This window comes from Virgibacillus xinjiangensis (assembly GCF_042643145.1).
Classification (GTDB): domain Bacteria; phylum Bacillota; class Bacilli; order Bacillales; family Amphibacillaceae; genus Virgibacillus_O; species Virgibacillus_O xinjiangensis.
In genome coordinates this window covers 57,672-115,197 of record NZ_JBHRSA010000004.1, presented here as the reverse complement: position 1 = coordinate 115,197, position 57,526 = coordinate 57,672, and the positions used below count along the sequence as shown (strand labels likewise).

Annotated in this window: 66 protein-coding genes and 1 other RNA gene (2 of these 67 only partly in view); 58 read left to right on the top strand and 9 right to left on the bottom strand. The window is 42.6% G+C overall.

Annotation, left to right across the window (positions count from 1 at the left end):
• The 26 genes from der to ACFOGI_RS01435 form a co-directional block, all read left to right on the top strand.
• A protein-coding gene (gene der / locus ACFOGI_RS01560; protein ID WP_390267374.1) for a ribosome biogenesis GTPase Der crosses the window boundary here: on the top strand, positions 1–1,037 show its 3' portion. 274 nt of this gene lie to the left of the window's left edge; 1,037 of the gene's 1,311 nt are visible here — the last part of the coding sequence; its start codon lies beyond the left edge, outside the window; it ends in the stop codon at positions 1,035–1,037.
• Positions 1,038–1,050: 13 nt separating this feature from the next.
• Positions 1,051–2,088, top strand: a complete 1,038-nt coding sequence (locus ACFOGI_RS01555) for an NAD(P)H-dependent glycerol-3-phosphate dehydrogenase (RefSeq protein ID WP_390267371.1) — start codon at positions 1,051–1,053, stop codon at positions 2,086–2,088.
• Between the two features lie 59 nt (positions 2,089–2,147).
• Entirely contained in the window at positions 2,148–2,408 is a 261-nt protein-coding gene (locus ACFOGI_RS01550) for a stage VI sporulation protein F (RefSeq protein ID WP_390267368.1), read from the top strand.
• A gap of 273 nt (positions 2,409–2,681) precedes the next feature.
• The gene (locus ACFOGI_RS01545) at positions 2,682–2,876 is read left to right on the top strand and encodes a DUF2768 domain-containing protein (protein WP_390267365.1); all 195 of its coding nucleotides are present in this window, start codon (positions 2,682–2,684) and stop codon (positions 2,874–2,876) included.
• A gap of 19 nt (positions 2,877–2,895) precedes the next feature.
• Positions 2,896–3,630: a hypothetical protein gene (locus tag ACFOGI_RS01540; protein WP_390267362.1), complete on the top strand. Its 735-nt coding sequence runs from the start codon at positions 2,896–2,898 to the stop codon at positions 3,628–3,630.
• A gap of 180 nt (positions 3,631–3,810) precedes the next feature.
• Positions 3,811–5,289, top strand: a complete 1,479-nt coding sequence (gene spoIVA, locus ACFOGI_RS01535) for a stage IV sporulation protein A (protein WP_390267359.1) — start codon at positions 3,811–3,813, stop codon at positions 5,287–5,289.
• Positions 5,290–5,657: 368 nt separating this feature from the next.
• The gene (locus ACFOGI_RS01530; protein ID WP_390267356.1) at positions 5,658–5,930 is read left to right on the top strand and encodes an HU family DNA-binding protein; all 273 of its coding nucleotides are present in this window, start codon (positions 5,658–5,660) and stop codon (positions 5,928–5,930) included.
• A 116-nt stretch (positions 5,931–6,046) separates the two neighbouring features.
• Positions 6,047–6,268 (top strand): trp RNA-binding attenuation protein MtrB, encoded by a 222-nt coding sequence (gene mtrB, locus ACFOGI_RS01525; RefSeq protein WP_390267353.1) that lies wholly within the window; start codon positions 6,047–6,049, stop codon positions 6,266–6,268.
• A gap of 128 nt (positions 6,269–6,396) precedes the next feature.
• Positions 6,397–7,167 (top strand): heptaprenyl diphosphate synthase component 1, encoded by a 771-nt coding sequence (locus ACFOGI_RS01520; RefSeq protein ID WP_390267350.1) that lies wholly within the window; start codon positions 6,397–6,399, stop codon positions 7,165–7,167.
• 16 nt (positions 7,168–7,183) lie between these two features.
• Positions 7,184–7,888 (top strand): demethylmenaquinone methyltransferase, encoded by a 705-nt coding sequence (locus ACFOGI_RS01515; RefSeq protein ID WP_390267347.1) that lies wholly within the window; start codon positions 7,184–7,186, stop codon positions 7,886–7,888.
• A 27-nt stretch (positions 7,889–7,915) separates the two neighbouring features.
• Positions 7,916–8,887, top strand: a complete 972-nt coding sequence (gene hepT / locus ACFOGI_RS01510) for a heptaprenyl diphosphate synthase component II (protein WP_390267344.1) — start codon at positions 7,916–7,918, stop codon at positions 8,885–8,887.
• A 74-nt stretch (positions 8,888–8,961) separates the two neighbouring features.
• Positions 8,962–9,408 carry a nucleoside-diphosphate kinase gene (gene ndk, locus ACFOGI_RS01505; protein ID WP_390267341.1) on the top strand — a complete coding sequence of 149 codons (447 nt, stop codon included), beginning with the start codon at positions 8,962–8,964 and terminating at the stop codon, positions 9,406–9,408.
• Positions 9,409–9,650: 242 nt separating this feature from the next.
• Positions 9,651–10,820: a chorismate synthase gene (aroC, locus tag ACFOGI_RS01500; protein WP_390267338.1), complete on the top strand. Its 1,170-nt coding sequence runs from the start codon at positions 9,651–9,653 to the stop codon at positions 10,818–10,820.
• A 1-nt stretch (position 10,821) separates the two neighbouring features.
• Positions 10,822–11,889 (top strand): 3-dehydroquinate synthase, encoded by a 1,068-nt coding sequence (gene aroB, locus ACFOGI_RS01495; RefSeq protein ID WP_390267335.1) that lies wholly within the window; start codon positions 10,822–10,824, stop codon positions 11,887–11,889.
• Between the two features lie 6 nt (positions 11,890–11,895).
• Positions 11,896–12,261, top strand: coding sequence for a chorismate mutase (gene aroH, locus ACFOGI_RS01490; RefSeq protein ID WP_390267332.1), 366 nt, complete (start codon positions 11,896–11,898; stop codon positions 12,259–12,261).
• A gap of 55 nt (positions 12,262–12,316) precedes the next feature.
• Positions 12,317–13,414, top strand: coding sequence for a prephenate dehydrogenase (locus tag ACFOGI_RS01485; RefSeq protein WP_390267329.1), 1,098 nt, complete (start codon positions 12,317–12,319; stop codon positions 13,412–13,414).
• A 25-nt stretch (positions 13,415–13,439) separates the two neighbouring features.
• The gene (gene aroA / locus ACFOGI_RS01480; RefSeq protein WP_390267326.1) at positions 13,440–14,729 is read left to right on the top strand and encodes a 3-phosphoshikimate 1-carboxyvinyltransferase; all 1,290 of its coding nucleotides are present in this window, start codon (positions 13,440–13,442) and stop codon (positions 14,727–14,729) included.
• Positions 14,730–14,875: 146 nt separating this feature from the next.
• On the top strand, positions 14,876–16,141 hold the full coding sequence (locus ACFOGI_RS01475; protein WP_390267323.1) for a tetratricopeptide repeat protein: 1,266 nt from the start codon (positions 14,876–14,878) through the stop codon (positions 16,139–16,141).
• A 42-nt stretch (positions 16,142–16,183) separates the two neighbouring features.
• Positions 16,184–16,759, top strand: coding sequence for a ReoY family proteolytic degradation factor (locus tag ACFOGI_RS01470; RefSeq protein ID WP_390267320.1), 576 nt, complete (start codon positions 16,184–16,186; stop codon positions 16,757–16,759).
• A gap of 91 nt (positions 16,760–16,850) precedes the next feature.
• Positions 16,851–17,312, top strand: a complete 462-nt coding sequence (locus ACFOGI_RS01465; protein WP_390267317.1) for a DUF2487 family protein — start codon at positions 16,851–16,853, stop codon at positions 17,310–17,312.
• Positions 17,313–17,467: 155 nt separating this feature from the next.
• The gene (locus ACFOGI_RS01460; protein WP_390267314.1) at positions 17,468–17,980 is read left to right on the top strand and encodes a QcrA and Rieske domain-containing protein; all 513 of its coding nucleotides are present in this window, start codon (positions 17,468–17,470) and stop codon (positions 17,978–17,980) included.
• Positions 17,981–17,986: 6 nt separating this feature from the next.
• Entirely contained in the window at positions 17,987–18,661 is a 675-nt protein-coding gene (gene qcrB, locus ACFOGI_RS01455; protein WP_390267311.1) for a menaquinol-cytochrome c reductase cytochrome b subunit, read from the top strand.
• Positions 18,662–18,676: 15 nt separating this feature from the next.
• Complete coding sequence (locus ACFOGI_RS01450) at positions 18,677–19,456, top strand: menaquinol-cytochrome c reductase cytochrome b/c subunit (protein WP_390267308.1); 780 nt, start codon at positions 18,677–18,679, stop codon at positions 19,454–19,456.
• A gap of 71 nt (positions 19,457–19,527) precedes the next feature.
• Positions 19,528–20,115 carry a DUF1405 domain-containing protein gene (locus ACFOGI_RS01445; protein WP_390267305.1) on the top strand — a complete coding sequence of 196 codons (588 nt, stop codon included), beginning with the start codon at positions 19,528–19,530 and terminating at the stop codon, positions 20,113–20,115.
• A 61-nt stretch (positions 20,116–20,176) separates the two neighbouring features.
• Positions 20,177–20,443, top strand: a complete 267-nt coding sequence (locus ACFOGI_RS01440; protein WP_390267302.1) for a sporulation protein YpjB — start codon at positions 20,177–20,179, stop codon at positions 20,441–20,443.
• 63 nt (positions 20,444–20,506) lie between these two features.
• Positions 20,507–21,193 carry a zinc metallopeptidase gene (locus ACFOGI_RS01435; protein WP_390267299.1) on the top strand — a complete coding sequence of 229 codons (687 nt, stop codon included), beginning with the start codon at positions 20,507–20,509 and terminating at the stop codon, positions 21,191–21,193.
• 51 nt (positions 21,194–21,244) lie between these two features.
• Here the strand turns inward: ACFOGI_RS01435 and ACFOGI_RS01430 are convergent, their stop codons facing one another.
• A complete protein-coding gene (locus ACFOGI_RS01430; protein WP_390267296.1) occupies positions 21,245–22,117 on the bottom strand; it encodes a YitT family protein in 873 nt (290 codons plus the stop codon).
• Between the two features lie 145 nt (positions 22,118–22,262).
• Here ACFOGI_RS01430 and ACFOGI_RS01425 point away from each other — a divergent pair, with 145 nt between their 5' ends.
• From ACFOGI_RS01425 to nth, 10 genes are all read left to right on the top strand, one after another.
• Positions 22,263–22,598 (top strand): nucleotide pyrophosphohydrolase, encoded by a 336-nt coding sequence (locus ACFOGI_RS01425; RefSeq protein ID WP_390268053.1) that lies wholly within the window; start codon positions 22,263–22,265, stop codon positions 22,596–22,598.
• Positions 22,599–22,625: 27 nt separating this feature from the next.
• Positions 22,626–23,417: a 4-hydroxy-tetrahydrodipicolinate reductase gene (gene dapB, locus ACFOGI_RS01420; protein ID WP_390267293.1), complete on the top strand. Its 792-nt coding sequence runs from the start codon at positions 22,626–22,628 to the stop codon at positions 23,415–23,417.
• Positions 23,418–23,429: 12 nt separating this feature from the next.
• A complete protein-coding gene (bshA, locus tag ACFOGI_RS01415) occupies positions 23,430–24,551 on the top strand; it encodes an N-acetyl-alpha-D-glucosaminyl L-malate synthase BshA (protein WP_390267290.1) in 1,122 nt (373 codons plus the stop codon).
• 18 nt (positions 24,552–24,569) lie between these two features.
• Positions 24,570–25,772: a CCA tRNA nucleotidyltransferase gene (locus ACFOGI_RS01410; protein WP_390267287.1), complete on the top strand. Its 1,203-nt coding sequence runs from the start codon at positions 24,570–24,572 to the stop codon at positions 25,770–25,772.
• Complete coding sequence (locus tag ACFOGI_RS01405; protein WP_390267284.1) at positions 25,748–26,740, top strand: biotin--[acetyl-CoA-carboxylase] ligase; 993 nt, start codon at positions 25,748–25,750, stop codon at positions 26,738–26,740. The genes ACFOGI_RS01410 and ACFOGI_RS01405 overlap by 25 nt, the downstream gene beginning before the upstream one ends.
• Positions 26,741–26,778: 38 nt before the next feature.
• Positions 26,779–29,583 (top strand): ATP-dependent DNA helicase DinG, encoded by a 2,805-nt coding sequence (dinG, locus tag ACFOGI_RS01400; protein WP_390267281.1) that lies wholly within the window; start codon positions 26,779–26,781, stop codon positions 29,581–29,583.
• Between the two features lie 233 nt (positions 29,584–29,816).
• The gene (locus ACFOGI_RS01395; RefSeq protein ID WP_390267278.1) at positions 29,817–30,338 is read left to right on the top strand and encodes a cell wall elongation regulator TseB-like domain-containing protein; all 522 of its coding nucleotides are present in this window, start codon (positions 29,817–29,819) and stop codon (positions 30,336–30,338) included.
• A gap of 45 nt (positions 30,339–30,383) precedes the next feature.
• Positions 30,384–31,676 carry an asparagine--tRNA ligase gene (asnS, locus tag ACFOGI_RS01390; RefSeq protein WP_390267275.1) on the top strand — a complete coding sequence of 431 codons (1,293 nt, stop codon included), beginning with the start codon at positions 30,384–30,386 and terminating at the stop codon, positions 31,674–31,676.
• Positions 31,677–31,782: 106 nt separating this feature from the next.
• Positions 31,783–32,463 (top strand): DnaD domain-containing protein, encoded by a 681-nt coding sequence (locus ACFOGI_RS01385; protein WP_390267271.1) that lies wholly within the window; start codon positions 31,783–31,785, stop codon positions 32,461–32,463.
• 2 nt (positions 32,464–32,465) lie between these two features.
• The gene (gene nth / locus ACFOGI_RS01380) at positions 32,466–33,122 is read left to right on the top strand and encodes an endonuclease III (RefSeq protein ID WP_390267268.1); all 657 of its coding nucleotides are present in this window, start codon (positions 32,466–32,468) and stop codon (positions 33,120–33,122) included.
• 247 nt (positions 33,123–33,369) lie between these two features.
• Here nth and ACFOGI_RS01375 read toward each other — a convergent pair whose 3' ends face one another.
• Both ACFOGI_RS01375 and recU read right to left on the bottom strand, forming a co-directional pair.
• Positions 33,370–36,258 (bottom strand): PBP1A family penicillin-binding protein, encoded by a 2,889-nt coding sequence (locus tag ACFOGI_RS01375; protein ID WP_390267265.1) that lies wholly within the window; start codon positions 36,256–36,258, stop codon positions 33,370–33,372.
• A gap of 18 nt (positions 36,259–36,276) precedes the next feature.
• Positions 36,277–36,873 (bottom strand): Holliday junction resolvase RecU, encoded by a 597-nt coding sequence (recU, locus tag ACFOGI_RS01370; protein WP_390267262.1) that lies wholly within the window; start codon positions 36,871–36,873, stop codon positions 36,277–36,279.
• Between the two features lie 489 nt (positions 36,874–37,362).
• Between recU and ACFOGI_RS01365 the strand changes: the two genes are divergently transcribed.
• From ACFOGI_RS01365 to ACFOGI_RS01330, 8 genes are all read left to right on the top strand, one after another.
• Entirely contained in the window at positions 37,363–37,653 is a 291-nt protein-coding gene (locus ACFOGI_RS01365; protein WP_390267259.1) for a hypothetical protein, read from the top strand.
• A 13-nt stretch (positions 37,654–37,666) separates the two neighbouring features.
• Positions 37,667–38,014: a DUF1798 family protein gene (locus ACFOGI_RS01360; RefSeq protein WP_390267256.1), complete on the top strand. Its 348-nt coding sequence runs from the start codon at positions 37,667–37,669 to the stop codon at positions 38,012–38,014.
• Between the two features lie 36 nt (positions 38,015–38,050).
• Positions 38,051–38,458 carry a cytidine deaminase gene (locus ACFOGI_RS01355; RefSeq protein ID WP_390267253.1) on the top strand — a complete coding sequence of 136 codons (408 nt, stop codon included), beginning with the start codon at positions 38,051–38,053 and terminating at the stop codon, positions 38,456–38,458.
• 102 nt (positions 38,459–38,560) lie between these two features.
• Positions 38,561–38,881, top strand: a complete 321-nt coding sequence (gpsB, locus tag ACFOGI_RS01350; RefSeq protein WP_390267250.1) for a cell division regulator GpsB — start codon at positions 38,561–38,563, stop codon at positions 38,879–38,881.
• Between the two features lie 78 nt (positions 38,882–38,959).
• An RNA gene (gene rnpB, locus ACFOGI_RS01345) (RNase P RNA component class B) lies at positions 38,960–39,336 on the top strand.
• Between the two features lie 150 nt (positions 39,337–39,486).
• Positions 39,487–40,620, top strand: a complete 1,134-nt coding sequence (locus ACFOGI_RS01340) for a THUMP domain-containing class I SAM-dependent RNA methyltransferase (protein WP_390267247.1) — start codon at positions 39,487–39,489, stop codon at positions 40,618–40,620.
• Positions 40,621–40,803: 183 nt separating this feature from the next.
• Positions 40,804–41,913 (top strand): type III polyketide synthase, encoded by a 1,110-nt coding sequence (locus ACFOGI_RS01335; protein WP_390267244.1) that lies wholly within the window; start codon positions 40,804–40,806, stop codon positions 41,911–41,913.
• A gap of 61 nt (positions 41,914–41,974) precedes the next feature.
• Positions 41,975–42,433, top strand: a complete 459-nt coding sequence (locus ACFOGI_RS01330; protein WP_390267241.1) for an isoprenylcysteine carboxyl methyltransferase family protein — start codon at positions 41,975–41,977, stop codon at positions 42,431–42,433.
• Positions 42,434–42,506: 73 nt separating this feature from the next.
• Here ACFOGI_RS01330 and ACFOGI_RS01325 read toward each other — a convergent pair whose 3' ends face one another.
• Positions 42,507–42,707, bottom strand: a complete 201-nt coding sequence (locus tag ACFOGI_RS01325) for a cold-shock protein (RefSeq protein ID WP_375053123.1) — start codon at positions 42,705–42,707, stop codon at positions 42,507–42,509.
• A 341-nt stretch (positions 42,708–43,048) separates the two neighbouring features.
• Between ACFOGI_RS01325 and ACFOGI_RS01320 the strand changes: the two genes are divergently transcribed.
• From ACFOGI_RS01320 to ACFOGI_RS01275, 10 genes are all read left to right on the top strand, one after another.
• Positions 43,049–43,648, top strand: a complete 600-nt coding sequence (locus tag ACFOGI_RS01320; protein ID WP_390267237.1) for an HD domain-containing protein — start codon at positions 43,049–43,051, stop codon at positions 43,646–43,648.
• A 48-nt stretch (positions 43,649–43,696) separates the two neighbouring features.
• Complete coding sequence (locus ACFOGI_RS01315) at positions 43,697–44,653, top strand: thymidylate synthase (RefSeq protein ID WP_390267234.1); 957 nt, start codon at positions 43,697–43,699, stop codon at positions 44,651–44,653.
• A gap of 24 nt (positions 44,654–44,677) precedes the next feature.
• On the top strand, positions 44,678–45,166 hold the full coding sequence (locus ACFOGI_RS01310; RefSeq protein WP_390267231.1) for a dihydrofolate reductase: 489 nt from the start codon (positions 44,678–44,680) through the stop codon (positions 45,164–45,166).
• A gap of 139 nt (positions 45,167–45,305) precedes the next feature.
• Positions 45,306–45,512, top strand: a complete 207-nt coding sequence (locus ACFOGI_RS01305) for a twin-arginine translocase TatA/TatE family subunit (RefSeq protein WP_390267228.1) — start codon at positions 45,306–45,308, stop codon at positions 45,510–45,512.
• A gap of 21 nt (positions 45,513–45,533) precedes the next feature.
• Entirely contained in the window at positions 45,534–45,710 is a 177-nt protein-coding gene (locus tag ACFOGI_RS01300) for a twin-arginine translocase TatA/TatE family subunit (RefSeq protein ID WP_390267225.1), read from the top strand.
• Positions 45,711–45,791: 81 nt separating this feature from the next.
• Positions 45,792–46,556, top strand: coding sequence for a twin-arginine translocase subunit TatC (tatC, locus tag ACFOGI_RS01295; protein ID WP_390267222.1), 765 nt, complete (start codon positions 45,792–45,794; stop codon positions 46,554–46,556).
• A 15-nt stretch (positions 46,557–46,571) separates the two neighbouring features.
• The gene (locus ACFOGI_RS01290) at positions 46,572–46,787 is read left to right on the top strand and encodes a YozE family protein (RefSeq protein WP_390267219.1); all 216 of its coding nucleotides are present in this window, start codon (positions 46,572–46,574) and stop codon (positions 46,785–46,787) included.
• A 303-nt stretch (positions 46,788–47,090) separates the two neighbouring features.
• On the top strand, positions 47,091–47,534 hold the full coding sequence (gene vrrA, locus ACFOGI_RS01285; protein ID WP_390267217.1) for a VrrA/YqfQ family protein: 444 nt from the start codon (positions 47,091–47,093) through the stop codon (positions 47,532–47,534).
• A 77-nt stretch (positions 47,535–47,611) separates the two neighbouring features.
• Complete coding sequence (msrB, locus tag ACFOGI_RS01280; protein WP_390267214.1) at positions 47,612–48,571, top strand: peptide-methionine (R)-S-oxide reductase MsrB; 960 nt, start codon at positions 47,612–47,614, stop codon at positions 48,569–48,571.
• Positions 48,572–48,623: 52 nt separating this feature from the next.
• Complete coding sequence (locus ACFOGI_RS01275) at positions 48,624–48,830, top strand: DUF6501 family protein (RefSeq protein ID WP_390267211.1); 207 nt, start codon at positions 48,624–48,626, stop codon at positions 48,828–48,830.
• A 33-nt stretch (positions 48,831–48,863) separates the two neighbouring features.
• Here the strand turns inward: ACFOGI_RS01275 and ACFOGI_RS01270 are convergent, their stop codons facing one another.
• Positions 48,864–50,054: a M14 family zinc carboxypeptidase gene (locus ACFOGI_RS01270; protein ID WP_390267208.1), complete on the bottom strand. Its 1,191-nt coding sequence runs from the start codon at positions 50,052–50,054 to the stop codon at positions 48,864–48,866.
• Between the two features lie 138 nt (positions 50,055–50,192).
• Between ACFOGI_RS01270 and ACFOGI_RS01265 the strand changes: the two genes are divergently transcribed.
• On the top strand, positions 50,193–50,432 hold the full coding sequence (locus ACFOGI_RS01265; protein ID WP_390267205.1) for an indolepyruvate ferredoxin oxidoreductase subunit alpha: 240 nt from the start codon (positions 50,193–50,195) through the stop codon (positions 50,430–50,432).
• 58 nt (positions 50,433–50,490) lie between these two features.
• Here ACFOGI_RS01265 and ACFOGI_RS01260 read toward each other — a convergent pair whose 3' ends face one another.
• Positions 50,491–50,763 carry an acylphosphatase gene (locus tag ACFOGI_RS01260; protein ID WP_390267202.1) on the bottom strand — a complete coding sequence of 91 codons (273 nt, stop codon included), beginning with the start codon at positions 50,761–50,763 and terminating at the stop codon, positions 50,491–50,493.
• 138 nt (positions 50,764–50,901) lie between these two features.
• On the opposite strand from ACFOGI_RS01260, the gene ACFOGI_RS01255 reads away from it, so the two are divergent.
• The gene (locus ACFOGI_RS01255; RefSeq protein WP_390267199.1) at positions 50,902–52,425 is read left to right on the top strand and encodes an FAD-dependent oxidoreductase; all 1,524 of its coding nucleotides are present in this window, start codon (positions 50,902–50,904) and stop codon (positions 52,423–52,425) included.
• Between the two features lie 278 nt (positions 52,426–52,703).
• On the opposite strand, the gene nadA is transcribed toward ACFOGI_RS01255, so the two are convergent.
• From nadA to nadB, 3 genes are read right to left on the bottom strand one after another with little or no spacing between them, the layout of a single operon-like run.
• Positions 52,704–53,804, bottom strand: coding sequence for a quinolinate synthase NadA (gene nadA, locus ACFOGI_RS01250; protein WP_390267196.1), 1,101 nt, complete (start codon positions 53,802–53,804; stop codon positions 52,704–52,706).
• Positions 53,801–54,646, bottom strand: coding sequence for a carboxylating nicotinate-nucleotide diphosphorylase (gene nadC, locus ACFOGI_RS01245; RefSeq protein WP_390267193.1), 846 nt, complete (start codon positions 54,644–54,646; stop codon positions 53,801–53,803). Before nadC ends, nadA begins: the two co-directional genes overlap by 4 nt.
• A gap of 12 nt (positions 54,647–54,658) precedes the next feature.
• Entirely contained in the window at positions 54,659–56,194 is a 1,536-nt protein-coding gene (gene nadB, locus ACFOGI_RS01240; protein WP_390267190.1) for an L-aspartate oxidase, read from the bottom strand.
• Between the two features lie 120 nt (positions 56,195–56,314).
• Between nadB and ACFOGI_RS01235 the strand changes: the two genes are divergently transcribed.
• On the top strand, positions 56,315–57,460 hold the full coding sequence (locus ACFOGI_RS01235) for an IscS subfamily cysteine desulfurase (protein ID WP_390267187.1): 1,146 nt from the start codon (positions 56,315–56,317) through the stop codon (positions 57,458–57,460).
• Positions 57,461–57,467: 7 nt separating this feature from the next.
• On the top strand, positions 57,468–57,526 hold the 5' portion of the coding sequence (locus tag ACFOGI_RS01230; RefSeq protein WP_390267184.1) for a transcription repressor NadR. Its footprint extends 481 nt past the window's final position; the window shows 59 of its 540 coding nt (coding positions 1–59); the start codon lies at positions 57,468–57,470; its stop codon lies off the right edge, out of view.

Below are 57,526 nucleotides of genomic sequence, written 5' to 3'. Positions count from 1 at the left end.
GCAGAGAAGGAATCACTGCAGCAGATGAAGAGGTAGCCAAACTCCTTTACAAGTCAAATAAACCGGTTGTACTAGCTGTCAATAAAATGGATAACCCGGAGATGCGTGAAAATATTTACGAGTACTATTCTCTGGGATTTGGAGAACCTTTTCCAATCTCCGGCTCACATGGTTTAGGCCTTGGTGACATGTTGGATGACGTTGTCCGACATTTCCCTCAACTCGATGAAGAAGAGGACGATGAGGAGACTATTTACTTCAGTCTGATCGGCCGCCCCAATGTCGGAAAGTCCTCCCTTGTGAATGCCATGTTAAATGAAGAACGTGTCATAGTCAGTGAAATAGAGGGAACGACAAGGGATGCTGTAGACACTCGTCTGACAAAAGGCGATCAAGATTTCGTCATTATTGATACGGCGGGGATGAGAAAGCGCGGGAAAGTATATGAAGCAACAGAAAAATACAGTGTCCTGCGGGCCCTAAGGGCGATCGAACGCTCCGATGTCGTATTGGTCCTTATTGATGCTGAGACAGGAATTAGAGAACAGGATAAAAAAATTGCAGGGTATGCACATGAAGCTGGCAGAGCGGTGGTCATCGTTGTCAATAAGTGGGATACCGTCAACGCTGGCGAAAAAACGATGAAAGAGTTTGAAACCAACGTTCGTGCACATTTCCAATACTTGGATTATGCTCCGATTGTATTTCTTTCTGCCAAAACCAAGAAAAGATTGCATACACTGATCCCAGCGATCACTTCTGCCAGTGAAAATCACTCCAAGCGGATTTCTACTAATGTACTGAATGACGTCATTATGGATGCACTGGCCATGAACCCGACTCCGACAGTAAAAGGAAGACGGCTGAAGGTTTTGTATGCCACCCAAGTTGCTGTCAAGCCACCAACGTTCGTGGTCTTCGTCAATGATCCGGATTTAATGCATTTTTCTTACAGAAGGTTCCTTGAAAATAAGATCAGAGATGCATTTGGCTTTGTTGGAACGCCGATCAGAATTTTTGCTAGAAGAAGACAATAAGGGAGAGAGGCTAATGGCTAAAGTAGCGGTATTGGGTGCTGGCAGCTGGGGGACAGCATTAAGTATTGTCCTGGCAGACAATGGACATGAAGTGAGGCTCTGGTCCCACCGCCCGGAACAGGTACAAACGATTAATGAATCGAACAGGAATGACCGTTATCTGGATGCAGCTCTTCCTCCAGAAATTAGAGCTTATGAGGATATGGGGGAAGCTGTCAGAGGGACGGATGCGGTAGTCATTGTCGTTCCTACCAAAGCAATCAGAGAAGTCTGCAGAAAACTTGATGACGTGGTAGATAGAAAAACGAGTATTGTTCATGCGTCAAAAGGCATCGAGCCTGTCACACTGAAAAGGGTTTCTCAAATGATCAGTGAAGAGATGCGGCAATGCACGTACGAGGATATCGTAGTGCTCTCTGGTCCAAGTCATGCTGAGGAAGTAGCAATGAGGCAACCTACAACCGTGACAGTAGCATCTCTTAATGAGGAAGAGGCCAGGTTGATACAGGACTTGTTCATAAACGAGTCTTTCCGTGTGTATACCAGCACAGATCTGTTGGGAATCGAATTTGGCGGAGCCCTGAAAAACATCATTGCTCTTGGAGCCGGTATTTCGGATGGGCTAGGGTATGGAGATAATGCCAAGGCAGCATTGATTACTAGAGGACTCGCTGAAATTTCCCGTCTTGGTACATCAATGGGGGCAAACCCGCTGAGCTTTCTTGGGCTCTCTGGTGTAGGCGATCTGATCGTAACATGTACTAGTACCCATAGCCGGAATTGGAGAGCTGGGAACTTATTAGGCAAAGGAAATCGCCTGGATGATGTCTTGGATGAAATGGGAATGGTCGTGGAAGGAGTACGGACTGTGAAAGCAGCCCATCAGTTTGCTATTGATCAGAATGTAGAGATGCCGATCACTTCGGGGCTATATCAAATTCTATTTGAGGAAAAGACCCCTAAGGATGTCGTTGAGCAATTAATGAACCGCACCAAACGGGAAGAAATGGATGACTTGGCAAAACAGCTGATGGAACGCTATTCCTGTTAACACGTAATCTTCCCCCTTGCATATAATATGTTGAAGTAACTAAGCAAGGAGGAAGGATTGTGGATCAATTTCAAAAAGGTCTATTCGACAAGTTACAGCAAAGTGCTAATATAGATCCGAATGACGTTTATAAAGTAGCTGATTCGGTAAAGCATGCTGATTTTTCCGATGAGAGAACAGTCAGAGGCCTTGTTCGCCAGTTGGCTAGGATGGCTAATAAACCACTATCTAAGGAAAAAGAAGATCGCATAGTGGAAGCCATCACCAAAAATAAAATGCCAGCAGACATGAACACCCTAAATCAGCTGTTTAAAAAATAAACTTGTTTGGGCAAGTGACGATGCAATCATGCAGCTACATGCATAAGATAAATCGCACAAGCATTCTTGAATAGAGTTGCTGCGGATATTATTTAGTCAAGCCGGAATGGAGCAAAGCCCCCTCCATTCCGGATTTTTTTACTTGCTTCTCCTCAGGCGAGGGGCGGTGTGCAGGTGCCCAGCAATGTAATTCTCATTCTGCGCTGCTAGTATGATTATGATATAATATCATTTGTTATACTAGTTTATCAGTCAGGAGTGGAGTGAAAACATATGAGTGCTATGGATAAAATGTGGGTCTCTTTTGCGGGGATGGCATTCTTGATCATCGCAATGGGCCTGATTTTGTGGAGTCGTCATAAATTGAAGGGAATACTATCCTTCATTATTGCTGCAGCAGCTTACATCCTGTTCATTACAGGTGCCTTGATTATCTTCTTTATAGTATTCAGCGGACCAACAATGTGAACGAGAGGAGGCTATCTGGTTGAAGCATACATACATTAGAGCCATTATTGCTGGAGTATTTGTTCTGCTGTTGAGCGGCTGTCTATACCCGGATAGTGAACGTTCTAAAAACAACCAGCCCAACGAACAACAGCTTGAAATGGTACAGTCAGCCATTGAAGATTTCCGCGAAGAGGAAGGTGGACTGCTGCCTATTAAGACGAAAGACAACGATACACCGATCTTCCAAAAATATTTGATTGATTTTACAGCCTTAAAAGAAGCCAATATTCTATCAGAGATACCACCAAATGCATATGAAAGCGGAGGGTATTATCAATACAGCATCATTACACCCGAAGATGATCCAAAAGTGAGGCTGATTGACCTTAGGAATACCGAAGCGATCCGGAATGTAAACGTACAATTGAACGGCTATAGGAACGAACATATTTACCCGCCATATGGCAGAGAAATTTCCGAAGGCATCTATACTTTGGACCATGAAGCATTAGGCTTCGATGCTGCCCCTACAGTCGTTAGCCCATTCTCGGGAGAAAACCTTCCTATTGTCATGGATGTGGAGGGACATTTATATATTGACTATCGGATTGATCTGAACAATGCCTTGGAGGAATATGACCATAGTTACGAGGAGGGTGATGATATTCGTTATCTTCTCGCGGAAAACACTCCTTTCGTCCCTGCCTATTCCCTCCCATATACATTGCAGGACGGTGAACCAGTCTTTCTAACTCAGGAAACAAATGAATAATGCCTGCATAAAGCATCCCTTGAGACATATACTGTTTCAAGGGTTTTTATTTCTGCCCTGTATTTATTCTTTATTCCATCATAATGAAGTCATAATAGGGTAGGACAACATCATAGAATTGTAATGTCAAATATTCGCAGGTTATTTATATCAATCGCACGAGGATCGGGAGGGGATCTTTTGGAAAAAATTGATATTTTCAAAGATATTTCCAAGCGGACAAATGGAGATATCTATCTGGGTATAGTGGGGGCTGTCCGGACGGGTAAGTCGACGTTCATCAAAAAGTTCATGGAACTCGTTGTGTTGCCAAATATTGAAGAGGAAAGTGAGCGTGCAAGGGCTCATGATGAGCTTCCACAAAGTGCTGCAGGCAAGACGATTATGACGACAGAACCAAAGTTCATACCTAACCAAGCCGTGTCTGTGAATGTAGAAGATGCTTTGGATGTCAATGTACGCCTAGTTGACTGTGTAGGATATGCTGTGGAGAGCGCGAAAGGTTTTGAAGATGAAAACGGGCCACGAATGGTCCATACTCCATGGTATGAAGATCCAATTCCATTCCATGATGCTGCCGAGATCGGCACTAGGAAAGTCATACAAGAGCATTCCACCATTGGAGTAGTGGTCACCACCGACGGCAGTATTGGAGACATCCCAAGGGATGATTTCCTTCAGGCAGAGGCAAAAGTAGTAGATGAATTGAAAGAAGTAGGCAAGCCGTTCATCATGATTGTGAATACACTTCACCCCGGTACACATGAAACAGAGCTGCTAAGGCAAGATCTATCAGAGAAATATGATATTCCAGTGGTGGCTGTCAGTATAGAATCCATGACAGAGCATGATGTCTACCGAGTACTGAGGGAAGCGCTTTATGAGTTCCCTGTATTGGAAGTAAATGTAAATCTACCAAGCTGGGTGATGGTTCTAAAGGAAAACCATTGGCTGCGCCGCAATTATCAAGACGCTATTCAAACAACCGTAAAAAATATAAGAAGACTTCGGGATGTCGACCAGATTGTCACTGACTTTTCAGAATACGACTACATTGACCAAGCGAACATTGCGGGGATGGAGATGGGAGAAGGAGTTGCAGAGATTGATCTGCATGCACCAGATTATCTATATGACCAGGTATTGAAAGAAATTGTTGGAGAAGAGATCCGGGGGAAAGACCATCTTCTGGAACTAATGCAGAACTTTGCCCACGCAAAAAGAGAGTACGATCAGGTTTCAGGGGCATTACAGATGGTAAAACAGACTGGCTATGGAATAGCTGCTCCTTCCTTGGAAGATATGATACTGGATGAACCGGAAATTATTCGGCAGGGATCACGTTTTGGTGTGAAACTGAAAGCGGTGGCTCCTTCTATCCATATGATCAAGGTGGAAGTGGAATCAGAATTCTCTCCGATAATAGGAACAGAGAAGCAGAGTGAAGAACTTGTACGTTATTTAATGCAGGACTTTGAAGAAGATCCTTTATCGATATGGGAATCTGATATTTTCGGAAGGTCATTAAGTTCGATTGTCAGGGAAGGCATCCAAGGCAAGATCTCGTTGATGCCTGAAAATGCACGATATAAACTGAAAGATACACTCGAGCGAATCATAAATGAGGGGTCGGGTGGAATGATAGCAATTATCCTATAGCAGCTGATTCAGCTGCTTTTTTGTTTGATAATCACTTGGTTCCATAATTCCCGATAAAATTTGGTATTTGGAGGGGCGGGGACAATGGAAATAGAGGAAGATTTCACAGGGCTTGACAGGACAAGTTTTCATTGAATTTTCAATAAAAATGTCGGCTAAGGGATAAGGGTTCCTTCCATTTTTAATAAATATGGCAAAAATGGGTAGTTATTGTTGAATTTTGCTGTAATCTCAGTTAAGATAAGCCTTGTCATCTAATGAGTTAGGTGATAACTTAGTATAAAAGCTGACAAATTGGTAAACAAATGTTGGTAACCAGCTATTTGTTCCAAAGTAGTCGATTGAAGTATTGGGAGGAGGTGAATGTCATGAACAAAACAGACTTAGTAAATGCTGTAGCCGAAAAAAGCGACATTTCCAAGAAAGAGGCTACTAAAGCAGTAGATGCAGTTTTCGACTCTGTCATGGATTCCCTTAAAAACGGTGAAAAAGTACAATTAATCGGGTTTGGTAACTTTGAAGTACGTGAGCGTTCAGCTCGTAAAGGCCGCAATCCGCAAACAGGAGAAGAAATCGAAATTCCTGCAAGCAAAGTTCCTGCTTTCAAACCAGGCAAAGCCCTTAAGGACAGCGTAAAATAATCTACATAGGGCTTGAAAAGGGGTGCGTATGCGCGCCCTTTTTTTATGCTGTTATTGACATAGAGGTGGAAATGGACGATATTTAAAGTAAATGGTTACAGGAGGCTTACCATACCATGGAGCATTCAAACGAAAAATCTGATTTCTTTGTAATCAAAGCGCTTGAAGACGGCGTGAATGTAATCGGGCTTACTAGAGGCAGTAACACCAAATTCCATCATTCCGAAAAGCTGGATAAAGATGAGGTGATGATTGCCCAATTTACAGAGCATACTTCTGCGGTGAAAGTAAGGGGAAAGGCAATTATCCAAACAAGCCATGGGGAAGTGGAAAACTAGAGCGGATGGCTGTATGTCTATGCTCTGCTCTTCCTTGTCTTTGAATCTTTGTTATCGATACCCTGTGAACTTATGCTATAATAACATCAGCGATTACGGAATAGATGAAAGGGCTCAGGTGATTTGATTTGGAAACATCTAGTATAGACATACGGTCTTATAAGGCACAGATAGAGAAAAAGATCCAGCACGTCTTTCTGGATAAATATATACCCAAGCCCGTCATTGACGATGAAAAACTTACAATTTTGACAACTATCATCAATCACTCTGATGTGTCAGATCAACAAAAGCAGCGGTATATCGTTACTGCGATGCTTGCTCAGACTGCGTTGGATACCCATGACACTGTACCAGCCCATAGTCAAGGGGAAAGGTGGAGCATTGCCAATCAGCTGAAAGTGTTGGCAGGTGATTATTATAGTGGATTATATTACCTCCTCTTATCCGAAATAGACGATTTTGAGTTTATACATATCCTTGCTTCAGCAATTAAAGAAATTAATGAGATAAAGATGAAAATTTACCAAAGCAGTATAGGAACATTTCAGGACCTCATGGATATGAGGGAAGAAATGGAATTTCTGCTATTACAGCATGTCGCCCAATTTCTTGGTGATTCCTTTCCGCCAGAGGTGGCTGGGAAATGGCTGGTGACCAATAAATTGATCAGACAAACGCATAAGCCGGAATCAGGAGAACTCTCCTTTTCAGATGTTTGGATGGAACAGGCTGCCAGTGTTTCAGGATCTTACTTTGTAAGCAATGCTAAAGCAGTCGTCAGAGAAAACCTCCGGCAGCTGGAAATATTGGTAGGGAAGATACCTGAATCGCATCGGCTTTATAGAGAATACCTACATTCAGTAATACGCCAACATAATTATAATGAAGCTCGATAGTGGAGGACGGTAAAACATGCCAGGACAATCTAAAGAAGAACGTGTACACAATGTGTTTGAAAAGATATATTCTAAATATGATTCCATGAATTCCATCATTTCCTTTCAGAGGCATAAGGCATGGCGTAAAGACGTAATGAAAAGGATGAAAGTCAAAGAAGGTGGGAAGGCTCTGGATGTTTGCTGTGGCACGGGGGATTGGACTATATCTCTAGCTGAGTCAGTAGGAACGGAAGGAAAAGTTGTCGGGCTTGATTTCAGCCGTAATATGTTGTCAGTAGCAAAAGAGAAAAAAGAGAGTTCCTCGCTAGAGCAAGTTGAACTTGTCCATGGCAACGCTATGGAACTGCCGTTTGAAGATGACTCGTTTGATTATGTTACTATTGGTTTCGGACTTCGTAACGTACCTGACTATATGACTGTTCTGAAAGAGATGAGGCGTGTTGTGAAACCTGGAGGTCTTGCCGTATGCCTGGAGACTTCCCAGCCTACGTTGATTGGCTACCGGCAGTTATATTATTTCTATTTTCGCTTCATAATGCCGGTAATAGGAAGACTGATGGCAAAAAGCTATAAAGAGTACGCATGGCTTAATGAATCTGCTAGAAACTTTCCTGATAAAAATAAGCTGAAACAAATGTTCCTTGATGCAGGGTTTTCAACAGTACAAGTTAAAAGCTACACAGGCGGGGTAGCTGCTATGCATATGGGAATCAAATAATATTGGTTGTAAAATAAGGTGACACAGATGAAAATAGCTAAAATTTATGGATATCTAAAAAAAGACCTGGCTATGGTGGAAGAATCTTTGAATAATGTCATACAGGCAGAGCACCCTGTACTTCGAGATACGTCGACACATTTATTGAAAGCAGGAGGGAAGAGAATCCGTCCTGTCTTTGTTGTTCTGGCAGGGCAGATGGGAAACTATGATCTGGAAAGAGTGAGAAAGGTCGCTGTGGCCTTGGAGCTGATCCATATGGCTACCCTGGTCCACGACGATGTAATAGATGATGCATCGTTAAGAAGGGGAGAACCTACGATAAAAAGCCTTTACGATAACCGGGTAGCGATGTATACAGGTGATTATATACTGGCCCGGGCTTTGGAAGAAATAACATCCATCAAGCAGCCGAATGTCCATCGCCTTCTTGCGAAAACGATTGTAGAAGTAAGTGTCGGAGAAATAGAACAGATCAAGGACAAGTATAATTGGAACCAAAATCTCCGGAATTATTTGAGGAGAATCAAGCGGAAAACGGCCTTGTTAATAGCAACCAGTTGTGAGCTTGGCGGGCTTGTAAGCGGATTGCACGAACAGGAAGCAAAGAAGCTGTATCAATACGGTTATTATATCGGAATGTCCTATCAGATCATCGATGATATTCTGGATTTTACTTCTACAGAAGAGGAATTGGGCAAGCCGGTAGGAAATGACTTGCTTCAGGGAAACATCACACTCCCAGTATTGTTCGCCATGGAAAATGCCGATTTCCGCCAATTGTTGCAAAAAACCTTCCATAACCCAAGTAATGTGGACAAGGAAGACATGAACAATCTGATTGTTTCCTTGAAACGGTCGGACGCCGTAGAAAGATCTTACCAGTTAAGTGAAATATATCTGCAAAAGGCCTTGAAATCTGTCAGTAACCTCCCTGATAACAAAGCTAAGCGCACGCTCGAAGACATTGCTAAATACATTGGAAAAAGACGCTCGTAGAATAATTGTTATTTTTTGTAAAGTTTGATAGAATGTTATCGGTTACAAAAATACATAGTATGTGGGGTGCGAGAATGGAAAAGACTTTTTTGATGATTAAGCCAGATGGAGTACAGCGTAATTTGATCGGTCCAATCATTGCAAGGTTTGAAGCGAAGGGGTTTAAATTGGCTGGAGCGAAATTGATGACAATTTCTGATGAACTTGCAGAGAAGCATTACGGAGAGCATAAAGATAAACCATTCTTCGGGGAACTTGTCGACTTCATCACATCAGGACCTGTTCTTGCTATGGTATGGGAAGGGGAAGATGTCATTCTGACAGCCCGTTCCATGATGGGAAAGACCAATCCTAAAGAGGCAGCGTCTGGTACTGTACGTGGGGATTATGGTTTGACTGTCGGAAAAAATATCATCCATGGATCTGATTCAGCGGAAAGCGCGGAAAGGGAGATCGCCCTTTTCTTTGATAACGAAGAGATTATCTCTTATTCTAAACATGATAGTAACTGGATTTATTAACCATAACCCCCTCTGCTTCGGCAGAGGGGGTTATTCGTTCTGCAATGGACCATGTTTGCGTTTTTCGGAATGATATCAGACTAGTAGACCTGTTGTCGAAATCAAGGCCCGTGATTCTATATAGCGGGTAGATAAATGGTATAAATGTTGATTAATCAATTTTTTCAAAAGTTTTCACCAAAACTAGTAATAAATATGTTATAGTTATGAGAAAAATTAATTGTGAAAAGGAGAATCATTCAGTGCGCTATTTAACTGCAGGAGAATCGCATGGAAAACAACTTACTACTATTATCGAGGGGTTGCCAGCCAGAATGCCTCTATTGAAGGAAGATATCAACCATTCTCTGATCCGTCGGCAGAAAGGTCATGGACGGGGGAAAAGGATGCAGATTGAAAAGGATCTGGCAGAGATTACGAGTGGTGTTCGTCATGGCTATACACTTGGTTCACCTATTTCTTTGGTTATACATAATGATGATTTTAAACATTGGACAGATATTATGGGCGAAGACCCATTGGAAGATGATTCAGCGATGAGACGGGTAGTTACCAAGCCTAGACCCGGTCATGCAGATTTGAACGGCGCTTTAAAGTATGGACATAGGGACATGCGCAATGTGCTGGAAAGATCTTCAGCAAGGGAGACTGCAGCCAGAGTAGCAGCAGGTGCTGTAGCGAAGAACCTTCTTAAACAACTTGGAATAGAAGTATGCGGGTTTGTCAAAGAGATCGCAGGAATCAGAGCAGAAGAAATGCATTCACTGACAATGGAGGAAAAGCAGCAAGCTTCTGAGGAATCACCAGTTCGGGTGCTGGATAAAAATGTTGAGCAAGAAATGATGGATGCTATTGATGCTGCGAAGAAAGAAGGAGACTCTATCGGTGGTGTTACCGAGGTATATGTAGAAGGAATGCCCGCCGGAATCGGTTCTTATGTCCATTATGACCGTAAACTGGACAGCAGGATTGCCGGCAGTGTAGTAAGCATCAATGCTTATAAAGGTGTAGAATTCGGCATTGGATTTGAAGCAGCCAGAATGAACGGCAGCAAAGTTCATGATGAAATTGCATGGGAAGAAGAAAAAGGCTACTACCGAACTTCCAATCGCCTTGGCGGCTTTGAAGGCGGAATGACCACTGGCATGCCAATCGTTGTCAGAGGAGTGATGAAGCCGATTCCTACCTTGATGCTTAAACCATTGCAGAGTGTAGATATCGATTCCAAAGAACCATTCAAGGCAACGGTGGAAAGGTCCGATGCCTGCGCTGTGCCAGCTGCATCCGTAGTGATGGAACATGTGGTGGCATTTGAACTGGCTAAAGCAATTTTGGAACAATTTCCGCACGATCAATTTCCTAAATTGCAGAAGGCCATTGAAGACTATCGGGAAGAAATCAGGTGTTTTTAACATGAGAGAAATGAAAGTTAATGCAGATTCGCACGCATACCCTGTATATGTTGGTGAGAATCTGCGGTTCCAAGTAGGACGTTTGCTGAAAGAAGATTATTCTTCCATTTTGATTATCTCGGATACAACGGTGGGGGAGCTTTATCTGGAAGATATTATGTCAGGGATCAATCATCCCCACATATTCCATACACTGGTGCCCGCTGGAGAAGCTTCTAAGAATATCGAGCAATTCTATGAGGTACACACAAAAGCCATCGAATACGGATTGGACCGGCATTCATTAATCATTGCACTGGGCGGAGGGGTGATTGGTGACCTCGCTGGGTTTGTAGCAGCCACTTACATGAGGGGGGTAGACTATGTACAAATTCCTACCACCATACTTGCCCATGATAGCAGTGTTGGAGGAAAAGTTGCAGTCAACCACCATCTCGGCAAAAACTTGATAGGCAATTTCTATCCCCCAAAGGCCGTGATCTATGATGTGCAGACACTTGAATCGCTGGATGCCAAACAAGTCCGTTCAGGATATGCTGAATTGGTGAAGGAAGCGTTCATTGGAGATGACCAGTTCCTGCAACAACTATTGGATATACAATTGAATGATATTAACAGCAGCCAGTTGATTGAACATCTGTATAATGGCATTCATATTAAAGCATCTATCGTCGAGCAAGATGAAAAAGAAGCGGGGATAAGGAAATACCTCAATCTGGGCCATACGCTCGGCCATGCATTGGAAGCAGAAGCCGGTTATGGAAGGATCGCTCATGGAGAGGCTGTGGCCATTGGCATATTATTCGCGTTATATGTGAGTGAGAAAGAATATGGCATAAACTTGCCGTATCAGCAGCTTTTGGGGTGGCTCCATCTTAATGGCTACCCTTTGAATATCAGCGGGGCTGCACCAGAAGCATTAATCAGACGGATGAAATCGGATAAAAAGAACATCGGAAGCAGGATCCAAATGATCTTGCTGCAGAGCCCGGGCAATGTAACGACAAAAGAAATAAATGAAGAATTGCTTACCGACTACTTAACAACCTTTAAGAGAAAGCTGGTGTGATACATAATGACTAGGGGTATACGAGGTGCCACGACGGTTAACAAAAATACTCAAGAAGAAATACTGGAAAATACCAAAAATCTGATTGAAGAAATGATAGAGAACAATGGTGTGCAACCAGATGATATTTCTCATGTTTTTATATCAGCCACAGAAGATGTCAATGCTGTCTTCCCGGCTAAAGCTTTAAGAAGCCTAGAAGGATGGACATATGTACCAGTCATGTGTATGAGGGAGATGGACGTGCAGCAAGGTCTCGCTTTCTGCATACGGGTAATGATGGTGGTCAACACATCCAAAGGGCAAAAAGAAATTCAGCATGTGTTCCATAAGGACGCTGTTAAGTTACGTCCCGATTTGGCTGGTAGATAATACTAACCAATCAATTTCAGAATAGTCCATATCAACTAGGCAAGGAGTTTTCGGAGTGGAACGTATCATATTAATTTCAGGGTTAGGATTGATCGGAGGGTCGCTCGCCAAGAGCATCAAAGCATCTGGGAACCATAGACTGATCGGTTATGATGTAAGCGAAGCCACCCTTACATATGCAGTGGAAAATGGAATAATTGATGAGGCAGCAACCAGCTTTGAAGAAGCAGCACAGGAATCGGATATTATTATTTTGGCTGCCCCGATTTCTGAAACAATCGAATTAATGAAAAAACTGGACAACTTGCCATTACAGGAAGGTATTATTGTCTCCGATGTTGCCTCAGTGAAAGGATCTATACTAGAAGAGGCGAACAAACTTACAAACAAGAGTATTACCTTCATTGGTGGTCATCCTATGGCAGGTTCGCATAAGAAGGGAATCGAAGCAGCTAAGGAGCATTTATTTGAGAATGCGATTTATGTACTCACTCCTGCATCAGGGTGCAAAGGGGATAAAGTGGAAGAGCTGAAGCATGTGTTGGAAGGAACAAAGAGCAATTTCATCACCTTACAGCCGAGTGAGCATGATGAAATGACTGGAGTTGTGTCGCATTTCCCCCATTTAATCGCATCTTCTCTCGTTCAGCAGGCGAAAAAGTGGGCAGATACCCACTCGTTTCTTCCGAATTTGGCAGCAGGCGGTTTTCGGGATATCACCAGGATTGCATCTAGCAACCCTAAAATGTGGCAGGATATCTTTTACCACAACCAATCAAAGATGTCCCAACTGCTTGACGAGTGGATCAAAGAAATGTCTCACTTGAAAGAGTTAGTAGAACAAAATCATAAAGAGCAGATGATTACATATCTTGAACAGGCAAAAACATACAGGGATGGACTGGAAAAATCAGAGAAAGGGGCCATACCAGCTTTCTATGATCTGTATGTTGATATCCAGGACAGACCCGGCGCTCTTGCTTCAGTGGTCCAGCTGCTAGCTGGGGAAGAAATCAGTATTAAAAATATACAAATCCTGGAGATCCGTGAGGGAATTACCGGTGCCCTACTATTGAGCCTCCCATCGGAGGAGTTACAGAAAAAGAGTTATCAGCTTCTCGGAAGAAATGGGTATGAAGTCGTGATTCAATAACTAAATTGGCAGAGGAAGTGAAAAAATGAGCAAACTTGTCTTATCACCTAGTCCGAATCCATTGAAGGGTACCATTGAAGTGCCTGGTGACAAATCCATATCCCATCGTGCCGTAATATTCGGTTCGCTTGCAGAAGGGGTTACAAAAGTGACTCATTTTTTGGATGGGGAAGATTGTATGCGGACCGTCCATGCTTTTCAAACGATGGGGGTAAACATTAAAAGGGAGGGGGACTCGTTGATCATTGATGGCAAAGGAATAGCTGCGTTGGAAGAGCCCGATCAACCATTATATTTTGGCAATTCAGGAACCACCTCTCGTCTGATGATCGGTTTGCTAGCAGGACTTCCTTTTTTCACTGCATCCTGGGGTGATCCGTCTTTGTCCAAAAGACCAATGGACAGGGTGGTGAATCCTCTGAGAGATATGGGGGCCATTATTGATGGAAGAGAAAAAGGGAGTAAACTTCCGCTCTCCATTAGAGGAACAAGGCTGCAGAGCATTGATTACACATTGCCCGTCAAAAGTGCGCAAGTTAAATCAGCCGTATTATTTGCCGGTTTATTAGCAGATGGAGTTACCAAGGTAAGGGAACTAACCCAGACTAGGAACCATACGGAAAACATGTTGAAGGCCTTTCAAGCAGACATCACTACAGACGGCAATACAACTGAGATTACCGGCCGAAAAGCATTGAAGGCAACGAACATATATGTGCCCGGCGATATTTCATCTGCTGCGTTTTTTATTGCAGCAGCTGCTATTGTTCCTGAAAGTCAAGTGGTATTGAAAAATGTCGGCCTGAACGGGACAAGGACAGGTATTCTTGATGTGTTGAAAAAAATGGGTGCCGATATGGAAGTAAGCAATCAGAAAGAGGTAGGCGGTGAGATGATAGGAGATCTGACCGTGAAACACACAGAACTCCAAGGGGTTAAAATTAAAGGGGATATCATTCCCCGGTTAATTGATGAGATCCCTATAATTGCTCTATTGGCAACACAGGCAGAGGGTACTACTGTCATTAAAGATGCGGAAGAGCTTCGGGTGAAAGAAACGGATAGAATCGCAGCAGTGACTGAAGTTTTGTCTAGTTTAGGTGCTGATATTGAAGCTACCGAAGATGGGATGGTTATCAAAGGAAGAGCAAAGATTACCGGTGGAGAGGTTTCCGCCTATAACGACCATCGAATAGCAATGATGGGTGCCATTGCATCGCTTATCTCGGAAGAAGAAGTGACGATAGATGATGACTCTTCTATAGCGATTTCTTATCCAAATTTCTTTGAAGATCTAAATAGTGTGATCAACTAGTCAGGAGTCTGCACTTTGCAGACTCCTCTATTTTTCCGCTGAAGTTTCCGTGTTTCTCTTTATTTGAACATGCAGCAGCATTTAGGTATGATTAGAAATATCATATTATCTATATCCAGTTGGATAGGCAAGAGAGGATGTTCGTCATGGACACCATCATGAAAGCAGTAAAACTAGTTGAGAGCAATCAAACCGAAAAAGCCATCGAGTTATTGGAAGATTATCTGCCAAAAGCAGATGAAGAAGAGAAATTCACGATTGCCGAGTTATATAATCAGTGGGGCTTCCTGGAAGAAGCAAGTCAAATACTTAGTGATTTATTACAGCAGTATCCTGAGGAAAGTGAATTGAAAGTGATGCTTGCTGACATATATGTGGAATTGGATAATGATGAAGCTGCCATTAATCTGCTTAATGAAGTGAGCGAAGACGATGAAGCTTATGTGCAGACATTAATCCAACTGGCAGATCTTTATCAGGCCCAGGGTTTGTTTGAAGTGGCGGAGCAGAAACTGCTGACAGCCAAACAATTCGAACCGAATGAGCCTGTAGTAGATTTAGCATTGGCTGAACTGCTATTTTCTATCGGGGAATACCGCAAAGCTATTACTTACTATGAAAAGATTCTTCCAAAAGCAAAGGAACTGGCAAACATTTCGATTAATGACCGGCTTGCTGAAGCACATGCGGCGTCAGGCGATTATGAAGAGGCACTTCAATTCTATCAAGATATTGAGAGTGAACACCCTGACACATTATTCAAATATGGCTTTACCGCAAAACAGGCCGGGCGTTCGGATATAGCGATCAAAGCGTGGGAGCATGTTGTAAAGATTGATCCATACTATCATGTGGTCTATTATCAGCTGGCTAAAGTGTATGAAGAAGATGGAATGCCAAGAGAGGGATATGATACAGCCAAGAAAGGACTCGAGGTAGACGAGTTCAATAAGGAATTGTTCTATCTCGCCGGGGTACTGGCACATCAGCTGGAAAAAGAGGAAGAGAGTGAATCATTGATCAGGGAAGCAATAGCTTTGGATCCTGATTATAAAGAAGCTATTCTTTTCCTTATTAAAATGTTCAAGACCTCCAATGAGTCTGCAAAAATTATTGATCTAATTACACAGCTGAAAGAGACTGGTGCAGATGATTCTTTATACGATTGGGAACTCGCCAGAGCTTACAATGAAGAGGAATTATATGAAGATGCATTAAATGCATATAACACTGCATACAATGGATTAAAAGAAGATAGCGATTTTCTGAAGGAATACGGCTATTTCCTGACAGAGGAAGGGAGGATGGATGCTGCGATACCTGTTTTTGAAGCCTATTTACTTGATCAGCCTTCGGATACAGACATTGAAGAATTCCTCAACCGGTTGAAAATGGAAAACGACGGCCTTTAAACGCTCAAAGGAGAAACGTTCTATATTAGGAGGGTTCAATATATGCAGACCCCTGTGACCGCAGAGGAGAAAAGAAAATTTCTTCGTTGGTTTCTTGACCACTATCAGCTGAAAAAACGTGAAAGCGTCTGGATTCTGAACTACCTACTGAACCACCGGGAGATGTTGAAACATGTCCACTTTGTCAGGGATGTCAAGTACTGTCCAAGGGGTATCCTTATGACAACTCATTGTTCGGAAGAGACGCCATTTCGGTTCTATAAAAACCACCTGGTAACGACAGATGCGGAAAAGTCGTTTCATGACATCCGGTTAAACCCGGAAGAACCTTTATACTTGCAGCTCAATTTCAAGAAAGCTCATCAGAATGCCTACTATGTGTCCGTCATGGAAGAAAATCCTTTCAGACCTGACAGTAAAGACGTTACAGAAAAAGATAAAATTACTGCAGCACGTTTGCTTGAAGAATCATTATTCACCTTTAAAAAGAACAACCTGCTGAGGGAAATAGACAGGTCTTTGGACGATCTGGACCAAGAAAGGTTTGACAAGCTGGTTGTGGAACTGCAGGAGCTTGAAGAATCTTATCCTAATCAACCTCGATTGCAAAAGCAATAGGTTGATTTTTTTTGCTGGATAAAATACCATTTATGCATGATAGCATAATATCCACTTAGTTGTGGAAGAAATGAAAGGAGTTGATAGATAAATGAAATGGTCTACAGCAGATGTCCCCAGATATTTGGAAGCCAAAGAATACATAGACACCGTTCTGGTACCGCTTATCCCTTTTCAATTATCGAATGACAAGACTGCAGAACAAGCAGCATTCCAACATGAATTACTATCTATTCTAGCCAATGAAATTGAAAAGGAGCTGACAGGCAGAATGCTCCTCTGTCCTCCCTACCATTACAGGGAGTCGGCTGTCGGGGAAGAGGAAACACAGCGGTTGAACAGCTGGGTAGAGGAATTGAGGGAACAACCGTTTCATCATATGTTTTTCATAACGTTTGATTCTTCGTGGAAAAGGCTGGAACAATCAGTGAACGGCACATTATTGTGGTTCCCAGGGAAGCAGTCCGGAGACCTGTCTTCCAACGAAATGAAACAACATGTGCGTGAACAAGTAGGTCAAATAACTGAGCTGATCAGAAGTTATTGGGCATAAACAGGTCGGTTTGGTCATCACACTGGGATATCAATCAATGTAGAACCCTGCTGTTATTTATTGACCGGACAAGTAGTTTGCGCTATCATTGTAGTGTCCTAGTAATATGATTAAATAATAATTGTCCGTGATTATTGTAAAGAGGGGGGAAAATCATGAGCGAAAAGAAGCAGCAAGTATCCCGCAGACAGTTCCTTAACTATACGTTGACTGGTTTAGGTGGGTTCATGGCAGCAGGTTTGATGATGCCGATGGTCAGAATGGCAGTAGATCCTGTTTTGCAGGAATCAAGCGGTGGTGATATGTCGAACGTTGGCATCTCTGTAGATGAAATTACCAATGAGCCGCAGCGTGTGGATTGGACCGTTGAGCAGGTGGATGGCTGGTACACTTCGGAAGTCAGCCGATCAGCATGGGTCTTTATGGATGAAAATGACGAAATCCAAGCGTTTTCTCCAATTTGTAAGCACCTGGGATGTGTGGTTTCCTGGGAAGGAAGTGAAGATTATCCGAATGAATTTTTCTGCCCGTGCCATAATGGCCGCTATTATAAGGATGGCACGAACGTACCGGGTACACCACCACTTGCACCATTGGATGTTTACGAACAAAAAGTTGAAAATGGCATGCTATTCTTAGGCGAGCCTGTACCAAGAGAGGAGGCGTAATTATTTATGCTGCAGAAGTTGTATGATTGGATTGATGAACGTGTAGATATTACGCCGATTTGGCGGGATATCGCTGATCACGAAGTACCGGAACACGTAAACCCGGCCCACCACTTCTCGGCCTTTGTCTACTGTTTCGGCGGTCTGACATTTTTTGTCGTTGTCATTCAAATTTTGTCTGGAATGTTTTTGACTATGTATTATGTGCCGGACATTGAAAATGCCTGGAAATCCGTTTATTACTTGCAGACGGAAGTCGCACACGGCCAAATTGTCCGTGGGATGCACCATTGGGGTGCGAGTGTAGTTGTAGTAATGCTTTTATTACATACTTGCCGGGTCTTCTTCCAAGGTGCGTATAAGAAACCGCGTGAACTTAACTGGATGGTTGGTGTTCTGCTGTTCTTTGTCATCCTTGGATTAGGTTTCACAGGCTATCTCCTGCCTTGGGATAACAAAGCATACTTTGCAACGCAGGTTGGACTGGAAATTGCAGAGCAGGTGCCGTTTATCGGGCCAGAACTGAAAACTTTATTGGCAGGTGACGAATCGATTGTAGGAGCCCAAACGCTTGCGAGATTCTTCGCCATCCATGTGTTCTTCCTGCCAGCCGCACTGTTTGCACTGATGGGTGTGCACTTTATCTTAATCCGTAAACAAGGTATTTCCGGACCACTATAAGAAGGAGGGAAAGCTGTGAAGAAGGGTAAAGGAATGAAATTTGTCGGAGATTCACGAATCTCTGCCGAAAGAAATCCTCATGTACCAAAAGATTATTCTGAATATCCTGGAAGGACGGAAGCCTTCTGGCCCAACTTTCTTTTGAAAGAATGGCTGGCTGGTTCTGTATTCCTTGTCGGGTTCCTATGCCTTACTCTGGCGCATCCTTCCCCGCTTGAAGGTGTTGCCGATCCGACAAACGCATCGTATATTCCACTTCCGGACTGGTATTTCCTGTTCTTGTATGAACTGTTGAAATATGAATTCGCCAGTGCCAATTGGTCGTTGATGGGGATCATCGTTCTACCGGGTCTTGCATTTGGAGCACTTCTCTTAGCTCCGTTTCTGGATAATGGACCGGGCAGAAGACCGCATCAGCGTCCTGTTGCTGTCGGCATGATGCTTTTAGGACTGGTATCTGTTATATGGTTGACTTACGCTTCAGCTGCTCAAGTTGACTGGGAAGCACGTGGGGAAGCGAATAAGCCAATTCCTGAAGACGAGCAAGTAGCCGTCGACACGGATCACGCAGGGTATGAGATTTATCAAAATAACTGTATGTCCTGTCATGGTGAGGACCTAAGTGGAGGAGCTGCGGGTCCTTCATTGATCGGAATTGACCGTTCTGCAGAAGAAATTGCTACTATCGCCCAGGAAGGTATAGGCAGCATGCCGGCCGATCAGTTCACTGGTTCAGAAGAAGAACTGCAAAACCTTGTCGATTTCATTACATCAGTAAATGAAGATGCGGAATAGGTTGCAGGTTAAATTAAGCACCTTTGCCCTGAGGGGTAAAGGTGCTTTTTACAAATTTAAGGGGGGAAGACATGGTCAATTACATATTATTGGATAAACGATTCCTTGTTCTTTTATTCTTTGTCAATTTCTTTGGCACTATTTATGGATATATGTGGTATAGGGGGCAGCTTTCCATAACCCCTGATATTTTCCTTGCATTTGTACCCGATAGCCCTACTGCAAGTTTGTTCTTCACGATCTTTTTGTTTTTCTTCATCTTTGGTAGAAATGTTCCATATATCGAGGCACTGGCACTTGTGACACTCTTCAAGTATGGTATCTGGGCAGTCGTGATGAACATACTGACATTGATCATCGGTGGTGAGCTTGGTTGGCAAGGATATATGCTGATTGCTTCGCATGGAGCGATGGCTATACAAGGACTGCTGTACATACCGTATTATAAGATCAAACGCAGACACTTGGCAGTCGCTGCAATATGGACGCTGCACAACGATGTAATTGATTATGTTTTCGGGATGATGCCTGTTTATTCTATTTTGACAGATTATATGAAAGAGATAGGCTACTTCACCTTTTGGCTGAGTATGCTCTCCATCTTCATCGCTTATATGCTGACAATCAAACGAGATACTCGTTCTAATCATGGGCTATAGTTATAAGCTGGACGTTTACTTCATATATTGGTAAAAGTAACTATATGTGAGGTGACACACTATGGCAAAGAAGTGCCTCTTATGTACGTTGACAACTGTCATGTTTATCATAGTGATGGTAGCCGATCCATATCTTCACGTTATTTCAGCCTCAGTAAAAATGCCTGTGATTTATACGGCAGGACACCCCGATCTTTCTATTCTGTTCTGGGCGGTGGGAATCATCGGTGGCTGTATAGCTCTTACATTATCTTATGTCAGTTGGAGAAAATATAAGGGAGAAAAAGAAAGGAATAAGCAGGAGAACAAGGACAAATCAATTGACTAATATCTGATGTTTGACTAAAATTGACATTAAGTAAGGATATTTATATCTAGTGGAGGAATGCCAATGTTTGGTGGGTTAGGCGGTTTTCTGATTTATATTGCCCTGCTGATGATTGTTCCTTTATGGGCACAATCCAGGGTGAAGGGGACATACAAAAAGTATTCAAAAAAGCCAACGTCCTCTGAAATGACCGGAGCTGAAGTCGCCAGGAGAATCCTGGATGACAATGGTCTGTATGATGTACAGATTGGCCGGGTCAAGGGGACGCTGTCGGATCATTACGATCCCAGGAAGAAAGTGATAAATCTTTCAGAGGGTATATACAGTGGTCGGTCCATGGCATCTTCTGCCGTGGCTGCCCATGAAGTGGGACATGCTATTCAGGATCAACAGGAATATGCCTTTTTGAAGTTCAGAAGTGCTCTGGTTCCTGTAGCCAGCTTTGGTTCCAATATATCGTTTTTCTTCATCCTTGCAGGGATATTTTTCGGTGCAACCAATATGTTGCTATTAGGGATCATTTTCATGTCAGCAGCTGTGTTGTTCCAACTGGTGACACTTCCAGTAGAGTTCGACGCTTCCAACCGTGCAATGGGACAGTTGGTAGCATCTGGTGTCATTCGAAACAATGAAGAACGAGAGACCAAAAAGGTCTTGAATGCTGCGGCGTTAACTTATGTAGCAGCTGCTTTGGTAGCTGTGGCCGAACTGTTGAGGTTTGTAATGATTTATCTTGCCCAACGTGAATAGTTCAAAAAAGATGGATGCTGTCAACCAGCATCCATCTTTTTTATCATAAGGCTACTCATTGATCGGATTTTTATTTTCATCCAACGTAAAGCCTTCTCCCATGACATCATGTACAGAACTCATCGCAACGAATGCATGGGGATCAACCGATGTAATGATGCCTTTCAGCCTGATGATCTCATTTCTTGCTACAATACAATATAGGACGTCTCTGCTTTCTCCCGAGAAACTGCCCCTTCCATTTAATATAGTTACACCCCGATCCATATCCTTATTGATCCTGGCGGCAATCTCTTTGCTATGTGGAGAGATGATGGTTGCTCCGCGTGCAGCATAAGCACCTTCCTGAATAAAGTCGATGACCCTCGCTGCTACATAGACAGCTACAAGTGTATACATTCCTTCGATTAAATCCAGGATTGCCAGAATGGAGGTGGAGATGACCACCAAGTCGAAAAGAAACATGGTCCTACCCATACTCCACCCTGCATATTTATTTACCAGTCGTGCAATGATATCTACCCCGCCTGTGGTGCCTCCGTGTCTAAAGACGATTCCAAGTCCTGCCCCGATAAATACTCCGGCAAACAAGGCAGCAAGCGTCATATCTGATTGGAGATAAATAGGGAATTTATTCGCTTGGAAAATGCCTAAAAATACGGATACAGCGACGGTCCCAATAAGAGTATAGATGAATGTATTACGTCCCAGCAATTTCCATCCGAGTAAAAAAACCGGAATATTCAAGACGATATTGGAAATGGCAGGATCCCATCCCCATAAAAAATATAGGAGCAGGGTTATGCCTGTAAAGCCGCCTTCTCCCAGGTTATTCTCCATATTGAAGTGCACAATTCCAAAAGAATATATAGCAGACCCCAATAATATAAAGAAGATACTTTTTAGTTTAAGACCAACAATCATATTTCAACTCCCTCCATCAACCTTTGGTTAATCATTTACCATTCATGTTCCCCCTGAATTCCTTTTTGAAAGAAAAAATTTGTCAAAATCCCCATCATTAGCTAACATTATAATAGACTAATTTAGGGAAAAGGAGATCTTAGCCATCAGTACACCTATATATAACACAAATCAAATACAAAAACGAGTAGACGATTATATTTCGCAATTCAAAGAAGGCTATTTCTCTCCATTGAGCCTTATGGCAAGGTTAACCGAAGAAGTCGGCGAACTGGCGAGGGAAGTGAACCACTACCATGGAGAGAAGCCCAAGAAGGCCACAGAAGAAGAGAGGACTGTCGAAGAGGAACTTGGAGATATTATATTCGTTTTATCTTGTTTTGCAAATTCTCTTGACCTTGACTTATCCGAGGCTTTCGAAATATCGATGAATAAAATTGAAATCCGTGATAAGAACCGATGGACACCTAAAAATAAATAAAGCTTTAACTTTCAAGGAGGATACATAATGACACTTAAGGTAATCATAGCAGGCCCAAGGGGCAAAATGGGGTCAGAGGCGGTGAAAATGGTGAACGAAGACTCTGATTTTGAACTCGTAGCCTGCATTGACCGGAAACATAAAGAAAAAAATTTCGAAAACCCGGACGTCCAAGCACTTAATATTCCCGTGTTTGAACATGCAGAAGAGTGTTTCCAGAACATCAAAGCAGATCTGCTGGTTGATTTGACTATTCCGGAGGTCGGTTATGAACACACAAAATCTGCACTTCAGCACTACATCCGCCCTGTAGTTGGTACCACGGGTTTTACAGACGAACAGTTGAATGAGCTGGTCAGTATTTCGAGAGAAATGAAACTCGGAGGTATTATTGCTCCCAACTTTGCAATTGGTGCTGTGCTGATGATGAAATTTTCCCAGATGACGGCAAAGTACCTTCCAGATGTAGACATCATCGAGAAGCATCATGACAATAAGCTTGATGCTCCGTCTGGTACAGCTGTTAAAACTGCTGAAATGATACAGAAAACAAGAGAAGCCAAGAAACAGGGCCATCCGGAGGAAAAAGAGACCATCGATGGAGCAAGAGGAGCTGACCATGACGGCATGCACATCCATAGTGTAAGGCTTCCAGGCCTTGTAGCTCATCAGGAAGTGATTTTCGGAGGTCCAGGCCAGACGCTTACTATTAAACATGATTCATATAATCGAAAATCATTTATGGATGGTATCCGTTTCTCTTTGAAGAAAGCAATGGAAATGGATGAACTGGTATACGGGTTGGAAAATGTTTTATAGGGAGAGTTCCAGATGTTGAAGATCGGAATCACTTGTTACCCTACTGTCGGAGGGTCAGGGGTGATAGCTACAGAATTGGGAATGCTCATGGCTGAAAGGGGCCATGAAATACACTTCATTACTTCTGGACTACCCTTTCGGTTAAATAAGGTCTCCCCGAAGATATACTACCATGAGGTGGAGGTCAGCCATTATCCAGTTTTTCAATATCCTCCGTATGACCTTGCGTTGGCCACAAAGATGGCTGAAGTGATTGACCAAGAAGAATTGGATATTCTCCATGTCCATTACGCAATGCCGCACGCTATTTGCGCGATGCTCGCACGGGACATGGCTGAACGTGAAGTGAAAATTGTTACAACACTGCATGGTACGGACATTACTGTTCTTGGCATTGATCACACATTCAAGAAGATGATAAAGCATGGAATTGAGGAGTCGGACGCAGTGACTGCTGTCTCTAGAAGCCTGATGAATCAGACAAAGGAAATGTTGGATATAGAAAAAGATATGTCGGTCATCTACAATTTCGTCAATGAGGAAGAGTATTACAAAAGGGAGATTCTCGGCATCAAGGATGAATATGGAATTCAACCAGATGAGAAAGTACTTATCCATATCTCCAACTTTCGGAAAGTAAAACGAGTGAACGATGTAATCGAGACATTTGAGAAGGTACAGAGAGAGGTGAAAAGCAAACTTCTAATGGTAGGGGACGGTCCTGAATATTCCAATGCCATGAAGTATGCAAAGGAACTTGATGTCGCCGACCAAGTGCTCTTCTTGGGAAAACAAAAAAACATCCGTGATTTGCTTTCCATATCCGACCTGAAATTGCTATTATCCGAAAAAGAAAGCTTTGGACTGGTAGTACTAGAAGCCATGGCTTGTCAAGTACCTGCAATCGGTACAAATGTCGGTGGAATACCTGAGGTGATTTCCCACGAAAAAACCGGGTACATAGTGGAAACGGGGGATACGGTCTCGGCAGCAGCTTACGCGACAAAAATACTGAAAAACGAATTATTACAGAAGAAATTATCGGAAAGTGCCTTTAATTTGGCCAGGGATAAGTTTCATTCCAGCAGAATTGTTGAAGAATACTTGGATATTTATAAAGGACTACTACAATAAATTAAATCAGGTGATGAGATGCTTCCAGCAAGTTTTCAAACTGCAAGGCCAATTATCGAGAAATTAGAGCAGAACCGCCATAAGGCTTTTTTTGTGGGTGGCTGTGTAAGGGATCTGCTGCTCAATCGGCCAATGGGGGACATAGATATTGCTACATCAGCCACGCCAGCGGCCATTCAGCGGATCTTTGAGAAAGTTATCCCTGTCGGAATTCAACATGGTACTGTTATTGTCCGGTGGGGAAATGAATCCTATGAGGTGACCACTTTCCGAACAGATGGAGAGTATTCAGATAACCGCCACCCTGATGACGTTCAATTCATCGACAATGTTGAGCAGGATCTGGAACGAAGGGATTTTACGATCAATGCATTGGCCATGGACAAACAGGGCGACATTATCGACTTGTTCCAAGGGCGAGAGGATCTCAAGGCAAAAACCATCCGTACTGTGGGGGACGGGGAGCAACGATTCAGGGAGGATTCCCTAAGAATTGCGCGCGCCCTTAGATTTTCCAGTCAATTAGGGTTCACTATTCACCCGGATACATTGAGTGCGATGAAAAAAGTAAAAGATGACATGGAACTTCTGGCAGTAGAAAGACTGGCGAACGAGATGGAAAAATTATTTGCCGGTACCTACTTACATACAGGAATATCATATTTGAAGGAAACAGGAGTATGCATGCACCTTCCTGTGATTAAGAATCATCCATGGGTCATCGACAGGCTGCCTGCGTCCCTTCAGCCACTGCACACATTGGGCGAGGTTTTTGCACTGTTTCATCTCTTGGAACAGAAAATTGATGCTGATGTTTGGGTAAAGGCATGGAAATGTTCCAATAAGATCAAGAATCAGGCGAAATTGCTGATAGGGGCATATCATTATTTTCTTACATATGGAGCTGATCGATGGCTTGCATATCGTTTAGACAGTGATAATCAGGAAGGGTTTGTCCGACTGGCCAACTCCCTTTCGCCTGATCGGGGATTAAGCATGGACCATCTCACTTCGATGACGGGGAACCTGCCAATCCAATCAACTCGTGAAATGGATATCAATGGCAGAGAGATTGCGGAAATGTTTCCCGCTAAAAAACAAGGACCCTGGTTGAAGCAACTTATTGAGTCAGTAGAAAAAATGATTGTCATGGGCCAATTGAAAAACAGTAAATCCGAGATAAAGGAGTGGATAAAATGGAATCCACCCGAACAAGACTGATCAAGATACTGTCTGCTGAAAAAGACGCCTATATATCCGGCCAGGCTTTGTCGGAAGCTTTGGATATTTCCCGGAATGCTGTTTGGAAGCACATGAAAGAATTGCAAAAGGATGGATATGAAATTGAAGGGAAACCCAGAAAAGGCTACCGTATTTTGAGCTTTCCGAATAAGCTGAGCACCAACACGTTACAATGGGGGTTACATACAAAATGGTTGGGCCGTCAGACAATCCATCGAGATTCTACTCCTTCCACACAGTTGGTTGCACACCAAGCTGCCAGGGAAATGGCTGAGCACGGTACGGTTGTAATAGCAGATGAGCAAACAAAGGGAAGGGGAAGAATGGATCGGTCATGGTATTCCGCAAAGGAGAAAGGAATATGGATGAGCATCATCCTTCGGCCCGGTATCCAGCCCCACCTTGCCCCGCAGTTAACGCTTATGTCAGCAGTAGCTCTGGCGGATGCCCTGCGGACACACACAGGTACTACTCCCCTTATTAAATGGCCGAATGATTTGCTGCTCTCCGGAAAAAAAACAGCTGGTATTCTGACGGAAATGCAGGCTGAACAAGACCAGATCCAGTATGTAGTGATTGGCATAGGCTTGAATGTGAATCATCAGGAGGCTGATTTCAGTGGTGAACTTTCAGATAAAGCAACTTCCATCAGCTTGGAAACAGGGAAAACGTGGTCAGTAATAGGACTGGTACAGGATATTTTGACGTCATTTGAACAATCATATGAACAATACATGGAATACGGATTCCCAACCATCAAGGAGCGCTGGGAGGAATACGGATTCAAAATTGGACAGGAAGTCTCTGTCAGAACACTGAAAGAAAGCTGGAAGGCCGAGTTTCTCGGAATCTCCGAGGATGGTGCTCTACTGCTTCGATCACCAAACGGGGAAACCCGGCAGATGTATTCTGCAGAAATAGATTGGTTTGATGAAAAAGGGCAGTAAAGCCGGCCGTGAAGATATTGGGAAGGAGGGATGGTGAAGTGGATCGTTACGTAGTTATCGACCTGGAGACCACCGGGCATTCTCCACAAAAAGGAGATAAAATCATCGAAGTTGGAATTGCAGTCATAGAGGGAGACGAAATAACTGATCATTTTGCAACCCTGCTAAATCCAAATCAGTCCATCCCGCCCTTCATCAGCGGCCTGACCGGTATTAACGATGAAGATGTGCTGGATGCTCCTTCTTTTGAGGAAAGAGCTGAAGACATAGCTGCCATGTTCGAAGATGCTTATTTAATCGCCCATAACGTACCATTTGATTTAGGTTTCCTAAATGCAGAACTGGTACGAGTGGGTCGCCAGCCACTAAAGAATCCTGTGGTTGACACGGTTGAACTTGCAAGAATACTCTATCCATTGGCTCCAGGGTATAAACTCGGCCAGCTTGCTGAATACCTTGAACTCAGTCATGATGATCCGCACAGGGCTTTGTCGGATGCTCATGTGACAGCGGAAATTTTCATCCGGCTCAAAGAGAAACTCTCTTTACTGCCATATGAAACAATTACTCAGTTGCAGAAACTGGAGAAATTATTCAAGTCTGATCTATCCATGTTTTTATTGGAATTGGAAGAGGATCTTTCCTTTGCAATTAAAGAGAGAGCGGATATTGACACCTACGGCGGACTGGCATTTCGCAAATTCGAGATGGAGAAGAAACCATTGCAGGAGATCACTCTATCGTACGGGGATTATCTAGACAGTATCTATGAAGCAGAAGGCACCATGGAAGCGAAAATGGCCAAATATGAAAAAAGAGACGGTCAGCGCAAAATGTCAGAAACAATTTATGATGCTTTTCAAATGTCCCATCATGCGTTGATAGAGGCTGAAACAGGGACCGGTAAATCACTGGCTTATTTGATTCCGGCAATATATGAAGCTGTACAGTCAAACAAACGGGTGATCATCAGCACACATACTACACAGCTGCAAACTCAACTGTTGGACGAAGAAATTCCCATGATTCGGGAACTTGTCCCGGTTCCCTTTCAGGCAGCCTTACTGAAAGGGAAAGGACACTATATCAGTCTAGAAAAATTTGAACAGGAATTGTCAGACCCTGATCAAAATAATTATGACACAGCTCTCACCAAAGCAAAATTATTGGTATGGTTGACGGAGACGGAAACAGGGGATATCGATGAAATCCAACTGCCTTCCAGTGGCTATTTCTTTTTCAAAAAGATTTCTACAGAAGCAGAAGGAAGGGTTGATCCCCAATCTCCATGGTTTAAGTATTCGTATTATCAGCATGCACGCAGAAAGGCGCAGCAAGCTGATATCATCATTACCAACCACTCATTGTTGTGTACCGATATATTTAATGATTACCAATTTCTCCCTACTTATGACAAGCTGATTATAGATGAAGCACATCATTTGGAGGAAACAGCATCACGACACTATGGGTTGAAATTAGATTATGTCAGTATGCAATATGCTTTCAACCAACTTGGTGCTTCAAACGATTCGGGAGCACTCAATAAGATAGTGAGCGGTTACTCTTACGAACTTGATGATCTGCCATTAGAAAACTGGAATCATATTCTTTCCCAGTGCAAATACGAAATGGATGATTTATTCCGGACGCTCTTCCAATACGTGGTGGATCAGAAACGGAAGGATAAATCCCTCAGTGACACAGGCAGAATACAGTATAGATTTGACCAGGGCGATCAAGAGCCCGAAAGATGGGAAACCATCAAGGAAATGGCAAACAGGTTGATTTTCTACCTGAGAGATCTCATTCATATCCTTTCAATGATTGAAGCTTATTTTCACAGCAAAGGACTGTTGGAGAAACAGGATGAAGATGAAATCTCCAAGCAGGTTCAATTGCTGCAGTCTTTCATAGATAGAATAGAACATCTCTTCATTCATGCAGAACAAGTGGATACAAGCGTTAAATGGATGGAAGTCGAGGCCTATGGAGCAAAGAATGCTGTATACCTGTATAGCGAACCAATGGATATGTCAAAACTGCTTGCAGACGATTTCTTCGAAAAGAAGCAGAGTGTGATTCTGACCAGTGCAACGCTTACGATGAGGAATTCTTTCACATTTATCCGGGACAGGTTGGGAGTACCTGAGGAACGGTTGATCTCCGAGAAAATAACATCTCCTTTTTCCTATGCCGATCAAGTTCAGCTGCTGATCCCTGATGACTTTCCGGATATAAAATATGGAAATGTAGATGAGTTTGTCTATGCAACATGTGAAGCAATACTATCACTTGCAGAGATAACGGATGGGAGAATGCTTGTTCTGTTCACCTCCTATGAAATGCTTAGAAAGGCACATGCCGTATTAAAAGAAAATATGGATAACCAGGATTATGTCATCATTGCCCAAGGCATTTCCAGTGGAAGCAGAAGCAGATTGAAGAAAAACTTCCAGACCTATAATCAGGCAATTTTGCTGGGAACCAGTTCTTTTTGGGAAGGAGTGGATATACCCGGTGAAGATCTGTCATGTCTGATGATTGTCCGACTTCCCTTTCAGCCTCCTGATCATCCTGTCTACCAGGCAAAGGCAGACTATCTACAGCAAAGTGGGAAGAACGCCTTCTTTGATTTGGCTCTGCCGAATGCAGTCATTCGCTTCAAACAAGGTTTCGGCAGGTTAATAAGATCAACGAGTGATAGAGGAATTGTCTTTGTGTGTGATGCGAGGATAAAGAAATCGCGTTATGGGAGATTCTTCACGCAATCCATCCCGGAAGTGCCCATTACTTATGACAGCACTGGAAGACTGTTGGAAAAAGCGGAGGAATGGTTCTGATGCCGTCAACTCCACAAGTTTTAGGGGCAGTGTTGGTGTATCATTGACTTCTTGGTATCTGGCGGATTTGAACAAAAATGATAGAGGTGCACAACTTTGTTTAAGGGTAATCAAATATTGCGCGTGCAAAAATCATGGTAATCCGTTAAAATAAGCAAGGGCGTATGAAGTTTAAAACATGTACGTTTACTCATCGGTTAGCGATATTGAATTCAAAGGGCTGGAAAAATAATATGAACATTAATAGGTCCCTTCCAGGCTGGATAAAATGGGGAGCAGTTGCCCTTATCACCATTGCCATTATTGGAGTGGTGTTTGCAGCTGTCTTGTATTATGGAATCCAGCAGGAACTGACAGAGACCATGGCGGAAACGGAGCAAGTTCTCCTTGATGCAACCTCATTGCAAGAGATAGATATGATTGAGCAATTTAACGGTAGTGAGGCTTTTCATGTGGTTTACGGGCGGAATGGGGAAGACGAGGAGAAAATCATCTTCTATCCGCTCGAAGGCAAAGAGAAGAATTTGACTACCATTGACCGAAGTGAAATTATACCGAAAGATGAGATTGCAGATACGTGGAAAAATGATTGCAATGAATGTGAACTGGTTCAAATAGTGCCTGCTCTGGTTGACGGGGAGGAACTATGGGAAATTACATACTGGGATAAGTCCAATCGTTATGTATTTGACTATGTTTCCATCTATGACGGTTCACCTTATGAAATGTATCGTCTTGATCCAATATTTGAGTAGTCAAGGTGCCCAGACAAGAATATACATCAAAGGAGGCAAATAAATATGAAAACGACAATCTCTCAAGTACCCGAACATATCGGAGAAAGTGTGACAATCGGTGCATGGTTAGCGAACAAGCGGTCCAGCGGAAAGATTGCCTTTCTTCAGCTCAGGGATGGTACAGGCTTTATACAAGGAGTCGTTGCTAAAGCGGATGTAGCGGAAGAAACGTTTCAACTCGCAAAGGGGCTGACCCAGGAGTCTTCCATGTATGTAACAGGGAAAATAGTGGAAGATACACGGTCACCATTCGGGTATGAAATGCAGGTGTCGGACATTGAATTGATTCATGAAGCAAAAGATTATCCCATTACACCGAAAGAACATGGGACTGAATTTCTTATGGACCATCGCCATTTATGGCTACGTTCAAAAAAACAGCATGCGGTGATGAAGATCAGAAATGAAATCATCCGTGCGACCTATCAATTTTTCAATCAACAGGGCTTTGTCAAAGTTGATCCTCCGATTCTCACAGGTTCCTCTGCAGAAGGAACAACGGAATTATTCCATACGAAATACTTTGACGAAGAGGCTTATTTATCGCAAAGTGGTCAGCTGTATATGGAGGCCGCAGCAATGGCCCTTGGCAAAGTTTTCTCATTCGGTCCTACCTTCCGTGCAGAAAAGTCAAAGACGCGGAGACATCTAATTGAATTCTGGATGATTGAACCGGAAATGGCTTTTATGGACCATGAGGAAAGCTTGGAAGTCCAGGAACAATATGTGAGTTTCATCGTGCAGTCTGTATTGGAAAACTGCAAACTCGAGCTGAACACTTTGGGGAGAGATACCACTAAACTGGAAAACATAACAGCGCCTTTTCCACGGATCTCTTACGATGAAGCAATCGACCTTCTTAAAGACAAAGGATTTGATGATATCGAGTGGGGGGAAGACTTTGGTGCTCCCCATGAAACAGCTATAGCTGAAACCTATGATAAACCGGTATTCATTACAAATTATCCTGCAGAGATTAAAGCTTTTTACATGCAGCCCCATCCAGAGCGTCCTGAGGTTGTTCTGTGCGCTGATTTGATTGCACCAGAGGGATATGGAGAAATAATCGGCGGTTCCCAACGGATCGATGATCTAGAATTGATGGAAGAGCGCTATGAAAAGCATGGACTTACCGGGCCTGCCTATCAATGGTATCTAGAACTGCGCCAGTATGGAAGTGTTCCACATTCAGGCTTCGGCCTGGGGCTGGAAAGAACGGTAGCATGGCTGTCAGGCGTAGAGCATGTCAGGGAGACTATTCCTTTCCCACGACTGCTAAACCGCTTGTATCCTTAAACACGATTGGAAGAATAATAAGAAAATCCCTTGCCATGACGGAGCAAGGGATTTTATCATGAAATACGAACAGAAGGTACACTGTTAGTTAATCGAGGTGCAAACAATGTCAAACTCCATTTCTTATCAGCAGCTGCTTTTAAATCAGGTATCCATACCAATCAAGCTGCTCGCAGATTTTACATCTTTGGGTCTTGATGAAAAAGAGGTTATGATAGTGATTCAACTTCACCGGTTCATTCAGGAAAAAAAAGAATTCCCCACTCCTTTCGAGATAGCAGCAGATTTGACACTTAGTGAGAAGGAGTGTGCGAATCTTTTACGCAAACTTATCCAAAAGAATCTCCTCACTATCTACCAGCAGCATAATGAAATGAATCAGATCAGTGAAGCTTATTCCCTTGATCCTTTATGGGAAAAATTGTTCGCAGAGAAGAGGGCACCCGAGAATCCGCCGGAAGATGGTTCTATGTTCATCTTATTTGAACAAGAATTCGGACGCCCCCTGTCTCCATTTGAGATAGAAACAATTAATGCTTGGCTGGATGAAGATCAAATAGCTCCTTCACTGATTAAAGCCGGGTTGAGGGAATCGGTTTTAATGGGCAAGCTCAATTTCAAATACATTGATCGTATTCTGAGGGAATGGAAAAAGAAGGGGATACATTCAGTGGAACAGGCAAGGGAAGCCAGCAAGAAATTCCATCACAGGCAAGAGACTAGTAAGGAGCCGGTGAAACAAAGAGATACTTCTTTTTATTACAACTGGTTAGAGGGAGAAGAATAGTCATGTTGAATAAAAAGCAAATAAGGTATTGTCTGGATACCATGAAAAAGATGTTTCCGGAAGCAAAGGGGGAATTGAACCATTCCAACCCCTTCGAACTTGTCATTGCGGTTCTGTTATCAGCTCAATGTACTGACGCGCTAGTAAACAGGGTGACAGAAGATTTATTTAAAAAATACAAGACCCCGGAAGATTATTTGTCTGTTTCGTTAGAGGAGCTGCAACAGGACATAAGATCGATTGGCCTGTATCGTACGAAGGCCAAAAATATACGAAAACTCTGCCAGGTTTTATTGGATGATTATAATGGAGAGGTTCCCCGCACAAAGGCGGAATTGATGAAGTTGGCAGGTGTTGGACGAAAAACCGCCAATGTCGTGGCTTCTATTGCCTTCAATGAGCCGGCAATCGCCGTGGATACCCATGTAGAACGAGTTTCGAAAAGACTGGGAATCTGCCGTTGGAAAGATTCAGTGACAGAAGTCGAAGAAACACTGATGATAAAAGTTCCAAGGGAAGAATGGAGCGAAACACATCATCGAATGATTTTCTTCGGAAGATATCATTGTAAAGCCCGGAATCCGAATTGTCCGGAATGTCCATTATTGGATTTGTGCCGGGAAGGAAAAAAACGAATGAAGCGAGCAGAGGAAAACTAGAGGCCGTGGGGCAATGACTTTTGGCAGATAAATATAGAATAAGTGTAGAAATGATAATCATAGTGATCTACAAATAAACATACTGCAGGTGCTGGCAGTATGTTTATTTGTGTTTTTAAAGTTAAAAATACATCCTCTATAGAAAAAATGGCGCAATAAAAATAGCATGCCAACGCATTATGCGCTTTGGTATGCTATTTCACTAGTCTCACATGTTTGGATTACCAACACCTAAGTGAATGGAATCTTAATTGTCTTCATTGTTTTCACTTGGCTCACTTTCATTCTGTGTGCTGGAGTCACTATTCTCTTCATTGTTGCTATTGCCTGATTGGTTCTGTGTTTCAGATTCTGACTCTTCCTCTGTAGTGCCTCCACCATTGGAATTACCACTTTCATCATTTTCACTTGCTTCATCGGAACCTTCATCTTCAGGTGGTCCATTATCATTTCCGTTTTCGTTTTCATTGTTATTTCCGTTTCCAGACTCATCCTCGGCTGGTTCCTGACGATTGTCCGGGGCATTTTCATTATCTCCGCCACCATCCGTTTCAGGCTGCGGCACAGACACCTCAGTACTTTGTGGCTCACCGCGCACACCTTCATTCGCACCATTTTGACCAATAGGAGTCACGGTAATGCTATAAGTCTCTCCAGGCTGCACCCCACTGATTTCGATGCCATTTCCGGTGACGGTCTGGGTCTGACCGTTAGCATTCACTTCAAAAGTAGCAGGAGGGCCATTATAATCCCAAGATACATCAATCAACTGGTTGGCTGCATTGTATGTGCCACTCAAACCGCTGACAGAACCAATGTTTCCATTTTCATTATCTTCCTGCTCGTCATCTGTACCTGCTGCAATAACGGTAGTCGATCTGGCTTCACTTCTGTTTGAAGAATCACTGCCATCTACAGCAACTACCTGAATTTCATATTCCGTTCCTGGTTCTACATCAGATATACTCATGGAAGTATCTGAAGTGGAAGAAAGAACTTGCATCTGTCCGCCATCTTCACTGGCACTCACCTCAAATTCCACATTGGAGCCAGTATTATAAGACCAACTGATGTCGATAGAATTAGTTTCTTCATTGAAAGCAGCATTCAAATCACTGATCGGATCCAACTGGTCAAATTTCTCAGAAGTATTTGATGGCTCTGTTCCTTTTACAAAGAGCTCCGTTACAATCTGAGAAGAAGGCGTATATGGACTCGGCAGTTTTGCCGGGTTGGAGCCTTTTTCTACCGCAACTTCCACTACAGAATCAGGCTTTTCGAAGTCCGGTGTGTCAATGTCTGCCGAAATCTCCTCCATGGCTAGTTTAAATAATTGGCGTGATAGAGAAGTATCCTCCAATGGCTCATTATCCGGGTAACCAGTCCAAACCGCCATCGTGTAATTGGTGGTGTAACCGCTGAACCACGCATCACCGGCAGCTCCGCCTTCAAGGTTGGTTGTACCTGTTTTACCAGCAACATGAAGTCCCGGTACATTGGCGGAAGTCCCAGTTCCTTCTGTCATGACACTCTGTAGCATATCTGTAATCATATAGGCAGTAGAGTCATCCATTACTGCTTCTGGTTTTGTTTCAAATTCAACAGTCTCCCCATCAGGGAATTCTACTTTGGTTACGGCATAAGGTTCATTGTATATCCCCTCATTTCCGAATGCCCGAAACGCTCCCGCAAGCTGTAAAGGAGAAACTTCTGTCTCTGTTCCTCCGATTGCTTCTCCCACATTTCTTGATTCTAATGTGATCCCAAGCTTTTCAGCAAATTCGGCTGCATTGCCGACACCTACTTCCTCTATGGTTTTGAGTGCTGGTATATTGTAGGACATCGTCAGAGCTTCTCGTGCTGACACCCACCCATGGAATTGGCCGTCAAAATTCTGTGGGCTCCAATCACCTTTTGAATATGGTTCATCAAGTATCTGATGATAGGTTGACCAGTTATTGTATTCGATGGCCGGACCATAAGCAGCAATTGGTTTGATTGCAGAGCCTGGCTGGTGTCCGACATTAATGGCATAATTCAGGCCACCGTTTTCCAAACCTCCCCGAGCACCGCCGACAGCCTTAATTGCCCCTGTACTGGTATCCAATACAGTCATCCCCGCTTGGATATCTTCGTTCGGGAATGTTACCGGCGATTCATCCGAAAGTAAGTATTCGACATGCTCCTGTGCTTCTTTATCGAGCGTGGTATGGATTTTCAGACCATCTGTATGGATATTTGCTCCATCGATTTTCTCGCTTACTTCCTTTTCGACTTGTTGCAGGAATGCTTCATATGCTACAGGATCTCTGCGTGTGTCTGTGAGAAGGGAAGGGATGTCCACTTTTCTTGCTTCTTCCGCTTCCTGTTCAGATATCTTGCCATGCCTAACCATGAGAGTTAATACCGTGTTCATTCTTTCTTTCATCAAGTCGGGGTTTTCAAATGGGTTGTACGCAGAAGGGCGTTGTGGCAATCCAGCAAGGATGGCTGCTTCAGGTAATGTGAGTTCTCCTAAATCGGTTTTACCGAAATATATCTCAGCCGCTTTTCCAACACCATATGCTCCTGCGCCATAATAAATCTTGTTCAAGTACATTTCTAGAATTTCTTCTTTCGAATACTCGCGCTCAAGCTTCAGTGCAAGCCACTGCTCCTGGACCTTCAAGCTAATTTTCTTATCGGGTGACAGAAATGACTTTTCTACCACCTGCTGTGTGATGGTACTGGCTCCCTCAGAACCGAATCCACTTGTTACATTGGCAATGACTGCGCCGCCAATACGTCTCAAGTCGATGCCGGGATGTTCAAAGAACCTGGCATCCTCGGTGGCAGTGACTGCGTCGACCAACACATCCGGCAGCTCCTCATACTCTACGCGTGAGCGCTGCTCAGCTCCCAGAGAGGCAAATTGGTTTCCATCTTCATCAAGCACCTGGGAGGGAAAAGGATCGGTAAGCATGGATGCGTCAATTTCCGGTGCGGTCGCAATCCAGTACGTGACCAAACCGGCACTGGCTATGCCTATAGCCAGGAGTACGATGAATATGGTAAAAATAATTCTTTTCCATAGTGGTTTATTTTTGTTCTTCTTTTGTTTCCTTCTAGCTGTTCTTGACTGGCTGTTTTCTGCCATGGTTTTTCTTCCTCCGTTCTAAAAATAAAGCTTATCTATAATACGAAGATAATCGAGCCTTGCCTGATACTGAAAAGGGATGATGTAACCTTCTTCTTTAATAACTTCGTATGGTATCGACTTTTTTCCGCCCGTCATTCGTTTCTTCCAATAAGGAAACAGCCTTTCCGCTGGAAAAAGATAGGTCTCGTCATGCACTGTAAATCGCAGGATCAAGAAGCAGATCCCTCCGTGTTTGACTACAGCTTCCATGTGTCTGATCTGGTGCTCATGAATATTTGCCAGTGGAAATGATGTCTTATTTTTTGTCTCTTTGGCTTCAAAGTCTACATATTTATTTCTATAAAGGCCATTGTAATCAGTAGTGGATGCCTGCTTAAAATAAGCTTCAGTAATGACTGCAGCACTTCTTTTCGGATAATTTACGTTGACGATTTGGACGGGTGTAGGCTTTTTATGAATGATTGCCTTATCTGCCTGTAAATAAAATTCATTTGTCGAGTTCAAATCATCCTCCAACGTCATTCCCCTATTACTGTATTGGTTAACCAAATTATTTTGCTCCGATCTATTTCCGGCCAACGGAGCCCGCTTCCTCCCATTCGGATATTTCACCATGGATCCCTCCTGCAACCTAGCGGTCATGCTCTCTGTGAATCCATCTTGTCGAATAAAGATGAAAACACTACTTGTAATTATATTATAAAGCGTACGATTTATATAGAGAAAAGCCGGATTTGCGTATGTAACTCCTTCCAAATCAAGAACATTTTATGACAGCCAACCAAGAAATCTATGTAAAAAAGGACCCACAATCAGTTAGGTGGGTCCTATCAAAGCCTTATACGGACGGTCTGTTAGGTCCATCCAATTTTTTGTCCCCGGTTTTCAGAGATTTTGTCCTCTGTTTTTCAGGTTTCTTTTCTTGTCTCTTCTTGTGTGACATGTTTTTCAACCTCCTTCCGTAATTAGTGTGTCTATTTTTGCAGAAAACATAAACGTATTTTCTATGGAAGGGTCGCTTCATGCAGTAAACATTGATTTTCCAGTTGTTTTGTACGTTTCCTTCTAGTTTTGTCGAACGTGCAGGAGAGTGTGGAAGGGATGAAGAATCTTTTAAACAAACCAAAAGCGAGGGTGATGAGAATGGAACTGGCAGTTAACCCGGCAGGTATAGACAATAATGAAAGTCAGCGGAGAAGGTTAGAGGATTCTCTCCAATCTTTAAGCGCACAGGTTAGACAAATCGATAAACAGTTGACATTGCAAGTAGATACGGAAGTATGGATGAACTTTCGCAACCAGATAAATGATCTGTCATCCGCCAAATCATCGATAAAAGAAGTGTCATTTAATAAAAAACATGATAAAGTAGAAGGTGCAAAACAAGGATAAAGGCGGCTTTTAAATGGAATTAAACTTACTTATAGAGCAATTGAAACAGCATTTGAACCGTTTAAAGGACAGGTTTGAAAAGGTGGAGCCACCGGAAAATAAAAAGGATAAAGAATTCTTCCATATGGTCAAAACAGAGACATCACCAGTGTATGAGTTGCTGGAGGAGTGGGAAGAGAAATCTCTTGATCTCGTGAAAGGGAGAAAAGTGGATGTACACCCTCATCAGGTTACCTCTACGCGTGAGAATATGGAATTGCTTCTGCTTCACAGTTATTATATTGACGTTAGAAGAAAAAGATATATGGAGCTATATAAGTCCATTCATTATGTTTTTGATCAATTACTAAGGGAACTATGATAATAAAACAATCAACAAGGTAAAGCGGGGATGATGATGGATAGGGAACAATTGATGCAAGAAGCTGTAAACATCAGGGAAAAAGCATATGTGCCTTACTCTCAATTTCCGGTAGGAGCTGCTTTAGTGACAAAATCCGGCAAGCTCTATACTGGATGCAACATTGAAAACTCTGCATACTCAGTGACTTGCTGTGCTGAAAGGGTGGCTATTTTCAAAGCTATCAGTGAGGGAGAGACAGAATTCAAGGAAATGGCTGTCGCAGCAAACACGGAAAGGCCGGTTCCACCATGTGGGGCTTGCAGGCAGGTTATGAGCGAGTTCTTCTCCAGCAAAATGGAAATTCATCTGACCAATCTGCAAGGCTCTGCCAAAACGTTTACCACAGATGAGCTGCTGCCATTCTCTTTTCAACCGGATGATTTGAATAAAAGCGGAAGCTGAATCTTTTCAGTTTCCTTTTTTATGATATAATGTGGAGAAATACCAAAAGCATATAATGATATAACAATTATCATTCCAGAGGAAATTTGAGGTGAATATCCAATGAGTCTTAATCGTGTACAGCTGAACGGAAAAGAAATCCTGGAAAAGGAATTCAAAACAGCTATGAGAGGATACAACCAGGAAGAAGTCGATGAATTTTTGGATGTAGTCATTCAGGATTATGATGTTTTTATGCAAGAGATCGAACGCTTGCAACAAGAAAACGAACGGTTGAAGAAAACCAGTCAGGATCAGACCAGAACAAGATCTTCCCAGCCAGCACAGCAGGTGAATTATGACGTGCTTAAACGTTTGTCCAATTTGGAGAAGGCAGTATTTGGAAAAAAGTTTGCTGACACATCGAATGCTAATGAGTCCTGATCAGAAGCAATGACAAATATTTATTGCCTATTGTGTAACGGTGTTTCATATGCTACAATGAGTATCTGTTCGAGTTAGATACTCAGGTAATCGCTGCATGTCCATGCAGAGGAAAGTCCATGCTCACACAGACTGAGATGTTTGTAGTGTTCGTGCTTGACGAAATCATAAGTCAAGGTAACCTTCTAGGTTAACGGCAGGGGGAATTCCTAAGTCTCAATAGATATGGAAGACACCCTTTGAAAGTGCCACAGTGACGGAGCTGGAGTGGAAACACTTCGGGTGGAACGAGGTAAACCCCACGAGTGAGCAACCCAAAATTATGGTAGGGGCATCCTTTAGTAGGGAATTCAACCGAACGAGGGACAGGCAATGCTTGTAGATAGATGATTACCACCAAGGTACGAGGTTGACCACCATTTGCAGTACATTGGTACAGAACATGGCTTATCGAGTATTTAACGGTCCACTTAGACGGATAAACAAACCTTTCTTTTGGCTGATTCAGCCAGAAGAAAGGTTTTTTATATGGCAGGTTTTCATTTCACTGCAATGGTTATGATAAGCTAAAATAGACTTAAATTCAGAATGAAGGGAAATGAATTATGCGACATGTGACACTAATTGCTACAGCAGCAATGGGCCTAGAAGCTATAGTTGCCGAGGAAGTAAGACAGTTGGGATATGAAGTGGAGGTGGAAAATGGACGGGTGGTATTTGAAGCACCACTATCAGCCATACCTCGCTGTAATTTGTGGTTGAGGAGTGCAGATCGAGTAAAGCTGCTTGTCGGCAGATTTACTGCAGAAACTTTTGATCAGTTGTTTGAATCTACAAAGGCTTTGCCTTGGGAAGAATTCATATCCGAAGAAGGACAGTTTCCAGTAAGTGGTAAATCTGTTAAGTCGAAGCTATACAGCGTACCTGACTGCCAGTCCATTGTCAAAAAAGCTATTGCCGAGCGTTTGAAGTTGAAATACGGGATGGCTTCCAACATGCCTGAGACTGGTGAAATGTATAAGGTGGAGGTAGCTCTACATAAAGATACAGCAATGCTCACGTTGGACACTTCCGGGACTGGTCTGCATAAGAGGGGATATCGTGTGGGACAAGGGGAAGCCCCTTTAAAAGAAACATTGGCCGCTGCATTGGTCATGCTTACGAACTGGAGACCGGACTATCCGCTGGTTGATCCTTTTTGCGGCTCAGGAACAATCGCTATTGAAGCAGCACTGATCGGTCAAAACATTGCACCTGGCTTCAATAGGGAGTTCGACTCGGAACAGTGGAAGTTTATACGCAATAAACACTGGGAGAATGCATTTGAGGAAGCAGAAGATAAAGCTGATTATGATCAGAAGCTTCATATAACCGGATCGGATATAGATCATAGTATGATCAAAGTTGCTAAAGACAATGCGGTGGAAGCCGGGTTGGCGGATTTGATTACATGGAAGCAGATGCAAGTGCGGGATATGTTTATCAGGGAAGCAAATGGGTATGTAATAGGAAACCCTCCGTATGGGCAAAGGCTTGGGGATGAGGACGAAGCAGCCAAACTATACCAGCAGCTCGGTGAAATTATGAAGGACCATCCTAGCTGGAGTATTTATATCCTTACAGCGCATGAGCAGTTCGAAAAGCATTTTGGCCAGAAAGCTACAAGAAAAAGGAAATTGTTTAACGGGTTCATCAAGACAGACTACTATCAATTTTTTGGGAAGAAGGTAAAAGGGTAGAATGGCTCCTGTCGATTAGTACAGATTATTATTTTCCTCTTGTGAGATAATAAAAGATACGGGACATACCAAATATCGGGAGTTCTGTCCGCTTATCATACACTTCCCACGCTCACCTCACGTCGGATGGAGCACTATCCAATATAGGGAATATACGGCTAGAGAAGCAGGTTCTGAAAAAATATGCAGCAAAGGTGTGTATCAAATATGGCCTATCTCAGCTCAGTCGGTACTAGCATACCCGAACATAATCTCAGCCAGGAAGAGGTTAAACAGCTGATAACTGAAATCTTTCCTGCATCAGAAAGAAAGATAAACAGACTGTTGTCAGTTTTTGATCATGCATTAATTGAAAACAGGCAGTTTGTAGTTGAACCTGACTGGTACAAGAAAGAGCATTCATTTAAAGAGAGGAATGACCTTTATCAGCAATTGGCTAAAAAACATATGGTGGAAGCTGTCATGAATTGCCTGACAGATCAACATGCTTATACTGCTGACATTTCACCATCTGAAGTGGATATGATCATTTTTGTATCCAGTACAGGCATATCCACTCCGTCTATGGAAGTTGAATTGTTCAACGACCTGCCATTCCGGGAAGATATTTACAGGATGCCATTATGGGGACTTGGCTGTGCAGGAGGAGCCATCGGTCTGTCGCGTGCTTTTGACTGGCTGCGTGCCCATCCTGAGAAAACCGCTCTGGTAATTTGCCTGGAATTGTGCAGCTTAACTTTTCAGAAGCATGACATAAAAAAGAGCAATATTGTGGGTACAGCTCTTTTTGGAGATGGAAGCGCGGCGGCTTTAGCAGTAGGTGAAAAATCTCCACTGCTAAAAAGGGTAAAAAGGAAGATGCCAAGAATTATTACAACTGATTCTCGAACAAAAAAACACAGCCAGGATGTAATGGGTTGGAACGTCAGCAATACAGGGCTCGAAGTTATATTTGCTAAGAGTATTCCGCAACTCGTAGAATCTTTCTGGAAAGAGCATATATACTCCTTTCTTCATAAGACAAGTTTGGCCGAAAAGCATATCCATTCTTTTATTGCACATCCAGGCGGCAAAAAGGTGCTCGAAGCGATGGAAGATGTATTGGAAACCAAGAAGAGCAAACTTTCATCTTCCTATGAAATACTTCGGAAGCATGGGAATATGTCCTCCGCTACGGTTCTCTATGTATTGGGAGATATGCTGCGAAGGAAGGTTGATGAAAACGAGATCAGCATTCTATCAGCTCTTGGTCCAGGTTTCAGTTCAGAACTATTATTGATGGAGTGGAAATAGCATGCCTGTATATATGTGGGTATTATTAATTCTATTGATATTGCAACGGTTGGGGGAGTTAGTGATAGCAAAGCGAAATGAAAGATGGATGAAGAATAAGGGGGGAGTGGAAAAAGAAGGAGGCCATTATAAGCTCTTTGTCCTCGTTCATGTCCTGTTTTTTCTTTCCATCTTTATAGAGGCATATGTTAGAGGAGTACATCATCTTGAATTGAACCATGTCCTGCTTCTAATCTTTATCTTGACCCAGATGATAAGAGTGTGGTGTATCCAGTCACTGGGAAGGTTCTGGAACACGAAAATTATTGTAAATCCCAAGTTTTCTCCTGTGGCTAAAGGCCCTTACAAGTATGTAAAGCATCCGAATTATGTGGTGGTAGGTATTGAACTATTTGTCATACCATTATTGTTTGGAGCAATCTACACAGCGATCCTATTTCCATTCCTGCATATTTTACTGCTGGCGATTCGCATTCCGGCAGAAGAAAGAGCACTGGCCCAGATGGAAAAAAGAGGATGAATGTTATCGTCATTGACAGAAAGCTCAAAAAGAGCGGTAATCCCTAGGGATTACCGCTTTGTTCTATTTATAATTATTTTTTTGTTACATTTGCAGCTTGTGGCCCACGTTCACCTTCAACAATCTCAAAAGAAACTTCCTGGCCTTCTTCTAATGTTTTGAATCCTTCTTCTTGGATAGCGGAATAATGTACGAATACATCATTGCCTTCTTCCAATTGAATGAAGCCATAGCCTTTTTCTGCGTTAAACCATTTTACTACTCCGTTTTCCATTAAATAATCCTCCTAGAAACTTTCACGTAAAACGTGGTAATACAAAGGAGACAGCAGAAAATCAAAAAAACAGGCAGTTCTATAGAAGTGCAGGATCATAAGTACACCTACTTCTATAGAAGCTGCCTGTCATTAATGAATCCGCACATCTTCTTTGCTTGCCACTAATATAGCTCATTTGAAGAGCGTAGTCAAGAAATAACCACACACTTTTTCTGTAAATGACAACCTTTACATTTCCAGCAAATCCCATCCTGACTCTTGTGAGTGTAAATCTTTATGTCGGTCAGTATAATGGAATAGAAAGTATAAGACATACAGGAGGGAGAGAGGATGGACAATTGAAAAAGGACAAAATTCTCAAGGAAATACAGGACTACACCTATCATTTATTTGAAGAAGATGTGACAGGGCATGATTTCCACCATATGAGGCGGGTTGCTGGTATGGCGAAACACATTTCCAAAAATGAAGCAGCAGACCCGTTCATAGCCGAGGCAGCTGCCTGGCTGCATGATATCGGTGACAGGAAACTATTCTCCCGGCCTGAAGAATCATTGGAGAAGCTGCATGATTTCCTTCAATCACTTCATCCGGACTCGACCACCATTGAAAATATCGAGGCAGCCTTTAAAGATACTTCCTACCACAAGGGGGAGATACCAAAGACTAAGGAAGGAATGATTGTACAGGATGCCGATCGATTGGATGCAATAGGAGCGGTCGGAATTGCCAGGACGTTTGCTTATGGAGGAGCGAACGAACAGCCGATTCACGGGAATGGAGACAGGGCAACTTCCATTCAGCATTTTTATGATAAACTACTCCACTTACAAGATACTTTGCATACCGGAACAGCAAAGGAAATTGCTTTAGAGAGGCATCAATTTCTTCTGACATTTCTGAAGCAGTTCCATCGGGAATGGCAGGCATCTGAATAAACTTATGCTATAATAATTTGGACAGATATTGACTGTGGAGGAATAACAATGAGATCTAGTGAACAAACTTATTTGGATTTATGTGAAACCATCCTCAAGGATGGCACAAAAAAAGGGGACCGTACCGGTACAGGGACCTACTCACTCTTCGGTTATCAGATGCGGTTTAACCTTCAGGAAGGATTTCCATTATTGACTACCAAAAAAGTTCCTTTCCGATTGATTGCAAGTGAATTACTGTGGTTTATCAAAGGTGATACCAATATCCGTTACCTGCTGGAAAACAACAACAACATCTGGAATGAATGGGCATTCGAAAATTGGGTGAATAGCGAGGATTACAACGGCCCGGATATGACTGACTTCGGTCTTCGAAGCCAGAAAGATCCCGAGTTTCAACAGGTTTATCAAGAGCAGATGGAGATATTCAAAAAGAAGGTACTAACGGATGATGAATTTTCTGACAAATATGGAGATTTGGGTGCTGTCTATGGAAAACAGTGGAGGGATTGGAAGACATCCGCCGGGCAGTCCATTGACCAATTGAAGCAGGTCATCCATTCACTAAAGAACAACCCTCATTCCCGCAGACACATCGTTTCTGCTTGGAATCCTGAGGATGTACCAAGCATGGCGCTGCCGCCATGCCATACTCTCTTCCAATTTTATGTGGCAGACGGTAGGCTGTCCTGTCAACTGTATCAGCGAAGTGGGGATGTTTTTCTTGGAGTTCCATTCAATATTGCAAGTTATGCATTGTTAACTTCATTAATTGCACATGAATGTGGTTTGGAAACAGGCGAATTCATTCTGACTTTGGGAGATGCCCATATATATTCCAATCATGTAGAACAAGTTAAGAAGCAGCTTTCAAGGGAGACTCGCAAACTGCCTCAGCTTATCATCAACCGTGACAAAGAGTCCATCTTTGATTTTGAGCTGAGCGATTTTGACATTCAGGGTTATCAACCCCATCCTTCCATAAAAGCACCGATAGCTGTATAAATTTCGATAAAAGGAGAGGAGTAAATGATATCTTTGCTAGTTGCGATGGATCGAAACCATGTGATCGGCCACAACAATGATCTACCCTGGCATCTGCCGAAAGACCTCCGTTTTTTCAAAGAAACTTCAACAGGAAAGACGATCATTATGGGCAGGAAAACATTTGAGTCAATCGGAAAGGTTTTGCCAAATCGAACGAACGTAGTGGTAAGCAGGAAGGGAGGAGATTTTCCTCAGGGTGTGGAAGTAATCAGTGACTTGTCAGTGATTAAAAAATGGAATGAGGAGAGACCGGACGAGGAATTCATCATCATTGGCGGCGGCCGTATTTTTGAACAGGCTATGGATTATGTCGATCGCATGTACATCACCTTTATTGATGAAGTATTTGAAGGGGATACTTTCTTCCCTGCATTCAATAAAAACGAGTGGCGGCTGACTTCGAAAGTTAAAGGGGACAAAGACCAAAAAAATCCTTATCATTATTATTTTCTGCAGTATGATCGGCTATAATAGGAGTAGCGCGGGAAATTGTTGTCTATTTCTGGATAACCATGTTAAACTTTACCTGTAATAGCGTGACTTTGTTTTACAGCAGTGAGACGTAATGGAGACAAGTTGTTGCATACTAATTGATAAAGAAGGTGTAGCTATGTTATCAAGTATAGGCATCCCGGGGCTCATTCTCATTCTAACTATTGCGTTGGTCATTTTCGGACCAAAAAAACTTCCGGAAATTGGCAAAGCGGCGGGACAAACATTAAAGGAATTCAAGAATTCCACAAAAGAACTGACTAGTGATGTCACCGATGAATTTAGTGAAACCAAAGAAATAATCGACGGGAAAGAAAGCAAATAGAATTCTTGGGGAGTGAATAATATGTTCAGCAGTATTGGCGTCCCTGGGTTGATTTTGATACTGATTGTTGCATTGGTGATTTTCGGACCGTCCAAATTGCCAGAAATCGGCAAAGCTTTCGGAGCGTCCTTGAAGGAATTTAAGAATGCTACAAAGGATATTGTATCAGATGATGACACAACGACGAAAAAGCAATAATCCTTAATGCTTGAATCGTGAAGGTGTAAGGAAAAGAACCTTGCATCTTCTTTTGTGTCCAAGATTGGGAGTGTGAAATGAATGGCTGAGGAAAATTTTGAAGCGAACGAAAAGGAAATGAACTTTACGGGGCATTTATCTGAACTGAGAAATCGATTGATTGTCACAGCCATATTCTTTATCGCTTTTTTTATTGCAGGATTTATCTATTCCAGAGATATATACTGGTTTTTTGTAAGGGACCTTGATTTTCAGCTTAATGTAATATCCCCTGGGGAAATCATATGGATTTACTTTACCATGGCAGGACTTATTGCGATTATCGCAACTGTACCATTGCTGGCTTATCAAATATGGGCATTTGTAAAGCCTGGATTGACCCAGACTGAAAGACGGGCATCTCTAGCATACATACCAGCACTTTTCTTGTTATTCATAGCTGGATTGGTTTTTGGGTATTTTATGTTCATTGAAATGATTCTACCCTTCTTGCTTTCTTTAAATGAAGGAATGTTCAATGAGATGTTCACAGTCGACAGGTATTTTAAATTCCTGCTGCGTGTGACGCTGCCTTTTGCTGTTTTATTTGAAATACCAATCATTGCCATGTTTCTGACTTCCATAGGAATACTAACACCTGATTTTATGGCTAAAACGAGAAAATATGGTTATTTTATATTGATTATCATTGGCACGATTGTGACGCCTCCTGATTTTGTTCTTCAGATTGTCGTTGCGGTTCCCCTGATCCTTTTATACGAAATCAGTATTCACCTATCCAAACTGGTATACAGGAAAAAGGAACGCAAACATGAAGAGTTTATGGCAAGTGATCATATTGATTAAGGGGGAGGGGATAGCGTGAGACGATCGTTTTATCAATTCCTCCTGACTTACAGAGGAAAAAAAAGACCCGACGACTATAGCAGACTGGCTGATTGGGCCTTCCAAGATCATACCTTCCCCAAGTACACGGAAGATTATGATGAAATCAGCAGCTACTTGGAATGGAATAGTCCTTTTCCTAATGCTTTAATGACTTTCGATGAATTATGGGATGAATACAAGAACAGTTAATAAATGCTGCTCCAATGATGGGGCAGCATTTTATTTATGGTTATTTTTAGTGAAATAATAATTCAAACAAACGTTTGATCAATAATCACCATGACAAAATAATAGTTTTATTTTATAGGAATGATCGTGACATTTTTTAGCAAGTATTTACCCGATTCGCTAATACGTACGGACTTTTGTGGGAATCTTGGTAGTTTCTGCGGTTACCCGGGAAATAGTGGTATGGATGTCGGCCTGCCTATACGTATTTATCTTTAAAACATACAATACTGTATGCGAAATACTGTAAAGGAGGAGTATGATATGTTTTTTCCGCCCCAACATCCAAGAAACCACCCAGGCAGTTATGAGAGAAGCGATTTTATGTTTCCAGCACAGCAACCGCGTGGAGCCAACCGTAGGGGTTTTTCAGATAGACGTATTCCTGCAGAGAGAATCAATAAGGGAGTAGAGGGACTGTCCAAGACGCTTGGAAATGTAGAACAAGTATTGAAAGTGGTCCAATCGGCTGCGCCGATTGTTCAGGAATATGGCCCAATGGTGAAAAACCTTCCTGCTATGTATAGGATGATGAAAGCGATAAAAGAAATAGAAGACAGCCCTGATCAAGAAGCGGAAACAGATACAAAATCATTTAGCAAACAAGATGCAGTATACGATGAGCCATCTTCTAAAGAAAGAAGAAAAACAGATAGAACAACTGATAGAAGGAACAGGGGAGAGTCTACACCTCGATTATTTATCTAGAGCTAAGCCGCCATACTTGATTTTTTTGACCAGAAACGAAAAAATAGTGGTAAGTATGATTTACTGGAGGTTATAAAATGGCCAAAGAAGAGATCGCAACATTTGCAGGCGGCTGTTTCTGGTGCATGGTGGAACCATTTGACGAACGACCTGGTATTATTCAAGTGGTATCGGGTTACACAGGTGGTTCCGTAGAGCATCCAACCTATGAAGAGGTGTGCTCCAATACTACCGGCCATGTGGAAGCTGTTCAAATTACTTTTGATCCGGATATCTTTCCTTATGAGAAGCTTCTGACCACTTTTTGGCAGCAGATTGATCCCACTGATCCAGGAGGGCAGTTCAACGATAGAGGAGAGTCCTACAAGACTGCAATTTTTTATCATAATGAGGATCAAAGGAAAATCGCGGAAGCTTCCAAGAAAGAATTGCAGGAAAGCGGCAAGTTTTCTAAACCAGTCTTAACAGAAATCCGGCCGGCTAAGCACTTCTATCCGGCTGAAGAGAAACATCAGGATTATTATAAAAAGAACTCTTTTCACTACCGATTATACAAAAAAGGATCTGGAAGGGAAGATTTCATTAAGAATACTTGGCAGTCTAAAGTAGACAAAGAAGAATTAAAGAAGAAATTGACCCCTGAGCAATATCATGTGACACAAGAGAATGGGACAGAAATGCCTTTCAGAAATGAATACTGGGACACATTCGAAGATGGTATTTACGTCGATATCATCTCAGGAAATGTCCTGTTTTCTTCGAAGGACAAGTTTGACGCCTCTTGCGGGTGGCCAAGCTTTACGAAACCTGTAGACAGATATGAAGTGAACGAGAAAATGGACCAATCCCACGGGATGATCCGTACAGAAATCCGAAGCAAGTCATCGGACTCCCATCTGGGACATGTGTTTGAAGATGGACCAAAGGAAGCGGGGGGATTACGCTACTGCATGAATTCTGCAGCAATGCGTTTCATCCCGAAAGAAAGTATGGAAAAAGAAGGGTATGGAGAATACCTTCATCTATTTAAGGATTAATGTTAACTATAATAATATTATGTAAACAACATGTCGGGAAAGAGGGTAAACAGTGATTCATTTAAATTGGGAAAACACAGAAACCATCAAAAGAATTGAATGTGTCCATGCTGATGCAAAAAAGTTTGTCGTGGATAACAAGTTAACACCTGGAAAGGTATATGATGTAAAAAACGAAACAGAAGAATTCTATTTCATTATAGATAACAGCAATAGAGTAGGGGGATTCCTGAAGGATTATTTCAAGGAAGTAAAATAACAGGGGTGATCCCCCTGTTATTTTTTTACAAAATTACAGATAAAGATTGGCAAGCATGATTCCTAAGCTCTCCTCATAAATTTCTGCGAATTGTTCCAAGGGCAGAGGATTGATACCTCTGCCAAGCTCTATAGTGAAACCCGGCCTGCGAAACTTCTGAATAAACCAGTCTTTATATCCTGCATAACTGTCAACATATTGTATAGAAGTATACCCACTGGTCCGGGCAAATTCCTCTGCTATGCTCTCCGATTCTGGTGGCTCTATGCCTTCGAATCCCCAAAATATTACTTCACCTTGTGTATGAAAGGCTATCACCCGTAGGAAATCCCTCCTATTTGCCAATTCTGCCATCGCAATGGACTCAGGCTCTGACAATGGTGAAAAGCCTGGAAAATCTCTTGGTTGTGGAACAGAGGGCTTTCTTTCGGATTCTATCTCCCACAGTGCAGGAAACTGATTATTCAAATCAACTCCATGTATATTAGCTTTCCAATTCGAAAAATCGTCGTTTCCATTGTTTATCTGCAATACTTCCCTTTGAAAGTCTCCAGCCGAAGAAGCACCATTGATTACCAGATTGACCCCATCCGGATTTACCATCGGGACTGTGGAAAGAGTGTAGTCCATATAAGACGGCAGCATAAACAGTCCACGGAGTGGCAGACTATTAGTCAGAGCTCTCGCATACTCATTGAGAAAGCGGATGATCACCGGGGTGGTGATCCACTCGTTGGCATGGAAGGAACCGTTTATATGGACGTTGCGTGGACCGTCTCCGACTCGAAGTTCTGTCATTTGCTTGCCCATTACAGAACTACCGGCAGAACCGGCTGCAATAAAAGGATATATGTTCACTAATCGTTCAATGTCCCGACTCATCTTTTCATACGTATATCCGTTGATATCACTGATTACCAGTTCATTGATGCGTCTTGGTATGAACAGCTGGCTGCCTACAGGCAATGCCATTGGATCCACCATTTGATTCAATAAAAACAGACTGTCGATTGGGAGATTTTGATTCATAGCAATAGACCATAGAGAGTCATTTGCTGTAATGGTATATTGCAGGACTTCATAGCCTGGGATTTGAATTTGTCTGCCCGGAAACAATTGATCAGGATTAATCTGCGGGTTGGAATCTTGAATAAGGATAAGAGGAACGTCGAATAGTTGGCTATAATACCAGTAGGAATCCCCGGGGCGTACAGTGATTTCCATATTAATTCTCTCCCTTATACCATAATAATAAATAATATGTAGACAAACCCGAAAGATGAATATTTTATTTTTTAGGTAAAATAAGGTATAATATTGTAATAGATTACGTCATGAACGAGGCGAAAGGAGGAAATTAAATTGGCATTCGTTATAACGTCACCATGTATGGAAGAAAAATCGGGAGAGTGCGTGGAAGTCTGCCCGGTTGATTGTATAGAAGAAGGAAAAGATATGTTCTACATCGATCCTGATATCTGTATTGACTGCGGGGCATGTGAAGCAGTTTGTCCGGTAGAAGCCATTTATATGGAAGATGAAGTTCCGGAAGAGGAACAAAAATTCATTGAAATTAATCAAAAGTTTTTTGAAGACCGTTAAGTTTAAAAACCGTATGCAAGATGAATAATATCCGACAGCCTCGAAAGGCTGCCGGATATTATCGTTTTATGGAGAAATCCTCATAGCCTTTTTGAGATGTCTCCTTATGCACCATGATATCCTCCACATAAATGGAACGGTTCAAACCGTCTTGTAACTTCTGGATAAAATCATCCACTTTGCGATCAGAGCCTTCAACCTCCAGTTCAACACTTCCGTCTTGTTTGTTTTTGACCCATCCAGTCAGCCCCATTTTCTGCGCCTCCTGCTGGGCTGAATACCGAAATCCTACTCCTTGAACTTTTCCTCTGACGATCAGTTGTTTATTCATTCAAATCAACTCCTTCTTCAGTTCTATTTCCTCGCATATCATTTTAAAACGTTCCTATGTCTTTACATAGTCGAACTGTGTTCAGTCAATACTAGTACTATATAACAATAAAGCGAACCAATAAAGGAGCTACTGTCAATGGAAGACCATCAACTGCCAAACAATCCAGAAACATACTGGAGAGATAGTATTGAGCTTCCCACATTCCCCCCATTGGAGGAATCCATTTCCGTGGATGTTGCGATTGCAGGCGCTGGTATTACAGGTATTACTGCCGCCTATCTACTTTCCAGTCAGAATATAAAAGTGGCTGTTTTGGATGCTGATCAAATACTTAATGGTACTACTGGGCACACCACGGCGAAAATCACTGCTCAGCATGGACTCATTTACGATGAGTTCATCCAACATTTCGGGGAGGAAGTTGCCAGCAAATACTATCAGGCTGCAGAAGAAGCTAAAGAGCTGATTAAACAAAATATTGAGAAGCATCAGATCGAATGTGACTTCCAGACGGAAGATGCTTATATCTATACGAACGAGGACTCCTATGTCCAACAGTTACAGAAGGAGAAGGAAGCATATGATAAACTGGGAATTCCAGGAGAACTGACGGATCATCTGCCCTTGAATCTCGCTGTGAAATCGGCATTGATGATGAAAAATCAAGCTCAATTCCATCCGCTCAAATACCTTAAGGCTCTTACCGAACTATGCATAGAGCAAGGTGTGAAATTTTATGAAAATACCGTAGCAACTGATGTAGAGTATAATAATCAACCAGCTATTCTGACGAAAGATGGCCACCGGATCACATGCAAGAATATCATAGCAGCTACCCATTTTCCTTTTCAGGATAAGCGAGGTCTTTATTTTGCAAGGATGTACGCGGAAAGGGCCTATGTTTTAGGTATCAAAACAAGTCAAAAATACCCTGGAGGTATGTACATTAACGCCGAATCACCGACGAGATCTATACGTTCTACCACATTTAATGGAGAAAAATTATGGTTGATCAGTGGTGAAAATCACAAAACTGGGCAAGGCAAACCGACCATGGAACATTACAATGCTTTGCAAGCGTTTTCCGAAGAAAATTTTGATATGGAAGAAGTGGTATATAGGTGGTCTGCACAGGATTTGACCACATTGGATAAAATTCCATACGTTGGTTCATTGGAAAAAGATCAGGACCATATTCTCATTGCTACCGGCTATAGAAAATGGGGTATGACCAACGGAACGATAGCAGCGAAAATTCTTACAGATAAAATCTTAAAGAAGGAAAACGCGTATGCAGAAATTTATCAGCCATCCAGATTCAAGGGGCATCCTGGAATTAGGGAATTTGCCCAAATCAATGCAGATGTAGTAAAACATATGGTGCGGGGCAAGATGGAACAAAGGGAACGGAAGATAGATGAATTATTAGCTGATGATGCTGCGGTTATTCGAATCAACGGTCAACGTGCAGGTGCGTATAAGGATAAGGAAGAAAATCTGCATGTTGTCGACACCACATGTACACATATGGGGTGTGAAGTCGAATGGAATTCCGGTGATCGTACGTGGGACTGTCCGTGTCATGGTTCCAGATTTTCCTATACTGGAGACGTTATCGAAGGACCCGCTCAAAAACCTTTGAAGAAGATTGATCCTTGATGATGTTAATAACAGAGTTGAGGTCATAAAAAAAACATGCTGATATGAAATGAATATATCAGCATGTTTTTTTATCTAATATCTCAATATCACTAGTATACTTAGTTATAGAGACAAAAAAATCGTTTTCTCACATAACTTCCGATAATAAATATTATGTAAACTAGAAAATAATTTAAAAATATGGGGCATCTTGTCGGTCATAAACCTTCCCCCTCTCTACACCAAACAAACAGCGGAATCATGTCGCATTCCCGCTGTTTGTTTAACTTATTTGATTAGAACATTCGTGTAATCGCTTGATATGCTTTATTACTCACAGATTCTCCGACTTGAATTTGGTTGATAACATTACCTTCAGCCAAGCTTTCCAGTGTCCATAATAAATGTGGCAGATCAATTCGATTCATAGTCAAACATGGACACATATGCGGATTCAAAGAAAAAACTTCCTTATCCTTGTGTTGGCTCATCAGGCGGTTCACCAGATTCATCTCCGTCCCGACAGCCCATTTGGTCCCAGGCTCTGCATTTTCAATGGTCTCTATAATATATTTGGTCGACCCTGCATAGTCGGCACCTTCCACTACTTCTCTGCTGCATTCCGGATGGACAATTACATTTACCGCAGGATCCGCATGACGGGTTTGCTCTATGTTATAGACACTGAAATTGGCATGTACAGAGCAATGCCCTTTCCAGAGGATGATTTTTACATTTTTTAGATCGCCCTCGTATTCAAAGCAATCTTTTATTGGATCCCATACTGCCATCTCCTCTGGTTTTATTCCCAGTTCACGTGCGGTATTTCTCCCCAAATGCTGATCGGGCAGGAATAACACCCTCTCTTTCTGTGTGAGTGCCCATTCCAGCATGTGCCGGGCATTTGATGAAGTTACCGTCGCACCCCCATTATCTCCGACAAATGCTTTGATGTCAGCACTTGAATTAATATACGTCAGAGGTATAATGGTATCGCCGAATTCTTGCTGCATCACTTCCCAACCTCGCTCTGTCTGTGTAATATTTGCCATATCAGCTAGGGAACAGCCAGCCCGCATGTCTGGTAGAATAACTTTCGTTTCATCTGCTGTTAGAATATCTGCTGTCTCGGCCATGAAGTGGACACCGCAGAACACAATGAATTCAGCTTTCGCTTGATCGGCGGATACTTGGGCAAGCTTAAGCGAATCACCTGTTGTATCTGCAAACTGGATAACTTCATCCTTTTGATAATGGTGGCCTGGAATGAATAGTTTCTCCCCCATTCTCCTCTTTATTTTCAGGATGCGATTTTCCATCTCTTCTACTTGCATGGTCTTATAATGCTCTGGCAGCATGCTGCTGTTCTTGTTTTGTAGCATTTCCATTACGCTCATTTTTTCTCCCCCTCATTTACTTGAAAACTGATGTCCAATGCTTTTGCGGAATGTGTCAAAAATCCCAGGGATATATAGTTGACATTTGTATCTGCATAGAAAGGCAAATCTTCCGGAGTAATGCCGCCGGAGGCTTCGGTAATGATGGATTTTGGGACAAGTGCTGCAAATTCCTTCACTTCCTTCGGACTCCGATTATCAAACATGATGACATCTGCCCCCGCTTCTACTGCTTCGATGACTTCTGCCTTTGTCTCTGTTTCCACTTCTATCTTCATCATATGACCTGTCTTCTGCCGAGCTGTCCGGACAGCTTTGGTAATGGATCCGCAATAAGAAATATGGTTATCCTTAATCATCATTCCATCGTATAATCCGTACCGGTGATTTTTGCCTCCACCTGTCGTAACTGCATATTTTTCAAACATTCTAAGGCCCGGTGTCGTCTTTCGGGTATCATAAAGATGAATGGAAGGATCATTCAGAAGGGATATACATTTACTGGTTAATGTAGCAATGCCGCTCATACGCTGTATCAAATTCAAAATTACTCTCTCACCTGCAAGCAGCTGGGATACCGGGCCAGTAATTTCTGCAATCGTTTCCCCTGCCTGCACCCTTTCCCCATCCCTGGTGTATGTAGTAACTTCAATGGCCGGATCGAGCAAATGGTAGGCACTACCGATAACCTGAAGGCCTGAAATTACACCGTCTTCTCTTGCAAGAATCAATCCGTTTCCTTGTTGATTGTCAGGAAAGATGGACCTGCTAGTTATATCCGTGTGTCCAATGTCTTCCATTAGAAAATGCTTAAGATGTTCCCGCAACGCCAATGAATTCAATGTTCTTCCCTCCTATACTGGTTCCACTATATTTTCTGATATGTGCCTGATGATTTCTTTCCTTCCTGCATGCTGGACTGGTACTGGGTAATCCGCTCGGAAGTGGCTGCCAATGCTTGCATTTCTTTCTAAAGCCGAAGTGGTAATCAGCCAGGAGACTGTCAACATGTTGATCGTTTCGATTTCATCTTTGGTCAAGGTCAGCTGATTGATATGCAGGAAATCAAATTGTTCCAGCCAATTCTTCATTTCTTCTAAACCTTGTCGAGTCCTTATAACCCCTACATTTTTGGACATTCTTTCTGAGATCTCCTGTTTGTCGGGAAGACTTGCAGTGTGGTGGTCTACGTTCAGAGAGTCATTTGTATTAGCTGGCATTTTTGTCCTTTTCTCTAAGATTCTTTCTGCCGTCCTGTTACCAAAGACCATTGCTTCCAAAAGGGAATTACTAGCGATTCGATTGGCGCCATGCACCCCCGTGCAGGCTGTTTCCCCAACTGCAAACAATCCGTCAATTGAGGTTTCCCCATTGCTGTCAGCTTTAATTCCACCCATCAAGAAGTGTGCCGCGGGGATAACTGGCAGTAATTGTCCGGCGGGGTCGAGACCATATCTTTTGCATAATTGGTGAATGGTCGGAAAACGTCTGGAGAAATGTCTCACAGGAGAGATATTTAAAAAGACATCTTCTCCCCGCTCCATTTCGTTGAAAATCGTTCTGGCTACAATATCACGTGGTGCCAGATCTTTATGCTCATGAACCCCCTCCATGATTCGGTTCCCTTGGCGATCTTGAAGAAATGCTCCCTCCCCGCGCACCGCCTCTGAAATCAATCCAATCGCCCGTTTGTTTTGATACAATACGGTTGGATGAAATTGAATAAATTCCATATCTGTCAAGAGTGCTCCCGCCCGGTAAGCCATCGCTATACCATCACCAGTTATAGTAGAATCATTGGAATTATATGTATAAACTTGGCCGCACCCCCCTGTCGCGATAATAGTGGCAGGAGCCTGATATTGACGTATTTCTCCATCTGCACATGTAGCGTGAACACCGATACAGTGTCCATTCTGGATCATTAAATCAACAGCCATCTCGTATTCTCTTATCTCTACTTTCTCTTTCAGAAGAGATAACATAAAAGAAACGAGAGCTTTCCCTGTCGCATCCCCACCTGCGTGCAGGATTCTTCTCTTTAAATGGCCTCCTTCCTTAGCCAAGTCCAAATTACCGTCCGTCCCCTTGTCAAAGTGCATCCCTTCTTTTATTAATTCAGTTATGGTGCTGACCCCCTGTTTTGTTAATTGTTCGAGATTTTTGGAGAGGTTATGAAAAGCTCCGGCATTCATCGTGTCCGTGAAATGTTGCTGCCAATCATCGTCTGCCGCAATGGCCGCAGCCACTCCTCCCTGCGCTTGATATGAGTTGCTGTCTTTGTCTTGTGACTTTGTGAACAAAATCACATTTCTGTCCAAACTTAAACGTCCTGCAGCGGTCAGTGCTGCCAAGCCGCTACCAATTATAATTACGTCATAGACTTGCATGATACACCTCCCATTGAGTTGTTATTTATTTTAGTATATACAGGTGTCTTGACATATATATTTACATAAGTTTACTATATTAGCAAGTCAATTCTAAAAATTTTTTGAGGAGTATGGCAAATGATATATTTGGATTATGCAGCAACGACACCAGTATCGAATGAAGCAATCGATTCATATATAAAAGCTTCCAAGGATTATTTTGGCAATCCTAGCAGTTTACATGATACCGGGTCCCACTCCCTCCAGCTTCTGGAAATGTGCCGTAGTGAGTTGTCACGGCTTCTCAATGGTGACCAGGATGGTTTTTATTTTACCGGTAGTGGTTCAGAGGCAAACGTTTTAGCTCTTCTATCTTTGATGGAAGCCCATAAACACAAAGGAAACCATATAATTACCAGCCACGGCGAACATTCATCCGTTCGACATTTCTTTCAAAGAATGGAAAATAAAGGGTTTGAAATCACCTATCTGCCTACCGATGAAACCGGAAGAGTACGCATACTAGACTTGGAAGCTGCTGTAAAATCAACAACCATACTTGTGTCCATACAATTTGTGAATGCAGAAATAGGAACCATCCAGCCAATTGGGGAAATTGGTGAACTATTGGATCAACGAGGGGTGATCTTTCATTGTGATGCTGTGCAGGCTTTTGGTAAAATGGATATTAATATTCACCAATTGAAAATTGACAGCTTATCTGTATCCAGCCATAAAATATACGGGCCTAAAGGAGTAGGAGCCGCTTATATCGCTCCTAAAGTAAAATGGATTCCCACCATTCCTTCTACAACACATGAAAAAGGATTCAGACCTGGAACAGTCAATGTACCAGGTATCGCTGCATTCATTGCCGCCGCAGAGTCTGTATATACGAAGATGGCACAAGAAAACCAGCGAATCAGCAGTCTGCGTGCTGAGATGGTTGATCTATTGACAGCCCTGCCTGTTCCTATATACATAGAAGGTTCGTCTGACCATTGCCTGGCTCATATTCTCGGTTTCCGCATAGGAGGGATGGAAGGACAGTATGCCATGCTTGAATGCAACCGGCATGGAGTAGCTATTTCTACCGGCAGCGCATGTCAATCTGGCAATCAGGAGCCATCTTCCACCCTTTTAGCATTAGGAAGGTCGAATTTGGAAGCAAAGCAACTAATACGTCTATCTTTTGGTGAACACACCACGAGAAATGACATACATACAGCAGCAGAGGTATTTAAAATGCTGACGGAAGAGTATTTTTCTGCGATAAGGAGATGATTGGAATATGAAAGAACAGATCAAAATGTCCAGCAGGATGAGGCATGAATTGATTATTGAGATGCT

Bases quoted from the DNA above. Each gene is read 5' to 3' on its own strand.
- ACFOGI_RS01555 (WP_390267371.1), top strand. From the start codon at position 1,051: ATGGCTAAAGTAGCGGTATTGGGTGCTGGCAGCTGGGGGACAGCATTA.
- ACFOGI_RS01545 (WP_390267365.1), top strand. From the start codon at position 2,682: ATGAGTGCTATGGATAAAATGTGGGTCTCTTTTGCGGGGATGGCATTC.
- ACFOGI_RS01530 (WP_390267356.1), top strand. From the start codon at position 5,658: ATGAACAAAACAGACTTAGTAAATGCTGTAGCCGAAAAAAGCGACATT.
- mtrB (WP_390267353.1), top strand. From the start codon at position 6,047: ATGGAGCATTCAAACGAAAAATCTGATTTCTTTGTAATCAAAGCGCTT.
- ACFOGI_RS01515 (WP_390267347.1), top strand. From the start codon at position 7,184: ATGCCAGGACAATCTAAAGAAGAACGTGTACACAATGTGTTTGAAAAG.
- hepT (WP_390267344.1), top strand. From the start codon at position 7,916: ATGAAAATAGCTAAAATTTATGGATATCTAAAAAAAGACCTGGCTATG.
- ndk (WP_390267341.1), top strand. From the start codon at position 8,962: ATGGAAAAGACTTTTTTGATGATTAAGCCAGATGGAGTACAGCGTAAT.
- aroB (WP_390267335.1), top strand. From the start codon at position 10,822: ATGAGAGAAATGAAAGTTAATGCAGATTCGCACGCATACCCTGTATAT.
- aroH (WP_390267332.1), top strand. From the start codon at position 11,896: ATGACTAGGGGTATACGAGGTGCCACGACGGTTAACAAAAATACTCAA.
- aroA (WP_390267326.1), top strand. From the start codon at position 13,440: ATGAGCAAACTTGTCTTATCACCTAGTCCGAATCCATTGAAGGGTACC.
- ACFOGI_RS01475 (WP_390267323.1), top strand. From the start codon at position 14,876: ATGGACACCATCATGAAAGCAGTAAAACTAGTTGAGAGCAATCAAACC.
- ACFOGI_RS01470 (WP_390267320.1), top strand. From the start codon at position 16,184: ATGCAGACCCCTGTGACCGCAGAGGAGAAAAGAAAATTTCTTCGTTGG.
- ACFOGI_RS01465 (WP_390267317.1), top strand. From the start codon at position 16,851: ATGAAATGGTCTACAGCAGATGTCCCCAGATATTTGGAAGCCAAAGAA.
- ACFOGI_RS01460 (WP_390267314.1), top strand. From the start codon at position 17,468: ATGAGCGAAAAGAAGCAGCAAGTATCCCGCAGACAGTTCCTTAACTAT.
- qcrB (WP_390267311.1), top strand. From the start codon at position 17,987: ATGCTGCAGAAGTTGTATGATTGGATTGATGAACGTGTAGATATTACG.
- ACFOGI_RS01445 (WP_390267305.1), top strand. From the start codon at position 19,528: ATGGTCAATTACATATTATTGGATAAACGATTCCTTGTTCTTTTATTC.
- ACFOGI_RS01440 (WP_390267302.1), top strand. From the start codon at position 20,177: ATGGCAAAGAAGTGCCTCTTATGTACGTTGACAACTGTCATGTTTATC.
- ACFOGI_RS01435 (WP_390267299.1), top strand. From the start codon at position 20,507: ATGTTTGGTGGGTTAGGCGGTTTTCTGATTTATATTGCCCTGCTGATG.
- ACFOGI_RS01430 (WP_390267296.1), bottom strand. From the start codon at position 22,117: ATGATTGTTGGTCTTAAACTAAAAAGTATCTTCTTTATATTATTGGGG.
- dapB (WP_390267293.1), top strand. From the start codon at position 22,626: ATGACACTTAAGGTAATCATAGCAGGCCCAAGGGGCAAAATGGGGTCA.
- bshA (WP_390267290.1), top strand. From the start codon at position 23,430: ATGTTGAAGATCGGAATCACTTGTTACCCTACTGTCGGAGGGTCAGGG.
- ACFOGI_RS01410 (WP_390267287.1), top strand. From the start codon at position 24,570: ATGCTTCCAGCAAGTTTTCAAACTGCAAGGCCAATTATCGAGAAATTA.
- ACFOGI_RS01405 (WP_390267284.1), top strand. From the start codon at position 25,748: ATGGAATCCACCCGAACAAGACTGATCAAGATACTGTCTGCTGAAAAA.
- ACFOGI_RS01395 (WP_390267278.1), top strand. From the start codon at position 29,817: ATGAACATTAATAGGTCCCTTCCAGGCTGGATAAAATGGGGAGCAGTT.
- asnS (WP_390267275.1), top strand. From the start codon at position 30,384: ATGAAAACGACAATCTCTCAAGTACCCGAACATATCGGAGAAAGTGTG.
- ACFOGI_RS01385 (WP_390267271.1), top strand. From the start codon at position 31,783: ATGTCAAACTCCATTTCTTATCAGCAGCTGCTTTTAAATCAGGTATCC.
- nth (WP_390267268.1), top strand. From the start codon at position 32,466: ATGTTGAATAAAAAGCAAATAAGGTATTGTCTGGATACCATGAAAAAG.
- ACFOGI_RS01375 (WP_390267265.1), bottom strand. From the start codon at position 36,258: ATGGCAGAAAACAGCCAGTCAAGAACAGCTAGAAGGAAACAAAAGAAG.
- ACFOGI_RS01365 (WP_390267259.1), top strand. From the start codon at position 37,363: ATGAAGAATCTTTTAAACAAACCAAAAGCGAGGGTGATGAGAATGGAA.
- ACFOGI_RS01360 (WP_390267256.1), top strand. From the start codon at position 37,667: ATGGAATTAAACTTACTTATAGAGCAATTGAAACAGCATTTGAACCGT.
- ACFOGI_RS01355 (WP_390267253.1), top strand. From the start codon at position 38,051: ATGGATAGGGAACAATTGATGCAAGAAGCTGTAAACATCAGGGAAAAA.
- gpsB (WP_390267250.1), top strand. From the start codon at position 38,561: ATGAGTCTTAATCGTGTACAGCTGAACGGAAAAGAAATCCTGGAAAAG.
- ACFOGI_RS01340 (WP_390267247.1), top strand. From the start codon at position 39,487: ATGCGACATGTGACACTAATTGCTACAGCAGCAATGGGCCTAGAAGCT.
- ACFOGI_RS01335 (WP_390267244.1), top strand. From the start codon at position 40,804: ATGCAGCAAAGGTGTGTATCAAATATGGCCTATCTCAGCTCAGTCGGT.
- ACFOGI_RS01325 (WP_375053123.1), bottom strand. From the start codon at position 42,707: ATGGAAAACGGAGTAGTAAAATGGTTTAACGCAGAAAAAGGCTATGGC.
- ACFOGI_RS01315 (WP_390267234.1), top strand. From the start codon at position 43,697: ATGAGATCTAGTGAACAAACTTATTTGGATTTATGTGAAACCATCCTC.
- ACFOGI_RS01310 (WP_390267231.1), top strand. From the start codon at position 44,678: ATGATATCTTTGCTAGTTGCGATGGATCGAAACCATGTGATCGGCCAC.
- ACFOGI_RS01305 (WP_390267228.1), top strand. From the start codon at position 45,306: ATGTTATCAAGTATAGGCATCCCGGGGCTCATTCTCATTCTAACTATT.
- ACFOGI_RS01300 (WP_390267225.1), top strand. From the start codon at position 45,534: ATGTTCAGCAGTATTGGCGTCCCTGGGTTGATTTTGATACTGATTGTT.
- tatC (WP_390267222.1), top strand. From the start codon at position 45,792: ATGGCTGAGGAAAATTTTGAAGCGAACGAAAAGGAAATGAACTTTACG.
- vrrA (WP_390267217.1), top strand. From the start codon at position 47,091: ATGTTTTTTCCGCCCCAACATCCAAGAAACCACCCAGGCAGTTATGAG.
- msrB (WP_390267214.1), top strand. From the start codon at position 47,612: ATGGCCAAAGAAGAGATCGCAACATTTGCAGGCGGCTGTTTCTGGTGC.
- ACFOGI_RS01270 (WP_390267208.1), bottom strand. From the start codon at position 50,054: ATGGAAATCACTGTACGCCCCGGGGATTCCTACTGGTATTATAGCCAA.
- ACFOGI_RS01260 (WP_390267202.1), bottom strand. From the start codon at position 50,763: ATGAATAAACAACTGATCGTCAGAGGAAAAGTTCAAGGAGTAGGATTT.
- ACFOGI_RS01255 (WP_390267199.1), top strand. From the start codon at position 50,902: ATGGAAGACCATCAACTGCCAAACAATCCAGAAACATACTGGAGAGAT.
- nadA (WP_390267196.1), bottom strand. From the start codon at position 53,804: ATGAGCGTAATGGAAATGCTACAAAACAAGAACAGCAGCATGCTGCCA.
- nadB (WP_390267190.1), bottom strand. From the start codon at position 56,194: ATGCAAGTCTATGACGTAATTATAATTGGTAGCGGCTTGGCAGCACTG.
- ACFOGI_RS01235 (WP_390267187.1), top strand. From the start codon at position 56,315: ATGATATATTTGGATTATGCAGCAACGACACCAGTATCGAATGAAGCA.